At 70.1% G+C, this 40,854-nt stretch carries 30 protein-coding genes and 14 pseudogenes; 23 read left to right on the forward strand and 21 right to left on the reverse strand.

The window, feature by feature from the left end; all coding sequences use genetic code 11:
• Positions 1-165: 165 nt before the first annotated feature.
• Entirely contained in the window at positions 166-669 is a 504-nt protein-coding gene (locus tag AB0N63_RS34010) for a hypothetical protein (protein ID WP_365535434.1), read from the reverse strand.
• 60 nt (positions 670-729) lie between these two features.
• On the opposite strand from AB0N63_RS34010, the pseudogene AB0N63_RS34015 reads away from it, so the two are divergent.
• Positions 730-864, forward strand: a pseudogene (locus AB0N63_RS34015) (hypothetical protein); the annotation flags it as partial.
• 206 nt (positions 865-1,070) lie between these two features.
• On the opposite strand, the gene AB0N63_RS34020 reads toward AB0N63_RS34015, so the two are convergent.
• Positions 1,071-1,652, reverse strand: coding sequence for a TetR family transcriptional regulator (locus AB0N63_RS34020; RefSeq protein WP_365535436.1), 582 nt, complete (start codon positions 1,650-1,652; stop codon positions 1,071-1,073).
• A gap of 129 nt (positions 1,653-1,781) precedes the next feature.
• Here AB0N63_RS34020 and AB0N63_RS34025 point away from each other — a divergent pair, with 129 nt between their 5' ends.
• Together AB0N63_RS34025 and AB0N63_RS34030 are read left to right on the forward strand one after the other, a co-directional pair.
• Positions 1,782-2,132 (forward strand): antibiotic biosynthesis monooxygenase family protein, encoded by a 351-nt coding sequence (locus tag AB0N63_RS34025; protein WP_365535438.1) that lies wholly within the window; start codon positions 1,782-1,784, stop codon positions 2,130-2,132.
• A gap of 110 nt (positions 2,133-2,242) precedes the next feature.
• Positions 2,243-2,671 carry a DUF4267 domain-containing protein gene (locus AB0N63_RS34030; RefSeq protein WP_365535440.1) on the forward strand — a complete coding sequence of 143 codons (429 nt, stop codon included), beginning with the start codon at positions 2,243-2,245 and terminating at the stop codon, positions 2,669-2,671.
• A 34-nt stretch (positions 2,672-2,705) separates the two neighbouring features.
• Here AB0N63_RS34030 and AB0N63_RS34035 read toward each other — a convergent pair.
• Positions 2,706-2,994 (reverse strand): annotated as a pseudogene (locus AB0N63_RS34035) (IMP dehydrogenase); the annotation flags it as partial.
• A gap of 132 nt (positions 2,995-3,126) precedes the next feature.
• Between AB0N63_RS34035 and AB0N63_RS34040 the strand changes: the two are divergent.
• Positions 3,127-3,339, forward strand: a pseudogene (locus tag AB0N63_RS34040) (helix-turn-helix domain-containing protein); the annotation flags it as partial.
• Positions 3,340-3,706: 367 nt separating this feature from the next.
• On the opposite strand, the gene AB0N63_RS34045 reads toward AB0N63_RS34040, so the two are convergent.
• The 3 genes and pseudogenes from AB0N63_RS34045 to AB0N63_RS34055 all read right to left on the reverse strand — a co-directional run bounded on the left by AB0N63_RS34045 (position 3,707) and on the right by AB0N63_RS34055 (position 5,594).
• Positions 3,707-5,221, reverse strand: coding sequence for a hypothetical protein (locus AB0N63_RS34045; protein WP_365535443.1), 1,515 nt, complete (start codon positions 5,219-5,221; stop codon positions 3,707-3,709).
• 92 nt (positions 5,222-5,313) lie between these two features.
• A pseudogene (locus tag AB0N63_RS34050) lies at positions 5,314-5,418 on the reverse strand (transcriptional regulator); the annotation flags it as partial.
• Between the two features lie 47 nt (positions 5,419-5,465).
• The gene (locus AB0N63_RS34055) at positions 5,466-5,594 is read right to left on the reverse strand and encodes a hypothetical protein (RefSeq protein ID WP_365535445.1); all 129 of its coding nucleotides are present in this window, start codon (positions 5,592-5,594) and stop codon (positions 5,466-5,468) included.
• Between the two features lie 522 nt (positions 5,595-6,116).
• Here AB0N63_RS34055 and AB0N63_RS34060 point away from each other — a divergent pair.
• The 5 genes and pseudogenes from AB0N63_RS34060 to AB0N63_RS34080 form a co-directional block, all read left to right on the forward strand.
• Entirely contained in the window at positions 6,117-6,869 is a 753-nt protein-coding gene (locus AB0N63_RS34060) for a phosphatidylinositol-specific phospholipase C domain-containing protein (RefSeq protein WP_365535447.1), read from the forward strand.
• A 159-nt stretch (positions 6,870-7,028) separates the two neighbouring features.
• A complete protein-coding gene (locus AB0N63_RS34065; RefSeq protein ID WP_365535449.1) occupies positions 7,029-7,871 on the forward strand; it encodes a CPBP family intramembrane glutamic endopeptidase in 843 nt (280 codons plus the stop codon).
• On the forward strand, positions 7,868-9,193 hold the full coding sequence (locus AB0N63_RS34070) for a histidine kinase (RefSeq protein WP_365535452.1): 1,326 nt from the start codon (positions 7,868-7,870) through the stop codon (positions 9,191-9,193). Before AB0N63_RS34065 ends, AB0N63_RS34070 begins: the two co-directional genes overlap by 4 nt.
• A complete protein-coding gene (locus AB0N63_RS34075) occupies positions 9,190-9,870 on the forward strand; it encodes a response regulator transcription factor (RefSeq protein ID WP_365535454.1) in 681 nt (226 codons plus the stop codon). Before AB0N63_RS34070 ends, AB0N63_RS34075 begins: the two co-directional genes overlap by 4 nt.
• Positions 9,871-10,323: 453 nt before the next feature.
• A pseudogene (locus tag AB0N63_RS34080) lies at positions 10,324-10,533 on the forward strand (IS3 family transposase); the annotation flags it as partial.
• Positions 10,534-10,604: 71 nt separating this feature from the next.
• On the opposite strand, the pseudogene AB0N63_RS34085 reads toward AB0N63_RS34080, so the two are convergent.
• The 3 genes and pseudogenes from AB0N63_RS34085 to AB0N63_RS34095 form a co-directional block, all read right to left on the reverse strand.
• Positions 10,605-10,742, reverse strand: a pseudogene (locus tag AB0N63_RS34085) (transposase); the annotation flags it as partial.
• 18 nt (positions 10,743-10,760) lie between these two features.
• Complete coding sequence (locus AB0N63_RS34090; protein WP_365535456.1) at positions 10,761-12,047, reverse strand: phytase; 1,287 nt, start codon at positions 12,045-12,047, stop codon at positions 10,761-10,763.
• 222 nt (positions 12,048-12,269) lie between these two features.
• Positions 12,270-14,420 (reverse strand): M4 family metallopeptidase, encoded by a 2,151-nt coding sequence (locus AB0N63_RS34095; protein WP_365535459.1) that lies wholly within the window; start codon positions 14,418-14,420, stop codon positions 12,270-12,272.
• A gap of 201 nt (positions 14,421-14,621) precedes the next feature.
• On the opposite strand from AB0N63_RS34095, the pseudogene AB0N63_RS34100 reads away from it, so the two are divergent.
• Positions 14,622-15,008, forward strand: a pseudogene (locus AB0N63_RS34100) (AAA family ATPase); the annotation flags it as partial.
• A 549-nt stretch (positions 15,009-15,557) separates the two neighbouring features.
• Here AB0N63_RS34100 and AB0N63_RS34105 read toward each other — a convergent pair.
• The gene (locus AB0N63_RS34105) at positions 15,558-15,878 is read right to left on the reverse strand and encodes a hypothetical protein (protein ID WP_365535461.1); all 321 of its coding nucleotides are present in this window, start codon (positions 15,876-15,878) and stop codon (positions 15,558-15,560) included.
• Positions 15,879-16,128: 250 nt separating this feature from the next.
• Between AB0N63_RS34105 and AB0N63_RS34110 the strand changes: the two genes are divergently transcribed.
• Positions 16,129-17,319: a LuxR C-terminal-related transcriptional regulator gene (locus tag AB0N63_RS34110; protein WP_365535463.1), complete on the forward strand. Its 1,191-nt coding sequence runs from the start codon at positions 16,129-16,131 to the stop codon at positions 17,317-17,319.
• Positions 17,320-17,560: 241 nt separating this feature from the next.
• On the opposite strand, the gene AB0N63_RS34115 is transcribed toward AB0N63_RS34110, so the two are convergent.
• Both AB0N63_RS34115 and AB0N63_RS34120 read right to left on the reverse strand, forming a co-directional pair.
• Positions 17,561-18,007: an Lrp/AsnC family transcriptional regulator gene (locus AB0N63_RS34115; protein ID WP_365535465.1), complete on the reverse strand. Its 447-nt coding sequence runs from the start codon at positions 18,005-18,007 to the stop codon at positions 17,561-17,563.
• 778 nt (positions 18,008-18,785) lie between these two features.
• Positions 18,786-18,923, reverse strand: a pseudogene (locus AB0N63_RS34120) (IS5/IS1182 family transposase); the annotation flags it as partial.
• 282 nt (positions 18,924-19,205) lie between these two features.
• On the opposite strand from AB0N63_RS34120, the gene AB0N63_RS34125 reads away from it, so the two are divergent.
• The gene (locus AB0N63_RS34125) at positions 19,206-20,057 is read left to right on the forward strand and encodes a MarR family transcriptional regulator (RefSeq protein ID WP_365535468.1); all 852 of its coding nucleotides are present in this window, start codon (positions 19,206-19,208) and stop codon (positions 20,055-20,057) included.
• An 804-nt stretch (positions 20,058-20,861) separates the two neighbouring features.
• Here the strand turns inward: AB0N63_RS34125 and AB0N63_RS34130 are convergent.
• Positions 20,862-21,074 (reverse strand): annotated as a pseudogene (locus tag AB0N63_RS34130) (Tn3 family transposase); the annotation flags it as partial.
• Here AB0N63_RS34130 and AB0N63_RS34135 point away from each other — a divergent pair.
• Positions 21,075-21,200 carry a hypothetical protein gene (locus AB0N63_RS34135; RefSeq protein ID WP_365535471.1) on the forward strand — a complete coding sequence of 42 codons (126 nt, stop codon included), beginning with the start codon at positions 21,075-21,077 and terminating at the stop codon, positions 21,198-21,200.
• Between the two features lie 136 nt (positions 21,201-21,336).
• Positions 21,337-21,873: a hypothetical protein gene (locus AB0N63_RS34140; RefSeq protein ID WP_365535474.1), complete on the forward strand. Its 537-nt coding sequence runs from the start codon at positions 21,337-21,339 to the stop codon at positions 21,871-21,873.
• 33 nt (positions 21,874-21,906) lie between these two features.
• On the opposite strand, the pseudogene AB0N63_RS34145 reads toward AB0N63_RS34140, so the two are convergent.
• A pseudogene (locus tag AB0N63_RS34145) lies at positions 21,907-22,051 on the reverse strand (sterol-binding protein); the annotation flags it as partial.
• 54 nt (positions 22,052-22,105) lie between these two features.
• On the opposite strand from AB0N63_RS34145, the pseudogene AB0N63_RS34150 reads away from it, so the two are divergent.
• Positions 22,106-23,104, forward strand: a pseudogene (locus tag AB0N63_RS34150) (virulence factor); the annotation flags it as partial.
• A 214-nt stretch (positions 23,105-23,318) separates the two neighbouring features.
• Here AB0N63_RS34150 and AB0N63_RS34155 read toward each other — a convergent pair.
• On the reverse strand, positions 23,319-23,828 hold the full coding sequence (locus AB0N63_RS34155) for a hypothetical protein (protein WP_365535476.1): 510 nt from the start codon (positions 23,826-23,828) through the stop codon (positions 23,319-23,321).
• Positions 23,829-23,850: 22 nt separating this feature from the next.
• Positions 23,851-24,921 carry a MerR family transcriptional regulator gene (locus AB0N63_RS34160; protein ID WP_365535478.1) on the reverse strand — a complete coding sequence of 357 codons (1,071 nt, stop codon included), beginning with the start codon at positions 24,919-24,921 and terminating at the stop codon, positions 23,851-23,853.
• A gap of 546 nt (positions 24,922-25,467) precedes the next feature.
• On the opposite strand from AB0N63_RS34160, the gene AB0N63_RS34165 reads away from it, so the two are divergent.
• The gene (locus AB0N63_RS34165) at positions 25,468-27,819 is read left to right on the forward strand and encodes an arylsulfatase (RefSeq protein WP_365535481.1); all 2,352 of its coding nucleotides are present in this window, start codon (positions 25,468-25,470) and stop codon (positions 27,817-27,819) included.
• Between the two features lie 679 nt (positions 27,820-28,498).
• On the opposite strand, the gene AB0N63_RS34170 is transcribed toward AB0N63_RS34165, so the two are convergent.
• Positions 28,499-29,275 carry an alpha/beta hydrolase gene (locus AB0N63_RS34170; protein WP_365535483.1) on the reverse strand — a complete coding sequence of 259 codons (777 nt, stop codon included), beginning with the start codon at positions 29,273-29,275 and terminating at the stop codon, positions 28,499-28,501.
• Between the two features lie 111 nt (positions 29,276-29,386).
• Between AB0N63_RS34170 and AB0N63_RS34175 the strand changes: the two are divergent.
• Positions 29,387-29,952, forward strand: a pseudogene (locus tag AB0N63_RS34175) (AraC family transcriptional regulator); the annotation flags it as partial.
• Positions 29,953-30,159: 207 nt separating this feature from the next.
• Here AB0N63_RS34175 and AB0N63_RS34180 read toward each other — a convergent pair.
• Positions 30,160-31,452, reverse strand: coding sequence for a serine hydrolase domain-containing protein (locus AB0N63_RS34180; RefSeq protein WP_365535485.1), 1,293 nt, complete (start codon positions 31,450-31,452; stop codon positions 30,160-30,162).
• A gap of 564 nt (positions 31,453-32,016) precedes the next feature.
• Here AB0N63_RS34180 and AB0N63_RS34185 point away from each other — a divergent pair.
• Positions 32,017-32,335: pseudogene (locus tag AB0N63_RS34185) on the forward strand (transposase); the annotation flags it as partial.
• 218 nt (positions 32,336-32,553) lie between these two features.
• On the opposite strand, the gene AB0N63_RS34190 reads toward AB0N63_RS34185, so the two are convergent.
• Positions 32,554-34,680 (reverse strand): MMPL family transporter, encoded by a 2,127-nt coding sequence (locus AB0N63_RS34190; protein WP_365535488.1) that lies wholly within the window; start codon positions 34,678-34,680, stop codon positions 32,554-32,556.
• An 80-nt stretch (positions 34,681-34,760) separates the two neighbouring features.
• Between AB0N63_RS34190 and AB0N63_RS34195 the strand changes: the two genes are divergently transcribed.
• The gene (locus tag AB0N63_RS34195; protein ID WP_365535490.1) at positions 34,761-35,249 is read left to right on the forward strand and encodes a MarR family winged helix-turn-helix transcriptional regulator; all 489 of its coding nucleotides are present in this window, start codon (positions 34,761-34,763) and stop codon (positions 35,247-35,249) included.
• Between the two features lie 150 nt (positions 35,250-35,399).
• On the opposite strand, the pseudogene AB0N63_RS34200 reads toward AB0N63_RS34195, so the two are convergent.
• Positions 35,400-35,804 (reverse strand): annotated as a pseudogene (locus tag AB0N63_RS34200) (AzlC family ABC transporter permease); the annotation flags it as partial.
• A 432-nt stretch (positions 35,805-36,236) separates the two neighbouring features.
• Between AB0N63_RS34200 and AB0N63_RS34205 the strand changes: the two are divergent.
• The 4 genes from AB0N63_RS34205 (at position 36,237) to AB0N63_RS34220 (ending at position 39,200) form a co-directional block, all read left to right on the forward strand.
• Positions 36,237-36,779: a site-specific integrase gene (locus AB0N63_RS34205; RefSeq protein ID WP_365535493.1), complete on the forward strand. Its 543-nt coding sequence runs from the start codon at positions 36,237-36,239 to the stop codon at positions 36,777-36,779.
• Positions 36,746-37,267 (forward strand): tyrosine-type recombinase/integrase, encoded by a 522-nt coding sequence (locus AB0N63_RS34210; RefSeq protein ID WP_365535495.1) that lies wholly within the window; start codon positions 36,746-36,748, stop codon positions 37,265-37,267. Before AB0N63_RS34205 ends, AB0N63_RS34210 begins: the two co-directional genes overlap by 34 nt.
• Before the next feature lie 15 nt (positions 37,268-37,282).
• A complete protein-coding gene (locus AB0N63_RS34215; RefSeq protein WP_365535497.1) occupies positions 37,283-37,654 on the forward strand; it encodes a helix-turn-helix transcriptional regulator in 372 nt (123 codons plus the stop codon).
• Between the two features lie 601 nt (positions 37,655-38,255).
• Positions 38,256-39,200: a hypothetical protein gene (locus AB0N63_RS34220; protein WP_365535500.1), complete on the forward strand. Its 945-nt coding sequence runs from the start codon at positions 38,256-38,258 to the stop codon at positions 39,198-39,200.
• A 37-nt stretch (positions 39,201-39,237) separates the two neighbouring features.
• Here the strand turns inward: AB0N63_RS34220 and AB0N63_RS34225 are convergent.
• A partial coding sequence (locus AB0N63_RS34225) for a Helicase associated domain protein (protein ID WP_365535503.1) occupies positions 39,238-40,854 on the reverse strand: 1,617 nt, incomplete at its 5' end.

Consider the following 40,854-nt stretch of genomic DNA (forward strand, 5'->3'; position numbering starts at 1 on the left):
CCAATCCCTCGCAGGCCTCGCGGGGGCCCTCAGGGGGGGGTGGGTGCGGCCCCCCCCCCCCCCAGCGGCCCGGGTACGGGCGCCGGAGCCGGGCGCGCCGGCCGGCGCCCACGGCTGACGGAGACGGGGCGCGACTGCCCTCATCGTGGATAGGCGGAGGGCACCTCAGTTCTTCCCGAGCGCATTGGCGGCAGCCTGTCTGATCTTCTTCGTTCGGCCTTTACGGGAGACAACACGCAGAACGTCCTGGTCGGCGGTCGCATCGACGGCCCTGTGTTGAAGCCAGTCGGACCAGCTGGCCATGAGCTCGTCTACGGCTTCGGCTGACACGGTGCCCTGTGCGAGTGATTCCAGGACTCCGAGATCATGCGCCCGGCGCTCCGAGAAGGCACGCACAGCCGGCGCGAGAAGATGTATCCATCGCTGGCGTTCGTCCCTCGGGACGCGTTCCAGTACGTCGCCGACGACACCGGACGCCAGAGGACCGTCCGGCTCCAGTGACACCGCCTGAAACAGCAACGGCAATGCCGCGGGCGTGTCCGTCGCCGCGCGGTAGAGAGACCAGCGCTCGTGATCGTCAGCGTACGAGGCTCCATCCTCGTGCCGGCCGACAGCCTGCTCGAGCTTCGTCAGCACCTCAGGCAGAGCCGGGGAGGGATCAGCAACCACGCGCCTCGAACCTTTCCATGGCGACTCGGACATCTCTCCGGGCGTGCGGATGTTCTCGCAGTGGCAGGGCGTCCGACCCTGCGCGCTCAAGTCCACTTGTGTGGAAGCGCCCGCACCCCGGAGAACACCCTGGAACAGTTGTACTCGATCAGCGGGGTCGCCCGCGCCTTCGGTATCTCGTTACCGACCCTGCGTTACTACGAGGAACGCGGACTGATCCTGACACCGCGATGCACGGTCGGGAGCGCCCGTACGACCGTGCCGCCATGGAACAGCTCGCCTACGCCCAGCTGTGGCACCCCGACGGACTGATGCCCCTCGCCGACACCGCCGGCCCGTGTGGGGGTAGGGAGGCGTGAGCCTGCGGGGGGTGAACTGGCCGCTGCACGCGGCTTCGAGGGTCACGGTGTGGGTGCGGTGAGATAGCGCTGGATGGTGGGGCCGAGCCAGTCCACGATCTCCTCGCGGCTGAGGGCCGCACTCGCCGGGAACCGCAGCACGTAGCGCGTCAGCGCGAGCCCCAGCACGGTCGCGGCACATAGGGCCGCCCGCGTCTGCGCCTGCTCCGGCTCGGGGCACACCAAGCGGGCCAGCGGGATCAACTGCTCGCGCAGCACGTGCTGCATGCGTTCCGCTGCGGCCTCGTCGGTCGCGCCGACCCGCATCAGTGCGGTCAGCCCCTCGTTCTCCTCCCACAGGGCGAGGAAGTGACTCACCAGCGTGCGGCCGATCTGCTCACGGGGTTCGAGGGGCACGGCGGGCAGTCCGGGGTCGACCGCGACGGCGGCGGCGAACAGGCCGGCCTTGCTGTCGTAGTAGCGCATGACCATCGACGGGTCGATCTGCGCATCGCGCGCTATGGCCCGGATCGTCGCCTTCTCGTACCCGTCCGCCGCGAACCGTTCGCGGGCTGCGGCGAGGATCGCGGCGCGGGTCGCGTCGGAACGCCGGACGGCCTGCTGATTCTTCGTGGTGCCGGTCATGCCCACGAATGTAGGCCAACGACTGTTGACAGTCCAGGGCGGCCCCTCTAAATTCGCCAACATGCGTTGCCAACGTGTGTTGACTTCGCTCATCCGAACGGACAGCCCACAGCGAGAGGACACACCGAGATGGCCACCGTCCAGAGCCTCGACCCGCACACGCCCTGGCCCGCGCAATTACGGGAGAGCACCGGCCCCATCGTCCTGGCGAACACCTTCGTCGTGCCGGGGGAGAGGGCCGGGACGTTCTCGGACCTCTTCCTCAGGCAGGCCGAATTCATGAAGGCGCAGCCGGGTTTCGTCTCCATGCAGATGCACAGGGGGACAGCGGGCAGTCAGCTCCTGATGAACGTCGCGGTCTGGGAGTCGACCGGCGCCCTGGCCGCAGCGCTCAGCAGCCCGGAATTCCAGCGCATGGCGGCCGAGTTCCCCGACGACATCGTGTTGTACCCGCACGTCTTCGAGCAGGCCGACGTGTGACACCGACGGCCAGGCCCGTGCGTCACGGGCGATCTCCTCCGAGGCGCACGAGCTTGGCCGCCCCACCCGCACAGCTCGCCGACCCTTCCGAATGTCGAAGGAGAACCACCATGTCACTGAAGAACGTCAACACCGCCCTGGTCACCGTCTGCGCCGTCTTCGTGCTCTACCTCGGGCTGTCCTTCGTCCTGGCCCCGGAGGCGTCCACCCACGGCGTCGGCCTGCCGGACTGGACCGCCGGCAACGGTGACGGCTTCCTCATCATGAAGGGCACCCGCGAGGTGGCGATGGGCCTGGTGCTCGGCGTCCTGCTGACCACGGGCCACCGCCGCGCCCTGGGCTGGGCCCTGCTCATGGAGGCCGTCGCCCCGCTCGGCGACATGCTCAACGTCCTGGCCCATCACGGTCCCTACGCCGCCGCGTTCGGCATCCACGGCCTGACGGCGGCCCTGATAGCGACCACCGGCCTCCTCGTCCTCCGCGAGACCGGCAAGCCTCACCGGGCCCCCGCCCCTGCGCCCACCGGGCACTCCGTCTGACAACCGCACCCTGCCGACCCCGATGAAGGGGACGTCAAGGATGCAGATGCGTTTTGATCGCGCGGCACTCGTCCATCGCCCGGTGACCCTCGGCGGCCTGGTCCAGCTGAAGATGGGATCGAACACCGCGCCCGGTTCGATCCGCCCCGACATGACGCGCCACACGAGGTCGGGCAGAAAGGCGCGCATTGGAGCGAACCGCCACGAAGACCGACAGGGGCGTAGTAGAGGGTCTCGGCGCCGACCGTGACGTCGTGCGGGACGCCGACGAATCCCACGTTTCCGCTGGGGCGCGGCGAAAGGAGGGCCTGCCGGATGGACTGCGGCATCAACTCGAAGACCGGCAGGCGATGGCGTAACAGCCGCAGTGCTGACGCCGTCAAAAGGCGGCACTACCTGTCACCGGGGTGGTGCCGCCTCACCTTGTTCCCATGGCTGAGGAGCCGGCCGGCTCCTCGCGCTGCCTGCGTGAGGCCGACCGCATCCACATAGCCGACCGGTTGCGGGAGAAGGCTGCCGTCCGGACGACCGCAGCCGAGCTTGGCCGCAGCCCGTCAACCATCAGCCGGGAGATCCGACGACACCGGACCGTCCTCCCCGACGGCCGTTGGTACTACCGGCCGCACGCTGCCCAGCGCCGGGCGGACAAACGCCGTCCAAGGCCCAAGCTCGCCAAGACCGGGCGATTATGTCGTAATGACCGCCGAACGTGACGCTCGGCCTCAGCCGGAACGGCCTGCCTGCCAGCGCCTGCCGAGCGCATCCGGATCGGCCTGGAGTCAGCCCCCCGGCGCTGGCACGTCCCTGTCGCCCGTCGCCCGCCGTGCGGCGTTCCGGACGGTCCTGCGGGCCGCCGCGCGCTGGTTCTTCGCCCACACACCGATGGGGTAGCCGGCCCACACCGCAGAGACCGGCGGGAGGAACATCCCGTCGTGCGCGGCCGCGTCGGCGCGCGCCACAGCGAGCCCTTCGGCCCACGGATCTGCGGGGAGGGGCGGCCGAGCCTCCGCGGCCGGGCCGCCCCTCCCCGTCCGCTCACGGGAGGTACTGCACCGTCACGGGGGCGGTGTTGTTGCGCTGGTCCGGGTCGGCGGACGGGTCAGAGCGCACCGAGACGCTGCCGCGGGCCCCGTCGACGCGCCGGTCCAGGCGTACCCGCAGGACGGTGCCCGCCGCGGCGGGGCCGGGGCAGGCCACGGGGCCGTCCGGGCGCGGGCCCCGGTGGCAGTAGGGAACGTCGCTGTCGTGGTCCTGCGGCGGTACCTCGATCAGGCTGACGCCCGCCGGGAGGGTCACCCACACCGTGCCCCGCCCGAAGGAGTCGGTCCAGCCGTCGCCTCTCGGATACGGCACGGTCGCCTCGACCACCTGGCCCACCCGGCCCTTGACGACGAAGCCGACGGCCTCCACGTCGTCCTTCCCCGTGGTCTCGAAGGACAGCCCTCCCCCGACGGCCCGCTCGCCGGTTTCGGCGCCGGCGTCGGGGAACGCGCTGCCGTCGACGGGCCGCAGCCGTAGCGGCGCCCCGCTGCCGTGCGGGGCCGACGCGGGCAGCACGGCGAGGTAGCCGACGTCGGCCGTGCGCCACACGGTGTAGGTCACCGTGCCGGTCTTCGCGCTGCGGCCGGCGACGGCGGTGAGCGCGCCGTCGGTCTCGTACGCCGCCCCCGCGGGCAGCGCTCCGGGGAAGTCGCACTGCGCCCTCGTGGCCCCGCTCGCCTTGTCGTAGCGGCAGTTGGCGTACCGGGGCAGCAGGCCGGCCCCGAGGGCCGACACCACGACGCTGATGCCGCCCTCGACGGCGATGTCCCCCTTGTTGCCGAAGGCCGGCGTGAGCCGCATCCGGCCCCCGGGTGGGACCTCGGCGAGCCTGTCGAGGTCCGGGCGGGCCGTCAGGCGCGGGGAACCGGAGATCACGCGGGTGGTGTGCCGGACGGTGGGCGCGTCGGCGCTGCGCACGGTCATCCTGATCGTCCCCGCCGGGCCGGCGGCGGTCCCGGGCTTCGGACGGACGGAGAACGGGGTGAAGTCGGCTCCCTCGCCGAACTTCAGGGAGCCCAGCGCGCAGTGCACCCGGTAGCCGGAGCGGGCGCAGCCGTATCCCTTGTGCACGGAGGTGATCTCCGCCCTGCCCTGGAAGGCGGTCAGGTCGAAGTCCGCCTCGACCCCGCCGACGGCCCCCTTGCTCGTGGCCGCCAGCTCGCCGCTCCCGCCGGACGGGGCCGCCGACGCCGCCAGGACGACGTGGAACTCGGGAGCCGAGGGCGCCTGCTGGAAGGCGCTGTACCGGGGCAGGTAGTAGACGTTCGGCGCGGAGCGGAGCCGTAGCAGGCCCTGCCCGGAGGAGGTGTCGCCGCCGTGAGGGTCGGGCGTCCAGACGGTTCCGCCGCGCCCGGCGGTCCGGTGCCCGCCCCGGTCCGCTCCCGTCCTACCGCCCGCACGGTCCGTGCCGTCCCCCGCCGACGCCACCACCACGGCGGCCACCAGCACCGAGGCGCACGCCACCAGCGTGCACCACCGCTTCCCGCCCGTCCTCGCAGCACCACCCATGTGACCTCAGACCCTCCGCGGCCCCGCCTGGTTGCCCCGGCACGGCGAGCGGACCGGCTCCCGCACCGGTTCGGGCGGCCCCTCACCGGTTCTCACGGGCTCGCCCAGGCCGCCAGGTCAGCCGCCAGGCCGCGGACGGCTTCGGGCAGTTCGCCGACGGCGATGTCGGCCGGCGTGACGCCCTCCAGGATCCTGCGGGCACCACCCGGCCTATGACACCGGCCGCCGTTACTGCGCCACCCACTCACCGAAGAACCGGCCCGACGGCGAGAGCGAGGAAGCGGTGAGCGTTCTCGTCCGGTGCCTGCCCGCTCTCGCCGACGACGTGCTGGTTGCCGACCTGGCGGCAGATGTCTCCTGGCCGAGCAGGCATACCGCCGACGGGGTCGGCCGCGCTCCGCGGAATCACCGCACTCCGCCCGTGTCACGGCGGAAAGCGAGGCTAGCGCGACGGCAGCGGAGCGTTGGCAGGAGCCGCGAGCATGGATTCGCCGTGGCGGCACGGCCGTTGGGCTGTTCTTCGGGTGCGCGGACAAGACCTGACGGCGAGAGCCGGGCGATGAAGGGCAGAGCGGGAATTCCAGTGCCACGGCTGCCTTACGTGCGGGGATCCGAGCACGGTCCTCCGCAGCTTCTTCTCGACCCTGAATGGGAGTCCCATGCCTCGTTCCTCTCCGCCCGATGTCCGCGACACGTCGTTGCGGTGGCTTCGTCGGCTGGCACGCCGGATGACGACCGGTGTCGCGGCGGGCGCGATCGTGCTCGGTGTCGCAGGGAGTACGACTCTCCTGGCACCTGCGCCCGCCCAGGCCCACGGCACGGACTGGGGTGACGCGTTCTCCAACCTCGGGCCGGCGACGCAGGCGGACTGGATGAAGAACCTCGCCGGCGGAACATGGCTCGCTGCGCTGTCCTTGCCCGGCACCCACGACAGCCTCTCCATCAAGAACCTGCCGATATCGCAGACGCAGGAAGACGTCGGCGGGAGCGGCAACACCCTGACGGCGCAGTTGGAGCGGGAGTCCGCGCCATCGGCATCCGGGTCCGTGTCACCGGGAACGGGTACTTCACGGTGCATCACGGAAAGGTGTACCAGAACGCGAATTTCGACGACGTGCTGGCCAAGGCGCAGGACTTCCTCGGCAAGCACAGGACCGGGACGGTCGTCATGCGTCTGAGGGCCGAGTGCTCCCGCGGGACCGAGTCCGTCGGCGCCGGGGACTGCGGGAACGATCCGAAGACCGTCGACAGCGCGAAGATCGAGTCGATCTTCGCGAGTTATGTGTCCCGCTACCCCAACCTGTTCTACGCCCCCGTCGGTCTCCCAGGGAAAACCGGCCGGCGTGCCCCGGCTCTCGGATGTGCGGGGCAAGATCGTGCTGGCAGTTTCGACCACGTCGACCACCAGTACGGGATCAGGTCCTTCAAAGACCATCAGGAGGACGACTACGGGCCCAACGGCGTCCCGGAGAAGTGGAACTTCGTCAAGGCGAACATCGACCAGGCCGTACGCGACGGCAGTGGTGAGATGTTCGTGACGTACACGTCCGCCTCCGACTACAACGGGGACCTCACGTCTGGCACATCCGGCACGGCGTCGATACCGAGCAGGCGATCAGAGCGGCCGGTTGGGGCCTCTTCAGGGTGACGTCCCGCCCTTTGTCCCCCGTGTGAGCTACAAGCGAGTGTCCACTGCACGGTGACGATTTCCTCCACACCGAATCCGTAGTGTTCGAATCACCGCGGAACGTCGGGCCGCGGACCGGAGAGGGAACCGGAGTCGGAACCGGCAAAAGGAGTTCACGTCATGAAAGCCTGGAAGGTAGTCCTGCAGGTAGTCGTCGTCTTCGCGGTCTACGCGGTGTGCGGCGGTCTCACCAACGGGGCGAAGGACAACCCCTGGCTCTCGCTCCTGGTGGGCGCCCTCACCGTGGCTGTGATGACCTTCGTCTACCGGTGGGCCGTGCGGCGCACCGAGAACCGCGAGGTGACCGAACTGCGGGGGATGGAAGCGATAAGCGCGACCTTCTGGGGCCTGGTCCTGGGCACGCTGATGTTCCTCTGCGTCATCGGCAACATCTACTTCCTCGGTGACTACAAGGTCCACGGCATCGACTCGGTGAGCGGGGCCATCGGACTGATCGGCTTCATGGCGGCCGCCGCCTCGACGGAGGAGATCATCTTCCGCGGGCTGCTGTTCCGGCTGCTGGAACGCGGCACGGGCACGTATACCGCCCTGGTACTGTCCGGCCTCGTGTTCGGCGCCATGCACCTCCTCAACGACGACGCCACCGTCGCCGGCGCCCTGGCCATCGCCATCGAGGCCGGCGCCATGCTCGCCGCCGGTTACGCCGCCACCCGCAACCTGTGGCTGCCGATGGGCGTGCACTTCGCCTGGAACTTCATGGAGTCCGGCGTCTTCAGCACCCAGGTCTCGGGCAACGGCGACACCCACGGTTTGCTGGACGCCACCCTGTCGGGCAACCATCTGATCACGGGCGGCGAGTTCGGTCCCGAGGCGAGCATCTACTCGGTGGCTTTCGGCACGCTGCTGACGATCTGCTTCCTGGTCGTGGCCCACCGCCGCGGCAACATCGTCCCCCGGCGCCGTGCCGGGCGCGTCGACACCCTCGCGGCGCTCGCCCGATGACGGAACAGCGATCCGCCGGTCCGCCGGAGCACTGGACGGACGGAGCCGGGCACCGCGAGAGCGGTGCCGGGCACCGGCCGACCGGGCTCCGGCTCCGGCCGTTGGTGAACCGGGCCCGCCTGGACGGCATCCGACACCGTCTGGACAGCACCCGGGAGCGGCTCGGTGGAGTCTGGTACCGGCTGGACGTCGTCGTCCGGGACCTTCCCTTCGGGCTCCTCCTTCTGGTCGGTTCCTTCCTCCCGGCGCTCCGCAGCAACGGAACGGTCATCGGGGGTGTCCCCGACCGCCCGCACGACGCGGTGGCCGTCGTGGTGATCCTCCTCGAAACCCTGCCCCTGGCGGTGCGCCGGCGGTGGCCGACCCTCTCCCTGGTCCTGGTGTCCGGCGGGTTCGCCGTCGACCAGCTCCTCGGCTACCACACCTTCGCGGCCACCGCGATGGGCGTCGTGCTGGTGAGCACCGGCTCGCACCTGGAACGGCACCGCCGGAGCTTCGTGGCCGGCCTCACCGTGGCGTACGTGGCGCTGTCGGTGGGCCTCTCCCACCTCGGCACGGGCGAGACCGCCACGGAGTTCACGACCTTCTACATGGCGCTGGGCCTGGCCTGGGGCGCCGGAAGCTGGCTGCGCACCACCCGGCAGGCGGAGGCCGAACGTCGCAAGCGGGTCGCGGTGGAGACACGAGACGCCGAACGCACCCGGATTGCGAGGGAGTTGCACGACGTCGTGACCCACCACGTGACGGCGATGGTGGTGCAGGCGGAGGCTGCCCGCTATCTGACCGCCGCGCCCGAGCGGCTGGAGCAGTCCCTGAGCGCCGTCGCCGACACCGGGCGGCGGGCGATCACCGATCTGCGGCACCTGCTGGACCTGCTCAACCCCGATCACGGCACCGGGAACGGCGGCGAGGTTGCGGCCGAGCCGAGGACACCGGCCGTCGGCCGCGTCCTGACCCTCGTGGAGCAGATCCGCCAGGCGGGCCAGCCGGTGGATTTCACCGAGGAGGGCGCCCCGCCGGAGTCCACCGGCAGTTCCGACCTCGTGGCCTACCGGGTGGTGCAGGAAGCACTGACCAACGCACTCAAGTACGCTCACGGCAGCCGCACTTCGGTCACCGTGCGGCACGGCGAGAGGGAGATCACCGTGGAGGTCAGCACGGACGGCACCGGCTCACGGGCCGCCGCTGTCGGTGGCAGTGGACGGGGGCTGGCGGGTCTGCGCGAGCGGGTCGACGTGCTCGGCGGGGACTTCAGCGCCGGCGCCGTCGCGGGCGGCGGCTTCGTCGTCCGGGCGCGGATACCGGCCGGGGGCCGCTCGTGAACACACCTCCGCCGTCCGGGTCCGCGCCGACCCGGGTGCTCGTCTGCGACGACCAGGCGCTGATCCGCATGGGCCTGGTCACCATCGTCGACGCCCAGCCGGACATGGAGGTGGTGGGCGAGTGCGGTGACGGCCAAAAAGGAGTCGACCTCGCCCGCGAGCTCGACCCGGACGTCGTGGTCATGGACATCCGCATGCCGGTCCTCGACGGCCTCGAAGCCACCCGCCTGCTGGCGGGGGCCGGGGTCGCCCACCCCGTCAAGGTCCTCGTGGTCACCACGTTCAACCTCGACGAGTACGTCTACGAGGCGCTGCGCGCCGGAGCGAGCGGCTTCCTCCTCAAGGACGCCCCGCCCGACCACCTGCTGCACGGCATCCGCACGGTCGCCATGGGCGCGGCGCTGCTCGACCCCGAGGTCACCCGCCAGCTCGTCGGCCGGTACGCGACCCGCATCCGCCCCACCGACAGCGCCCCCGAGGACCTTCCGCTCACCCCGCGTGAGCTGGAGGTGCTGCGGTTGATCGCGGACGGCCTGTCCAACAGCGAGATCGCCGCCGCCCTCGTCATCAGCCAGGAGACGGTGAAGACGTTCGTCTCCCGCATACTCACCAAGCTGAACCTGCGCGACCGCGTCCAGGCGGTCGTCTACGCGTTCCGTCACGGCCTGGCGAGCTGAGCCCCCACGGGCCTGGACGGCTGGGGGCCAGGGTCTTTCGTCCGGATCAGGCCGGATCAGGGAACGGAGTCCGGTGCCGTGCATCGCAGGCGGAGGAGGGCGGCAGGGCGGAGCCCTGACAACCGACGACAACGTGGCGAGGCGCGGTGCCAGATCCCGCGAGCCCGGCATGATCGGTCGAACTCCGGCAGCATCGCGTCGCTGCGCAGCACCCGCTTCACCTCACGGCGGCGCTTGCTCGGGGGCGGCATCACCTGCTCCAGGCCCCGGGCAGCCGGTGGGGGCGGTGCGGGTAGCGGGGGCCGGACGCTGCGGGCGGGGCCGGCCGATCCGGTGGCGTGTGCGGGGATGAGTACGAGTGATCTCCTCCAGTCGTCGGGTGACAGCGCTGCGCCCCGCTGATTGAAGCGCTCCGGGTCTGATGGAGGCTTGATTCCCTGAGAGGATCGAGTCATGGCCCGTCCGTCCCCATGCCCTGCCGGGCTTCGTGAGCGTGCGGTGCGCATGGTCACGGGGGTTCGCTCCAACTACCCAGCTGAGTGGGCCGCGATGAAGGCGGTCGCCGTGAAGCCGGGCATCGGTTCTCCCCAGACGGTTCGGACGTGGGTCCGCAAGGCCGAGGTCGACGCCGGCCGGCGTCCCGGGGTGACGTCGCAGGAGGCAGGCTGTTTTGAGGGGAGATGCGGCTGCTCCGGTACTGGTGCCGGTCTCGAGTACGCCAGATCTGTCCCAGATCATGGGCGCAGCCAGAGTCGAATCGAGGCGATGATGATGGTGCCGTGGAAGATGTAGGCACGCTTGTCGTACCTCGTGGCCACGGCCCTGCAGGTCTTGAGCACATTGATCATTCGCTCGACTTCGTTCCTCCTTTTGCGGATCGTCTTCACTTGTCAGTCGATGATGTCGACGACCTCGCCGAGGTCGACGAACTTGAAGCCGGTCGCCTCGCGGTCGCCGTCGCCGGGAGTCTCCTCGCCGTCCTGGACGACGAGCAGGCCGTTGGGGTAGCGCCTGCCGAGGGGGGCGTCGAGGGCGGCGGCACCGTCGCAGACCTCGGAGCCGTCAAGGGTGGTGGAGGCCGCGACGATGCGGAAGGCGTTCTCGTACTCGTTGTCCTCGTCGCGCTCGCGGTCGTAGGCGACGAAGGTGTTGTCGCCCTGGCTGGAGGCGAGCAGGTAGCCGTCGCCGTCCGGCTCGTCGACCAGGGTCAGGCCCTCGACGTCGGCCGTCAGGTGCGTGCCGCCGAAGCCGGGGTCGATGCCGGGCGTGCACTGCTCGGTCTGCTCGTCGTACGTGCCCGGCACGCCGTACTCGCGGACCTTGTCGATCAGGGTCGGGGTGCCGGTCAGGCCCGCGTCGATGCGCCAGATGCCGACGTCCTCCTGACCGGCGTACAGGGTGCCGTCCGCGGGGTCGACGACCATGCCCTCGACCTGCGGCAGTTCACCCGGCTCGGCGCACGGCGTCCAGGGGGTCCCGTCGGGCAGGCGGAAGGAGGCGGGCAGGTCCAGGGTGCGGACCTGGCGGTAGCCGACGGTGCCGGTCGCGGTGGGGACCAGCTCCAGCAGCGCGATCCGGGTGCGGTTGCGCTGGCTGACCAGTGCGTAGGAACGGCCGGTGGCGCGGTCGGTCCAGGTGGCCAGGCCGTATGCGGTCTTCTGCTTGTTGATCTCGGCCTGGTCGGCGGAGAACACGGGGCGCGCTCCCGGGTCGGTGACGTCGGTGAGCGGGCCGCCGGGCTTGTCCCGGTCGATGCGGTAGATCCGCAGCCGGTCGTTGCCGCGGTCGCTGACTACCGCGACGTCCGCGCGTACGCCACCCAGCCGCAGGTTGTGTACCAGGTCGACGTTGTTGAAGCGACCGGGCTTGTCGTCGGCGCTCGGGCCGGCCGGGGCGGGGATCGACTGCACCTGGTGCGCGTCGAGGTCGTAGACCCGCAGACCACCCTGCTTGGCGGTGGCGATCACCAGGCTGCGGCCCGGGTCGGCGGCGTTGCGCCAGATCGCGGGGTCGTCCGCGTTGGCGTTACCGCCGGCCTCGTCGTCGAACACAGGCGCGGTCTCGGCCTTCGGCCGGACGTTGCCGATCCCGGAGGCCTGCGCCGGGAGGGCGAAGGAGGTCGCCAGTGTGGTGCAGAGAGCCAGCGCGGAGGCGTGAGACGCCAGACGTGTCGTCATGATCCTTCCTTGTATGAGGGGTTTTGCCCTGATAGGGAAGATGTTCACGTCCCTGGCTGTCATGTACACGACTGGGGCGTGGACGGTGGTTGAACACATCGCGAAACCCGCGGAGTGAGGGCTGGGCCGCTTCGACCGACCCCGCACGCGCGCGGCGGCTCCTGCGGCCGGAGCACCCAGCAGGGGACCGGCCGCAGGAGCATCGGTGGTGAGCGGGACCGGTCAGCCGATGGCGATGCCGTCGACCAGGAAGACGGTCGACAGGTAGGCGTCTTCGGCGCCGGCGAACTCCAGTTTCACCGTCCTGCCCTTGTAGGCGGACAGGTCGACGGTCTTCTGGACGTATCCCGCGCTCGCGTTGGCGTTGGAGTAGGTGGCCAGTGTGGTGCCGTTGACGTTGACCTTGAGGGTGTCGTAGGCCGCGGAGCCGGACTCCTGGGTGCTGACCTCCAGCCAGAAGGTGAGCTTCGGGGCGCCGGTGGAGGGCACCGCGATGTTCGACTGGGACAGGGACTCGACGGCGTTGGTGCCGTAGCCCATCATCCAGGCGTACCAGGACCCGTCACGTGCGGCCTGCAGGGACGAGTTGGTGATGATGTCGTCGCTCTGGGTCCAGCCGCTGGCGCCCTGCTCGAAGCCGCCGTTGGCCAGTGCGTTCCCGCTGGGGGGATCGGTCGGATCGGGGGTGGGGGTGCCGGTGCCGGGGTCGGGCAGGGCGGTGCCGACGCTGACGGCTGCCCAGGCCTTGGAGACGAGGTACCGCTCCTGGGAGTTGGTGCCGTACAGGTCCGCGGCGGCCTGCAGGGTAGCGGTGCGGGCGCCCGCATAGTTGGTGGTGGAGGTCATGTAGGCGGACAGCGCCCGGTACCAGACCGCTGCGGCCTTGTCCTTGCCGATGCCCGCGAAGGTGTCGTTGTTGCAGGTGGTCCCGTTGTGCGAGCGTCCGCCGATGGTCTTCGCCCCGGTGCCCTCGGCCGCCAGGTAGAAGAAGTGGTTGCCGATGCCGGAGGAGAGGTGCACGTCCACCGAGCCGGCGTTCGAGTTCCAGCAGGACAGCGACCTGCCGTCGGCGGCGGGGTTGTCCATCCGGCGCAAGTAACCGCCCGGAACGTTGAGCTGCTCGCCGATGTAGTAGTCGCCTGGGTCGCTGCTGTTGTTGGCGTAGAACTCGACCATGGTGCCGAAGATGTCGCTGGTGGCCTCGTTGAGGCCGCCGGACTCGCCGGAGTAGTCGAGGTTGGCGGTGGCGGCGGTGACGCCGTGGCTCATCTCGTGGCCGGCCACGTCCAGCGCGGTGACCGGGGTGTTGCCGTTCTGCGAGGAGCCGTCGCCGAACAACATGCAGAAGCAGTTGTCGTCGTAGAAGGCGTTCAGCACGTTGTTGTCCACGTGCACGTACGCCGGGGCGCCGCGGCCGTCGTTGCGGATGCCGGAGCGGTCGAAGGTGTTCTTGTAGTAGTCCCAGGTCTTCGCCAGGCCGTAGGAGGCGTCCACGGCGGCGCTCTCGCGGCTGGAGTTGGTGCCGTTGCCCCAGGAGTTGGTGGTCTTGGAGAAGGTCCGGGCGTTCTGCTTCGGGCTCGACTGCGGGCTGTTGTACGAGTCGTAGACGATCGTGCCACCGTGCGCGGCGTCGGTGAGGGTGTAGCCGCTGCCGGTCTGGGTGGTCTCGATGGAGACCTGGCCGACGGTGACGCCGTTGCCGGTTCCCGTGATGCTCTGGTGCAGCTCGTACTGGTCCAACGGGGCGCCGCTGGATGCGTCGACGATCACCGCCTGCCGTGAGGCCGGGCCGGTCTCGCCCGCGCCCGTGACGGTCGAACGGTAGGCGAGGACGGGCACCTTGCCGACGGCGTACACCACCAGGGTGCTGTCCTTGCTTCCGGCCTTGGCGTGCCTTACGTGCTTGGCGTGCCTCACGGCCGCAGCCGAGGCGTCGGCCGCCGTAAGCTTCGGAGTGGTGCCGGCGATCCGGATCGCGCCCTGGTGCGCCAGGTCCGAGCCGGTGATCGTGCCGTTCTTGGCGAGGTGCACCACCAGGTCGCCGCCGATCACCGGCAGGCCTCTGTAGGTGCGGTCGTAGCGCACGTGCCGGGCGCCGTCGGCGTCGATCAGCACGTCCTTGGCCACCAGACGCTCGTCCGGGCCCAGGCCGAGCGCGCGGGCGGTCGCGGCCGCGTTCCGGCCGGCCGTGCGTATCGCCTCGCCGCGCGCGCCGACCGTCATCGCCTGGAACCCTGCGCCAGGTCGGGCCGCGGAGGTGTCGGCGGCCGCGGTGGGCCGGGGGGCCGCGGTGGACTGGGTGGCCACCGCGGTCATGGAGCCCAGTGCGAGGGCTGCCGCGACACCGGCCGCCAGAGCGTTCTTGCGGTTCATCGCAATCCTTCCGCCGGGCCTTGTCGGGGAGTTGGCCGCAAAACGTCATCTGAGGTGCGGAGGGCGTTCAACAGCGATTGGCTCGGCTGTGGCCAAGAGGCTAGGGACGCGGGGTCCGGCCGACATCAGGGCAACCCCTTGACCTGGACCGGGGAGGACCTGCGGGCGCACCATGGCCCGATGCCAGACCCTGCGATGTGGATGAACGCGTCCCACGAGGCCGGCCCCGTGCTGCCGGTGGTACCGGAAGACGTGCACGACACCCGCCGACTGGTCCTCTTCGGGCCGCCCGGAAGCGGCAAGACCACCGCGGCCGGGGCCCTGGGGCGACGACTGGGCCTGCCCGTCGTGCGGCTGGCCCCGCGGCCGCAGGACGCCCAGGTTCCCTGCGCAGGGCTCCTCGAACTCGCGCTGGCCCTGACGGCATTGCCCGCCGGGCGGGAGCTGACGGCGGCACTCGACGAGGCCGCCGGTCGGCCGGGTCTTCCGGACGATGCCGGTCGGGCCCTGCGGCTGCGCCGGCAGACCGCCGCTGTGCTGCGGGAGGCACCACCCATGACGCTGATGGTGGACAACGCCCAGTGGCTGGACCCGGCCAGCGCGGCCGTCCTGGGCTGGGCACTGCGCCTGACCCCGGACCTTCCCGTCATCGCGGCCGAGCGCAGCCGGCCCCCCGGGTCCGCAGGCCTTTGGTACGGGGAGGACACGCGCGCGGTGCGCGTCCCGCCCCTGACGGCCCCTCAGGTCGCGACGCTGCTGTCCCCGTACCGGCTCACCCCCCGCGAGGTCACCCGCATCCACGCACACAGCGGAGGAAACCCCGCACTGGCCCTGGCGCTGGCCGACGCCGCACGCCCGCGCCCAGACCGGGATGATGAAAGCGAGTCGGCCCTGCCGCCGACGGTCCGCCGACTGGTGGGCGAGTGGCTGGACGAGGTACCGGCCCAGGTACAGGAACTGCTGACGTTCGCCGCACTGGACGACCGGCCCGACCTCGAACTGCTCGGCCGCCTCGCCGGCCCGACAGCCGAGGCCCTCCTCACCCAGGCCGAAGCAGCGGGGCTGCTCGACATCGAACGGGCGGACAGGAGCGTACGGTTCACCGCCTCCGCGATCGGCACCGAACTCGTCGCCCGGCTACCGGGTCACGCGCGCAGGCTCCTGCACGCTCGCCTGGCCGAGGCCAGCCGTGACAGTGTCCGTCGCGACCGGCACACCGCGCTGGCGGCCGATGGGGCCGACCCGCAGACGGCCCGCCGCGCCGCCCGCGCCGCCGTCCGGGCCCGGCAGCGCGGCGACCACGCACTCGCGGCAGAGCTCTCCCTCCTCGCCGCCCAGCGCACCCCGCACGACGACGACGAACTGCTCACCGAACGGGCCCTGACCGCCGTACGCGACGCCGCCCACTACGGCGACCTCACCCGCGGCCGCCGCCCGCCTCGTCCTGGGCCACGACACCACCCCCTCCCAACGTGTCGACGCCCTCGTCGCCCTGATCGACGCGAGCGGCCAACACCTGCACAGCGCGGACGAACTGTTCGCCGCCGCACTCCACGCGGCGGCCGGACGACCCGACCTCACCGCGCGGATTCTCATCCGCCAATCCATCTGGGCCAACGTCAACGAGGGCGACCCCCACCGCGCGTGCGCCCTGGCCGGCCGGGCCACCACCCTCGCCGAAGCCGCCGGCGACACCACCACCACCGTCATGGCCCTCACGATGCAGGCCCGCCTCCAACGCGTCCTCGGTCGCCCCGGCGCCGAGACCACACTCGAGCGCGCACTGTCCCTGCCACGCACCGCCCCCCTTCCGGTCAACGCCACCCCCCAGCACCTCGCCGCCCGGCACGCCCTCTTCGACGACCACCCGGACGAGGCACGCACGGCGCTGCTACCCCTGCTCGTCGAAGCCGAGCGGACCGGAGACGCCGAGGCGACCGTGGACATCCTGCGCAGCCTCGCCGAAACCGAACTCCGCGCCGGACGGTGCGCCAGAGCCCTCCACCACGCCCACCGCGCCCAGGCACTGACCGACAGAACCGCTCTGTCACCCGCACCGGCGTGCTACACCTCCGCCCTCGTCGAGGGCACCGCCCGGCGTACCGACCTCGCCCTCGTCCACGCACGCCGCGGAGTCGACACCGCCCGGCAGGAAGACAACAAGATCTTCCTCTCCCGCAACCTCTTCGCCCTCGGCCACCTCCTCCTGGCGACCGGCCGCCCCAAGAAAGCCCTGGAGGCCCTGGAGGAGGTCCGCGCACTGGAGGAGGTCCAGCAGGTCCACGACCCCTCCATCCTGCGCTGGCATCCCGAACTCGCCGAGACCCTCGCCGCCCTCGGCCACCTCGACCAGGCACAGGGCCTCCTGGACGACACCCGCCGTACAGCCACCGACCTCGGCAGGCACACGGTCCTTCCTCCGCTCGAACGCGCCCAGGCGCTTCTGGATGCCGCCCGTGGCGACTACGACACCGCGGCCCGGCGCCTCACCGAAGCGGCCGACCACCTTCGCCACCTCCCCCTCGAACACGGCAGGACCCTGCTGGCGCTCAGTCACACCGAACGACGCGGACGCCGCCGCGCCAGCGCCCGCACCGCCGCGCAGAGCGCCGCCGACCTCTTCACCGCCCACCAGGCACAGCCCTGGGCCGAAACCGCCGCGCACACGCTCAGTCGGCTGGAAGCCGCCTCCACGGACAACAGCGCCCACCCCCGCCTCACCTCCGCCGAGCAACGCTGCGCGGAACTCGCCGCCGCCGGAGCGAGTAACCGCGACATCGCCACCACCCTCACCGTCAGCGTCAAAACGGTCGAAGCGACCCTCACCCGCGTCTACCGGAAACTCGGCCTGCACTCACGCTTCCAACTCGCGCACGCCGTCACACCAGCACGTGAGTGACCCGCCCGTACAACTCCAGGAGCCGCCGGGTTCAGTCGTGCACCGGGCGACGACGTCTGGCCTGCACCACGGATCGTCAGATTTCTCGCCCGCCACTCCATGACTGCACCTGTCGGGGGCTCGGAAGTGGTAAGCCCGCAGCGACAGTTCCGAGCGGGGCGACGGAACCCTGTTCGACTGAACAAGCCTGCCACCGGCGGGCGGATGGCCCCCGAGCCTCGGGCGTGACGCCGTTTCGCGGTTACGGGGTACCGGCCTGCTCGGTCGCGCGGGTCCAGGTGTTGATGATGATGAAGGTCTTGGTGCCCTCCACCTTGCCGCTCCGGCGTACGGCATTGATCACCTGCTGGAGATGGTTCACGTCCCGGACCCGGAGCTTGAGCAGGGCGTCGGAGGTGCCGGCGATGCTGTGGCTCTCCTCGATCTCCGGGATGCTCTGGGAGATGTCCTGGATCTCGTCGCTGTCGGTCGCGCCGAGCAGGCGGATCTCGATGAACGCCTGAAGCATGCCTGCCCGGCTGTCCTCGATGACCGCGGTGTAGCCGCGGATCACACCCGCCCTCTCCATGCGCTCTATGCGGCGGGCGCACGGAGCCGCTGAGAGTCCCACAGCACGTGCGATCTCCGACACGGGCGCTCGCCCGTCCTTGCGGAGAATGTTCAGTATGTGACGGTCGATCGTGTCCACGGCCAACTCCCCGAATCATGCGCGCCACGCACAAGTCGCGCGCTGAAAGCCCCGTTGCTCCTTACAGATCGAGTGAACCACGCTCAACGTGTGCCTGATGACGCCCGACCTGTCGCCTGGGGACCGCCGTCCTGTCATCGTCATGGTGTTCGGGTGATCCCCGGCTGGAGGACCGCACCGCCCAACCTCTACGGCGCGGACTCCGACCAGGTGACAGGTGCGCGGGTATCCCCGGCACCCCGCGGCCGGCCCCACATCCTGGGGCCGGCCAGGTACCGAATCAGGTCCACCAGCAGCGATCATCGCGCAGGCCACACAAGAGCTGACTTCGACGACATGATCACGAAGCTGTGCTGTTGAACCCGATTCGTGGCCCCGCCAGGACGCATGGCGAGCACCGGAGCGGGGCGTCATCGATGTCGACTGCGCTCTTCGGGCCTCGTGGCCACTGGGGTGGCCGGAGGGTGTGGCGCGGCGGACATGGCCGAGGTGGTGCTTCGGCTGCCAGTCGTTTGCATCCGCCTTTTCGGTGCAGCGGCGGTGCGTCAGCCAGGTTCCCCGAAGCAGCAGCCCACCGCACCGCCGTGATCCGCCTGGTCGGCATGGGCATCAGGCTCGTGCACGACGTACCCGACTGCATCCCCGCCGGCTGACCGTGCGCGCAGGTCCAGACTCTGCTGACCCACCAGGTGCGCATCGGGAGTGCGGCGGGCCGACCACCTCAAGGTGGCCCCCGGGCAGGCACAGGGCATTGCCGACCGTTGCCACGGCCGCACCAAACGTACACCAGTGCCACCATCGCGCGTCGAGACGGGTGGACCTTGCAGCGCCGGTCGCCCTCACGGGTGACAATCAGCATGGTGACCCACTCGACGAGCGCATGCGGCAGGTCGATCACGGCAGGACAGATGACCAACGAGGCCCCCGAGCAACGTGATGGGGACGTGGACGTCAGACCTCTCGATCAACGGACCGGGGGTCTCGCTCGCTGCGGCTCGCAGACTGTCACCCGATCGGTGGCCACCTCGAAGAAGCTCACTCATTCAGCAGCCCTTCTGTCACCAGAATGGACCTGAACCCGCTCTCGCATGTACAGCCATGCAGACGCCAACCCATCTGCACTGCTTCCCTTCGGTCACCGATGAGTTTCGGTGTGCCGGACGGTCCAAGTCGGCACACCCAACGCAGGGAGAATCTGATGGGCAAGACGCGCTTGCGTCCGATGGCTCACATCGCCCGCCGCATGTTCGAGCTTTTGGAGCCGATCTGCCTGGTCACGTTCCTCGCCGACGAGTGCAACGAGGAACTCTCCGCACTCGGCCACCGCACTTACTGGGACGGCTACTTCGCCAGCCGCGCCGCACCCCTGGGACGGGTGCCGGCCCACGTCGTGCACGCGGCCTTCTACAACTTCGCCGCTGGGGAAGCCGCACGGCACATCCCCAGCGCCTGGGAGACGATCTCGCCCGAGGCCTCCGTCGCCGCGCGGGAACGGGGCAGCGCCGCCTCCTTGCGGCGCATCCTCGGCGACGAGCTGGCCGAGTCCCCGGGCCTGGTGCGGGCCGCGGACCTGACCACCAAGGCCGCGACGAGCGCCCCTACCGAAGGCCGGGTGATGTACGCCGGCATGCGCACCCTTGAGGTACCCAGCGACCCCGTCGCCCGGCTCTGGCATTCCGCGACCATGCTGCGCGAGCACCGCGGCGACGGGCACATCGCCGCTCTCGTCGGCGCGCGCATCGGCGGCACGCAGGCCCACGTGCTGTCCGCCCTGGAACTGGGCATCCACCCCCCGGAGTCGTTCGGACGCATCCAACACCTGCCGGCAGAGCGCCTGGCCGCGGTCATGGACGATATGCGCGAACGCGGACTCATCGACATCGACGGCCACTTCACCGACGTCGGCCGAGCGACCAAACAACGCATCGAAACCCTCACCGACGAACTCGCCACCCCGCCCTACGACGCCCTGTCTCCCGCCGAACTCGACGAACTGGTCACCAGCCTCGAACCCATCACTGCGGCCCTGGTGGCCACAGGCTCAAGGTGACACGCAGAAATTGCTGCAGAACCGCCCTGGCGGGCACAAGGGCCCGCCAGGGGCGTTTCAGTCACAGCCTGTGCCCGACGGCGAGTCTCATAGGTGACAAGAAGCCTGCCTATGTGACAACTGTCTTGCTTTGGCTCAGCTGGCCGCGAGCGCGGCGGCCGCGGTGACCACGACGCCCGTCACGACCACCGCATCCCGATGGCAGACAGCTGCTCCACTCGTTCCGGGGGCAGCGTCGCGGCCCGGCCGCGCTGGTTGCCCATCCAGCCACCAAGCCGCAGCTCACGAACCTCCTGGCCCTCGCTGCTGCCGCTTTCGGGCAAGCGCAGCACCGGGTCTTCGCGGCTGTCAGGCCACGGCCGACCAGGCCCGGGCCCTGTCACCGGACGCTCGGTGACCATGGAGGACACGGGGCCCGCACCCCTCCTGCAGCGCCCTATCGGCATGGCCGGGCGACCGGAGCCCCGCGACCGGTGGTTGCGACCCGTCCCAGGGCGCGCTGAGGCAGCGGGGTCAGTGGTCGAGGGCGTCGGGGAGGATGGGGTGGCCGTCGTCGACTTCGTCGACGCCGACGTTCGGCCATGCCCTCGAGGACCTTGTCGGTGACGGATGGAGTTGGTCTGCCGGGAGACCTCGGCACCGTATGCCTCCGCCGGGCCAGCCTGGAGCTCGTCGGTGGACAAGCCCTCGGCGGCAAGCGAGATCACTACATCGTCGGCCCTGGTCAGGCCGCCGCGTCGACATGCCGTTCACATCGAGCGCGGCGTGCAGAGCGACAGCAGCGCGCCTGTGCACCGGGCCACGCAGTGGGCGCAAGGCGCCAGCGGCCGGGACACTGGCGGTGAAGCTGTAGCGGCCGAGCAGGTTCGGGTAGCGGTGCTTGAGTGGGGGGAGCCGGGCGATGTCCTCGTCTCGTATCTCGTGGCCTTCGACGCGAAGCTGGGCGACGGCGGCGTCGATGTAGAGGGTGGCCCAGAGAACGATGGCGTTGAGAACCAGGCCGAGCCCGCCGAGCTGGTGGACTGGCACGCGAACCTGGACCTGGCCGCCGTAGGCACCATGGCTGTCGGGACCCAGACCAAGAGCGTCGCCACCGGGCGCTGCCTCGGCTCCCACTACTCCGGGGGTGATCCCCGGCTGTGACGCAGCTCCTGTCGCCCCCGGGGGAGGCCGCCGTACCGTTGTCCGCACCTCCCCGCCCGGGCACGCAGTGCCCGCGACCGGATCACCCACACCGGAACACCCAGGACAGGCGGGCATACGCACAGGACGGTCCACCATGCCCACCGCGCTCTCGCCCGTCATCGCCGCCTCCGCACGCTGGCTGCTGGCGGCCTTCCCCCCGGCCACCGGCCCGCTGGACCAGGCCCTGGCCGAAGCCCAGGCAGGCCATGCGGCCACCATCGCCGCCGCCCTGCGCTACCCCACCGCGCTGGACGCCGAACTGCTGGACCTGCTCGGCCCCGGCGGCTCCGGCCGGCTGGACTTCGTCACCGGCGCCGACGCACCCCCGCTGGCGGACGCGACCCACGCCTGGCGCACCCAGGTCGACGAGACCGTCGTCAGCTGGGCGGCCTGCCTGCTGGCCGACGCCGACCTCGCCGCCCTGGCCGCCGCCTGCCTGGCCGCCACCCACCACGGCCCCGACAGCGTGGGCGACGCGCGCCGGCTGACCATCCCCAGCCCGCGCGACTACCGCGCGGCCCCCCTGCTGCGCCACCCGGACTTCCTCGGCCCGATCGCGGACCTCCACCGCGAGACCCTCCTCGGCCTCCTCGGCGCCGCCCCGGCCGTCACCGCCCCCGAACCCGGGTGACCAACCGTCGGGCCGCCGCGGCCCGCCGCACTCAGGCGCCTTGAACAGAGCCGGGAAACGCGGAGCGAGCCAGGGCTTGCGCCCCCCCGACCAGGGTGCGGCCCTGAGCGAGGGGACCCCACTGGCCCCGGCGCCCGAGCGCCATCAGGAGAAACGTGACCGGCTCGATGAGGATGGTGCTGCCTCTGGAGCGCGGCATACGCCTGTGGCGGGGACTGTAAATCGTTCGGCGGCGGAGGCCGCGACCCGTGCCTCGGCCGGTGACAGCGCGACCGTCGCGCAGCGGGCGCTGGCGCAGGCGGCGCAGTCGAAGGCGGAGTTCCGCAAGAAGGCCGCCGAGGCGGCCGAGTCGCAGGCCAAGGCGGCCGCCGACGCAGCGAAGATCCACCGGGACAACGCGAAGAAGGACAAGGAGACCGCCGAGGCCGAGCTCGCCGTGGCGGTGCAGGCGGAGGCGGACGCGAAGGCGGCCGCCGCCGACGCGCACGCCAAGCGGCTCGCCGCGGAGGCCGAGGAGAAGAGGGCCAAGGCGGAGAAGGAGACCGCCGCCGCCAAGCAGGCGGAGGCGCAGCAGCACAAGAACAACGCCGAGACGCAGGCCGCCGCCAAGGATGCCGAGGACAAGGCCGAGGCCGCGGAGAAGACCGCCGAGAGCAAGCGCGACGCGGCGACCTAGGCCGGCGACGACGCCAAGGCCAAGCGGGACGACGCGTGGGACGCCGAGCAGAAGGCCAACGCGTCGCGTGCCAAGGCGGACGCGAAGGCCGCCTACGCCGGCTCGCTGGAGGCCGGTGACGCGGCGGACGCCGCACGCGCCGCGGCGAACGACGCCGACCAGCACGCGAACGACGCCGAGGCCGCCGCGGTCAAGGCCCGCTCGGAAGCGGACGCGGCGACCCGGGCGGCGGCGGACGCGGACGCGGCGGCCACCCGCGCCGAAGCCGCGGCCAAGCGCTCCCGCTCCGGCGCGGACGCGGCGCAGGCCGCGAAGCTGAAGGCGGACGCCGCGGTGAAGACGGCGACCAGCGCCGCCGCCAACGCCCTCAAGGCGTCACAGGACGCCGCCGCCGAGGCCAGGACGGCCGTCGAGCTGGCCGGCAAGGCCGAAGCGCGCGCCAGGGACTCCAAGTCCCAGGCGGACCAGGCGCGCAAGGAGGCCGACACGGCGCGGGCGGCTGCGGCGAAAGCGGCCGGCTTCGCCCACGTGACGGCCCAGGCCGCCGTCGACAGCGCTGGCCTAAGTGTCCTCTTCCTCCACGCAGAGCGCCTGGAACTCATCGCCAACCCACTCCGGGCCCCGGTCCTGACCATCTCCGGCCTGGCCGGCCTCACCACAGCCGACAGTCCGTGAGCATCTCGGCTGCGACGTGGGCGACGGGCCTCGTACGGCATCGCTCGACGAGGTGACGCCCGTCCCTCCACAGTGAGGGGTGCATTCTTGTGCGTCACGCAGCGGAACCAGGCGCAGAGGCTCGCCGTGACTGATCCCGCCGGGCGATGGCCTCGGCGACTTCTTGAATGGCGCCGCGGAGAAGGTCACCGTAGGGATCCTGGGGGAGGCTGGGGGCGTGCGTCTTGGCTGCGTTGATGTGTTCGGTGGCGGCTTCGAAGGAGCCGAGTCGGCGGTAGTTGTCGGCGAGGTTGAGGTGCAGGGAGGGGTAGAAGCCGGCGATGTGGAGACCGGCGTGGTGCTCCTGGACACGCTGCTCGGTCACGGCGTCGGCAGCGTCCAGGGCCCGGATGTCCCAGGCGAGGGCCTGGGCGGGATCTTGGTAGAGATCTGCCAGGTAGTGAGCGAGGGAGCAGCGGTGCAGCGGGTCGCCGGTGACACCGATCGCGGACCACAGGCCCAGCAGTTTCCGGCGGGCGGAGGTGCTGTCACCGGCTCGGCCCTCGGCGACGGCGTGGCCGATGGCTTCCATGGTCAGGTCGGGGTTGGCGGGTGTGGTGGTCATGGACTGTTCCTCGTCGTCCTTCTCAGGCGGAGTGGTCGGGCTTGACGGGCATGGCCAGGGTGGTGAGATCGCCGCGGCCGGCGGAGCGGATCGTGACCGGCTGGTCGTGTCCCCGCAGGTCGAGCATTACGTCGGGGCCGATCGCGGTGCTCACTGCGGGATAGAGCGTGGTCAGCTCGAACCAGATCTGGAGGGCCTGGCCCGTCGCAGTGGCCGAGAGTGGGATGTTGGGGTGTTCGTCGTCCGCGGACACGACGTTCACTCCGTGGTCGGCAATGTGCAGCGCGATGCGCTCGCCGGGGTGTTCTTCCAGGGCTCGCAGAAGCAGATCCTTCGAGCCCGTCGCGCGGGTGGTGACCTCGCCCAGTGACGCGAGCATCAGCCGATAGTCGGGGAACTCCTCGGGCAGCAAGCGGCAGTGCCGGTCCTCCCGGTCGGCCACGCGGAACCAGATCCCGTGCGAGACCGCTTCCAGTCGCACCAGGGAACTGCGGCGGATCTTGGCGACCGCAGCCCGCAGCTCGTCGCCGTTGACCGTGCCGGCCCATGTCTGCCTCGGTGGTTCAGTTGGCACCAGGGTTCGAGTGGAGAGCCGGTATCGGTCCGTTGCGGTCAGGGTGACCGCGTCATGACGTGCCTCGATGCGTAGGCCGGCGAGTGCTGACATCCCGGGCTCATGCGCGGTCGCGGTCAGGACCTGCTCGACCGCATCCGCCAGCACGGGGCCCTTCACCACCCCAATGGGGAGACCTGGCACGTTGCCGAGCGCAGACTTGATGACAGCAGCCTTCTGCTGCACGACTGCCGCATTCCCAACGACCTTTGCGACATGCTCGTCGAGTAGCCGGGCTGCCTCGTCGGCCTCGGAACCAAGTACAGCCTCGACAGCAGCCAGGGGCATGGCGAGCTCGCGGAGCTGGCGCAGCGCGGTCGCCCGCGCCACCTGGTCGGCGCTGTAGTAGCGGTAGCCCGAGAGCGGGTCGACTTCGGCAGGGGACAGCAGCCCGGAGTCGGCATAGAACCGCAACGCGCTGGAGGTCAGACCACTGCGTTGGGCGAAGGCCCCGATCGGCATCAGCTCATCATTCGGCACCGCGCCATCATCGAGCTTCGACCAACTCGAAGGTCAACACCGACAAGCAGCGACACCGACCTCATGGCCGGCAACCTCCAGGCGTCGAAGGCTACGGGTCGCCGCCGAGGACACCTCCCCCCTACTCGCCTGTCCCGGCTGCGATCCACTGGCGCGTCCTCGCGTCGGGACAGGTGGCGAGAGATCCTGCAGGGCAGGTGGCGGCGACCTGCGCGACACACGTGTGGTCTTCCGGTGGCCGGTGCATCGCTCGATGGCTAGCATGAGGAACCAGTGGTAGGGCACCAGCCAAGGCCAACGGGCTCCGTCCTCGGATGGCGTGGTGCACGTTCGCCTGGCCGCGAACGCATCATTGGATCTCACAGCAGCCTTTATCGCGCTGCCGTTTTCCATGCGCCGTGGGGGTGGTCGCCGAAACTCCGACTCCGGTCGCCATGGCATGTGTGCCGCGGTGGTTCTCTCGGGGTCTTCGCGCTGTCCAGAGATACGAGCGTGCCGAACGCCGGCACCATGTCGCCGGACCGGCATGGACGAAGGATCAGGCAGATGACGGCGAAAGAGTACAAGCCAGGAACCGTGTTCCCCGGGGTGATCGGCCGTACGGCAGACGAGTCGACGCCCGCATGGCCTCAGCCGACCCGGGCCGTTCCGGGATCGCCGAACGTTCTGTTCATCACGCTCGACGACACGGGGTTCGGTCAACTCGGCTGTTACGGCGGCAGCATGTCGACACCGAACATCGACTCGCTCGCCGCGAACGGACTGCTGTACAACAACATGCACACGACCGCTCTGTGCTCTCCGTCGCGTTCCTGCATCATCACCGGGCGTAACCACCACGCGAACGCCATGGCTCTGGTAACAGAGTTCTCCACCGGATATCCGGGGTACAACGGCCGTATCCCGTTCGAGAACGGGTTCATCTCCGAGATGCTCGTGGAGCAGGGATTCAACACCTACGCGATCGGCAAGTGGCACCTGGTGCCCTCGGAGTACGAATCCGCCGCCGGCCCGTACGACCGCTGGCCGCTGGGCCGGGGCTTCGACCGCTTCTACGGCTTCCTCGGCGGTGACACCAGCCAGTGGCACCCGGACCTGGTCTACGACAACCACCAGGTCGACCCTCCCGCCTCACCGGAGGCGGGCTATCACCTGACCCCGGACCTGGTGGACAAGGCCATCTCGTTCATCGCCGACGCCAAACAGGTCGCCCCGGACAAGCCGTTCTTCCTGTACTTCTGCCCCGGAGCCACGCACGCCCCGCACCACGTGCCCAAGGAATGGGCCGACCGCTACCGGGGCCGGTTCGACGACGGCTGGGACGCCTACCGTGAAGAAGCCTTCGCCCGGCAGAAGCAGCTCGGGGTCGCGCCGCCCGACGCCCGGCTCTCCCGGCACGACCCGGACGTACCGGAGTGGGGCTCCCTGTCCCCTGACGCCCGTCGTCTCGCCACGCGGATGATGGAGGTGTACGCCGGATTCCTGAGCCACACCGACCACCACATCGGGCGTCTGCTGGACTTCCTGAAGGAGACCGGCGAGTTCGACAACACGCTGATCATGCTGGTCTCCGACAACGGCGCCAGCGCCGAGGGCGGGGTCACCGGGACGACCAATGAGGCGCAGTTCTTCAACAACGCCCCCGAACCGCTCGAGGACAGTCTCAGGGCCATCGACGAGATCGGCGGACCCAACACGTTCAACCACTACCCCTGGGGCTGGACCTGGGCCGGCAACACCCCCTTCCGACGGTGGAAGCGCGAAACCTACCGGGGCGGCGCCAGCGACCCCTTCCTCGTCCACTGGCCTCAGGGCATCAAGGCCCGCGGCGAGGTGCGCACCCAGTACGCCCATATCATCGACATGGTCCCCACCGTGCTGGACGTGCTCGGCATCGAACCCCCCGCGACGATCAAGGGCGTACCGCAGTCACCCATCCACGGTGTCAGCTTCGCCCACACCTTCGACGACCCCTCCGCACCAACGGCCCACCACACGCAGTACTTCGAGATGATGGGCCACCGCGCCATCGACCACGACGGCTGGCGAGCGGTCTGCCCCTGGCCCGGACCTTCCTTCAAGGAGGCGGGCAAGCCCTTCGGCACCCCCATCACCCCGCAGACGCTGGGCAAGCTGGACGCCGAGGGCTGGGAGCTCTACCACATCGACGAGGACTTCGCGGAAACCAGTGACCTGGTGGCCGAGAATCGCGCCAAGCTGGTCGAAATGGTCTCCCTGTGGTATGTGGAAGCCGGAAAGTACGGCGTCCTGCCCATCGACGGCAGCGGCGTGCAGCGCCTGATGCAGGAGCGGCCGCAGATCTTCACGGAACGCACCAGCTGTACGTTCCGGCCCGGCACCCAGACCCTGCCGGCCGCGGTCGCGCCGCGCGTCCTCAACCGGCCCTTCGCCATCACCGCGGACGCCGAGATCCCCGCAGGCGGCGCGGAAGGCGTATTCCTGTGCCAGGGCGCCAACGTCGGCGGCTTCACCTTCTACATGAAGGACGGCAGGCTGCACTACGTCCACAACTACCTGCGGCGCGCCCTGTACGGCGTCTCCTCCTCCGCGGAGGTACCGGAGGGCCGCCACGAACTGCGCGTCGAATTCGAGCCGACCGGAAAGCCCGATGTCCCGAACGGCAAGGGCGTCCCGGGCCGTGCACAGCTGTACATCGACCGCCGCCCGGTCGGTGAGGCCGACATCCCGGTCACCGCAGCGATCATGTTCAATCCCGGCGGCATGACCTGCGGCGCGAATCCGGGCTCCGCGGTCACCCCGGACTACAAGCCGCCCTTCCGGTTCACCGGCGTGCTGCACACCGTGACCGTCGACCTTTCTGGCGACCTGATCATCGACGCCGACAGCGAACTGCGCATGCACCTGTCCCGCCAGTAGCGATTCCGTCGAGGAGGGCCCAGCGGCTCATGCGCCTCATGAGCCTTCCGGGCCCCGGTACAGGTGGATCCCCAGCCACTGACTCTCCCGCTGCCACGTGTCCAGCGCGGACACAAGGCGCCGGCTCAGCCCGGCCACGGTCGGCGCCCTCCACTGGCAGCCGGCCAGGAAGCGGGTCAGCACCGCGATCCGCTCATCCTGACGGGCAACCCGTTCCGTCCCGTCTATGCAGTGAGGGTCGACCGCGGTCAGGGCTCGGCGCCTGCTGTCCGTTCGCCGACGGCCGGCGCCGGGGGTTGAAGCGGGCGGTTCAGCGGAACACCGCCAAGCGGCAGGCATGGGCCCCGTCGAAGCGGCGGGCGCCACGGAGCGTCGCGCGTTTGAGGGCCGTGTTGAACGACTCGGCGAGTGCGTTGTCCTGCGCTCGTGCCGACCGCGCCCATGGACTGCCGCACCCCCAACTCAGCGCCGACGTCGACGAATTCGCGGCTGGTGTATTGGACGGATCCAATCGGTCGTTGCGACGCTGGTCGGTGGGAGCGATCGTAGCTGCTGGGTGAACACTTCAGCCGGGGCTCGCCACCCGAGGGTTTTCCGGGCCGGGTGGTGAAGACCGATGCGGCGGCCTGGAGCTCTTCGCCGTTCCCCACAGTCGCGGTCTTCTTGGTGGTGGGGACGGTCAGGCTGCGGACGTGAATGCGGTGATGGCGTCGACGAGGTCGGCCGGGGCTTCCAGCGGGATCAGGTGACCGGCGTGGGGGATGACCACGAAGTCGGGGTGGGGGAGGTAGGGCACCAGGTTGTCGCGGAGCACCCCGACGGGCTCCACCTGGTCGTGTTCTCCGGCGACGACGAGAACGGGCACGCTGACCATGCGCGTGTGTTCGGTGATGTCCTGCGCGATGCCGTGCAGCGGCCACTCGGTGCGGGCGGCGTCGGCGACGGTCAGCGAGTCGGTCACGATCTGCGCCTTGACCGAGGCGGACAGCTCGGTCGCGGTGAGGACGTGATCCCGTGCCCCGGCCACGGACTCGGCGGAGTCGTAGGCGTGCGACAGGGCCTTCTGGTACTCGGGAGTGACCTGGGGAGCAGGCTTCGCCGGACCGGAGCCGACGAGGACCATGCCGCGTAGGCCGGTGGGCCGGGTGGCCGCGACCAGCTGTGCGACCTTGCCGCCCATCGAATGCCCCACCAGGACGTAGTCGGTGACTCCCGCGTCCGCGAGCACGGCGAGCGTGTCGTCGGCGAGCCGGCCGAGCGTGTAGGGGCCGGGCAGAGTGCTCGACCGGCTCCAGCCGCGGAAGTCGACCGTGAGCACGTCACGGCCCGGCAGGCGGTCGACGACGAGGTCCCAGGTGTGGGCGGAACCGCCCCAGTAATGCAGGAACACCAGAGTGGGTCCGGTCCCCGGGCGGTGGTCGTAAGTGGGCAGTAGCGTCTGCTGCGTCGTGTCCATGGTGGCTCTTCCGGTCGATGCTGTGGGCGATTGCCCCGTGCATTCATTGAAGCTTCTGTACCCAGACGGGTCATTGGAGTGATTGGTCGCCCGATGGTGAGAACTGGACACGTGAGCATGATCCGGCACATGACCTACCAGCTCGCGGGGCGCCGCGCCGTCTCGGCCGGGACGATGACGTTCGGCCGCCTCCGCGAGCTGAACGACGGCGGCACGCAGCGCGCCGACTTCCACGTCCTTGCCGTCATCGACGCCGGACCCGGCTCCGTCACCGGCGGCTTCCGCCGCCACCCGCTCCAAGACCGGTCCGCGGTGCGGATTCCACCCGGCGCGGTGCACTTGGTGTCATCGCCGAGGTGGCAGGGCACCTCGTGCTGGTCGTGCCGACCGCACCGGTCACCCACGCCACCGAGAACCGGCCGCCTCCCCTGACCCGGCCGCGCACTGGAGCATCCCCGACGCCGACTGGCCCTTCGTCGGCATGGCGCGCGGCCATCTCCTCCTCGAAGCATCCGCTCCGCCCAGTGACTCCCGGACAGAGCTGCCCGGCATCCTGCTCTCCGCGCTGATCACCCGGCTGCACCCACCGCACGCCGGAGCACACCTCCCCCCTGCGGTGTTCCGGTTGTTCCGCTCCGGCGTCGAAGCGCACTTCCGGCAGGGACCACGACGCCGGGTCCTTGGCGGCTTCTTCCACCCTGGTTCGCTCGATGGGAACGAACCCGCTGTTCCGCCAGTGCCGGTCTTTGTGCCGATGCCTCAGGAGGCGGCGCGGCATGCGGGTCGTCCGGCCTCTCGTGCAGAAGGCGCGTGAGGGAAGCCTTCATGCACAGGTCGGCAGCGGGGCGGTCGGCGAAGGCGTAGGCGGCTGGTGTCCGCGGTCGTCAACCGGTCGGGCTGTCCGAGGGCTGGGGCTTGCCGAGCATCTGGCAGGTCGCGGCGTCGACGAGGGCCTTGTTCGTGGTGGCGGCCTTCTTCTCCTTGATGCCGAAGTTCGTGATGGTGAAGACCGCGACGCTGCGGGTGCCGGTGGCGTCGGTGTAGATCTCGCTGGAGTAGCCGGGCAGGCCGCCGGTGTGCCCCCAGACGGTGCCGCAGGGCGTGTCCACCTTCATCAGGCCCAGACCGTAGGCTCCGCCTTCCTCGGGGGCGTCCACGGTGGTGCGCATCTGCTTCATCTGTGCCTCGGGCAGCAACCGGCCGGACACGAGCGCGGTGAGGAAGCGCTGCCAGTCCTGCGCGGTGGAGACCATGCCGCCCGCCGCCCACGACCAGCTCGGGTCGATGGCGGTGGTGTCGACGTTGTCCCCGGGGCGTTCGGGCCCGGCGAACCCGACGCCTTCGGGCAGGTCCACGGCCCCGGAAAGCAGGGCCCTCAGGCGCTCGGCGTTCGGTTCGTAGCCGGTCGCGTGGCCTTTCCCGGCGGGCCAGGCGGCGTCCGTGGCCAGGAACGAGTGCTTCATGCCGAGCGGCTTGGTGATCTTCTGCTCGATCAGCTTCGCCAGGCTGCTCCCGGTGGCCTTCTCCAGGATCAGCCCGAGGGCCTCGTAGTTGGCGTTGCTGTAGGAGTACTTTTCGCCGGGCTCGGTCGGCGGGTCCTGCTCGGGAGTGATGGCGAGCAGTTCCTGCGGCGTCCAGGTGCGCTTCTCCTGGCCGGTGAGCGAGGGCAGGAACTCGGGCGTCAGCAGGAAGTCCCCCAGGCCGCTGGTGTGGTTGAGCAGCATCCGTACGGTGATGTGCTCACCGCCCTTGACCAGTCCGGGCAGCCACTTCTCGACCGTGTCGTCGAGGCTGATCTTCTGCTGGGCGACCTGCTGCAGGACGAGGGTCGCGGTGAGCGTCTTGGTGTTGGACCCGACCCGGAACCGGTCGCCGGCGGCGAGGCGGTGGTCGTCCTTCGTCCAGGCGGCCTGGCGGGCGATCTCGACAGGCTTCCCGGCGCCGGAGTCGACCCGGACGATGACGCCCAGGGAGCCGGTGTCGGCCGCCTGCTGCGCGAGGCGGGCCAGCCGCGCGTCGGCCCCCGGACTCCCCGCGCTCTGCCCGGCCGCCAGTTCGGCCCCGTCCTGCCCGTCGTCCGAGCAGCTGACGAGCACCGTGCTCAGGCAGGTGGCCAGCGCCACGGTCAGAGCCCCTCGAAGAACCCGGTGACGGCGGGACAGTGTGGATGCGGACATGGCAGTTCCCTTCGGCGCGTGGCAGAGACTACGTGCGTGGAGGGATCCGGCGTTCACCCCGTTGAGGGCGTGTGAAGTGCTCCGCGCACAACGACCATTCAGCCAGCGGCGCGACCCTGGAACATCGCTCGATGGAGGGCTTCCCGCCGGCGTGGGGTCACTCCAAGGAATGACCCCGCGGTGAACGGCGCGCCCCGCCGGCCCGCCCTCCGACCTTCTCTTCCGTAGGCCGCCGCGATGGCTGAAGGCCGTGGGGACATCGGCCACCCGAACACAAGGGTGCGGGTGCTGCAAGAACACGCCGTGGGTGTGGACGGCGCGCGGGATGGGGGGATGAGGACCGAGCGGTCGTCGCCGGGGCAGAGGTGCAGGTTGCGCCGGCCATGGATGCGTGCGACGTATGCGGCGGCGGCCTCAATGATGTCGGCCCACCGCTGGTGCCCGAGGACGACGAAGCCGACCAGGTAGAGGTGGTCGTCGGTGGGGCGTCGATCCCGGTGACGTGCAGGCCGCGTAGACGAGGAGGCCGTTCTCCACCGCGTCCTCTCCGAGAAGCGGGCCGGCAGGTATGCGGCCGTGCTCAAGCCGTGGTCCGACGCCTGGGCCGGGATGGTGCCCTTCCTCTCCTGCGACGTCGAGATCCGCAAGGTCATCTGCAGCACGAACGCTGTCGAGAGCGTGAACGCCCGCATCCGCAAGGCGGTCCGGGCCCGCGGGCACGTCCCGAACGGGGCCGCCGCGTTGAAGTGCGCCTACATGGCGCTGACGAGCCTGAACCCGACAGGCAAGGGGTCGGCGCCGCCGGACCATGCGTTGGAAGGCACCACTGAACGCCTTCCAGATCGCCTTCGAAGGACGCCTCACCCCCACCACCAGCCACTGACCCTCACCAACCAAGATCAGCCGCTGACTGGACACACCCCCGGGAGTACCTATTTCTGGTCCGGCCGTGACATGAGGTGCGGTGGGTGTTGAAGGTCAATTCAGGGCAGCCGGCGTTGACGCCGTTGAGGACGACTGCGGTGTTCGTGCGGGGACGAGGATGAGGCCGACGTCGTGGCGGCGGTTTCCGCCGCCACGACGTCCTACCCGCTGTGGGGGTCAGTTGCCCGTCGGGCTGATCTTCTTGGGGTGGGTCGTCGGATTCGCATGGACAGTCTCCGACTCCCTGCTCAGTCGGCTGGGCCACCAGACCGCCGGGCCCATGTCCCTGACGAGAGCGGGCACCAGGAGCGAGCGCACGACGATGGTGTCGAGGAGGACGCCGAAAGCGACGATGAAGGCGATCTGGGCCAGGAAGGCCAGCGGAATGACGATGAGCGCCGCGAACGTGGCAGCGAGCACCACGCCTGCTGACGTGATCACGCCGCCGGTGGCGATGAGTCCCCGGAGCATGCCTTGCCTGGTGCCCAGGTTCACCGTCTCCTCACGCACGCGGGACATCAGGAAGATGTTGTAGTCGACTCCCAGGGCGACGAGGAAGACGAATCCGTAGAGGGGGACGGAGGCGTCCGTGCCCGAGAAGCCGAACCCGTGCTCGAAGACCAGTCCGGCGATGCCGAGGGTCGCCAGGTAGTTCAGGCCGACGGTCGCGACCAGCAGGACCGGCAGCAGCAGTGAGCGGAGCAGAACGATCAGGATGACGAGGATGATGGCGAGAACGACGGGGATGATGAGGTTCTTGTCATGCTCGGCGGTTCGTTGCGTGTCGTACTGCTGAGCGGTGTATCCGCCCACGAATGTGCTGGCGTCCACGGCGTGGACCTGGTCGCGGAGGTTCTGGACGGTTTCTTTGGCGGCGTCGCTGTCAGGTGCGTCGGAGAGGGTCGCGTCGATGCGGACCAGGCCGTCGACGACCAGAGGCTTTCCGCCAGGAGTCTTGGTGACCACGCGAGCGTCGGCCACCCCCGGCGTGCGAGTTGCCGCACTCTGGACCGCGGCCTGGTTGTCGGCGTCGGCGATGATGACCGCCGGCTGGCCGGAGCCGCCGGGGAAGTGCTTGCCCAGGGTCTGCTGCGCAGCGACGGACGGAGCGTCGTTGACGAACAGCTCGTCGAGGGGGACGCCCTTCGACTGCAGAGCGGGGAAGAAGGCCGCGCCGACCAGCAGAAGGCCGGTGGTGACGACCCACAGCCGGCGGGGACCGGTGTCCACCCGATGGGCCACGCGGCGCCAGATTCCGTGGCCTCCGGTTTCGGCGTCGACCCGTTTCGGCTTGGCGGGCCAGAAGGCGGTCTTGCCCGTCAGGGCCAGGACTGCCGGGAGGAAGCTCAGGGTGGTGAGGACGGCGCACACCACGCCGATGGCACCGACCGGCCCGAGCGCCCTGTTGTTGGTCAGGTCGCTGAGCAGCAGGGCGAGCAGTCCGAGCGCGACCGTGGCCGCGCTGGCGGTGATCGCTCCGAAGGAACCTCGCGTGGCGGCCCAGGCGGCTGCGGCGCGGTCGCTGGTGGTGGCCAGTTCCTCACGGAAGCGGGCCGTGAGGAGCAGCGCGTAGTCGGTGGCCGCACCGATCACCAGGATGGACAGGATGCCCTGGACCTGACCGTCGACGCGGACGATGTCGTTGTCGGCGAGGACGTAGATGATTGCGCTGGCGACTCCGAGGGCGAAGACGGAGCTGATGATGATCAGGAACGGGAGAATGACGCTGCGGTAGACGAGGAGCAGGATGAGCAGCACGGCGGCGAGTGCCACGCCGAGCAGGATCCCGTCGATTCCGGCGAACGCCTCTCCCAGGTCTCCCTGAGTGGGCGCGGGACCGGCGAGTTGCGCTTGTGCATCCGGCACCGTATCGGCTGCGGCCTGAATCTTGTCGAGAACACCGCCGAGTTCTTCCCCGAGATCCGGGGACAGGGGCACGACGCCCTGGAGGGCCTTGCCGTCCTGTGACGGGAAGGCCGGGGAGGGGGCTCCCTCGACGCCCCTCACAGCGTTCAGCGACTGCAGTGCGGCGGTTGCTGCCTTCTGCTGGGCCTGCGAGATGTCGCCGCCCTCGGAAGCCGTCCAGACGACGATCGTCGGCAGTGTCTCCTGCTGGTTGAAGGCCTTCTGCTTCTCGATCACCTTCGTGGATTCGGCGTTCTGCGGCAGGAAGGCGGCCTGGTCATTGGTGGAGACGTCGCCGAGCTTGCCTGCGTAGGAGCCGAAGGCTCCTCCGAGGCCGAGCCAGACCAGGACGAGGACGAGGGGGACCAGCCAGCGGACTGGTCGACGCGCGCTGTTCATCGACTCCCCATCGGGACGAGCGAGTGCAGTTAACTCAAAGACAAACTATCTCAATCTTTGAGAGATACTAGGATGGGTGCATGCAGTCACGTTCACCGGACGCCTCGGAGCAGGGCAGTGACCTGTTCGCCTACGCCGTCCTGCTCCGTGCGTTGAACCGGGAGCTGAACAGGGTCACCCTGGACTTCGCTCACAAGCAGGGACTGCACACCACGGACGTCCATGCACTTGCCGTGATCATGGATCCATCGGCATCAGCCGACGCTCCCGTGACTCCCACGTACCTGAGGGAAGAACTCGGTCTCACCTCCGGAGCGATCACCGCCTGCCTCGACCGTCTCGAGCGCTCAGGACACGTCAGTCGCGTCCGGGACACCGCGGACCGCAGAGTGGTACACCTCGTCTACAACCCTGAAGCCCGAGCATTGGCACGCGAGTACTTCAGCCCTCTCGCGCGGGCCACCGAGACGGCGCGCAGCCAGTTCACTCCAGAACAGCTGTCGACGATCGCGGACTTCCTCCGGGCGCTCAACGCCGAGCTGGGCGCAGCCCACGAAACGCGGACGTGAGGTAGAGCAGGATCGGGCGAAGCACGATGCGCCGCTACGGCGGTGCGAAGTGCACCCCGTAGACATCGCCGCCCTCGCGGAGCTGGGCATGGACTGGGCGAAACCGGCGGCGATCCCCGCCGCTCCGAACGGCCTCTGACCACCCTCGGGCTACCTCTTGCTCGCGGCGCGGTACCGGATCAGCAGTGTGGCGGTGAACAGGGTGAACGCGGCCAGCAGCAGCTGGCCGGTCAGGAACAGGCGCGCGACCAGAGCGCTGAGCAGCGCGAGGACCGGGGCGGGCAGATCACCGTGCCGCTCCCGCACGGCCTCCAGGGCGAGTACGGCGAACAGGGCGGTCATCGCGAAGTCCAGACCGGTGACGCTGTCGGGTACGACCGAGCCGAGCAGGGCGCCGGCGGTGGCGCCGCCGACCCAGTACAGCTGCATGAACAACTGCAGCCACAGGATGCGGGCGCCGGACCAGGACCGGGCCCGGTCACCGGTGGTCAGGGCGTAGGCCTCGTCGGTCAGGGCGAAGGTGCCGTAGGCCTTGCCGAGACGTCCCCGTACGCGGAAGAAGATCAAGACCGATGAGTGACTGCTATCGGTCTGTGAGCCGCACCGGAGAGGTATCGGCGGGGAGAGTGACGGCCTTCGCCCTGCCCACCGTAAATGCCTCTGCGTTCAAGCCTGCCCAGGTGGCGATGCCGTACGCGGTCACGTGCCCGGCCGCAACGGCTTCTTGCAGGTCGGCGAAGGACGTCGAGGATCGCGCGGTGCAGGGCGGGGGCGGTCGCCGGGGTGGGCGCGCTCGGGGTTGTGGAGCAGGACCAGGTCCAGCCGGTCACGTGTGGGGTGCGGGGTTGTTCGTGAGGCGGGAGTTGCCTTTCTCCAGTTGTCTCGTTGATGACTTCGGTGGCGCGCGCAGGATTCAGGTGCTGCCTTATCCGGGGGGCGTCGACGTGATGGTGGTGAAGTGTGGGGTAGAGGCCTTTTCTCCGGCTGGTGGAGGGCGGGCTCGCTGACTGGGACCCCGATGCCGGACGGGCACGGGACGTGTGGGTGTTCCAGGCCGGCTGTATCCGGGCGTTCGCCGCGACGTGGGTGGTGCGGGGGTTCGCTCCGACGACGATCAGCGCCTACACCTCCCTGCTGCCACGGGTGCTGGCCCACTTCGACCGCCCCGTCTGGCAGATCGAGCCCGCCCACGTGGACGCGATGCTCCACACCCTGCTGCGCGCGGGCCGGAGCGCGGGAACCAGACGCCGCTACCTGGACATGCTCCGCGCCTTTCACACGTTCGTACGCCTGCGCTACGCGAGTGAGATCCGCGCCCTGTACGGCACCGCCGTGGGTGATCCGCTGGACCGCTTCAACCGGCTGCGCCATGTCCGGGACGAGCCCGCGCACCGGCTGCCGCCCACCGCGGAACGCCTCACGGCCTTCCTCGCTCATGCCCGCGCCCGCCTGGCCACCGTGTCCGACTACCCGGCCGCGGCCCGGGACTACGCGTTGTGGCGCACCTGTACCACTGCGCGCCGCGGCTGAGTGAAGCCCTCCGCCTGGAACTGTGCGACGTCCACCCCGAACTCGGGCCGTCCGGCAAGCTCCACGTGCGGTTCGGTAAGGCGGCCAACGCCTCGGGGCCACGCCCGAGATGGGCTCCGATGCTGGACGGCCTGGACCGGATCCTTGCCTGGTACCAGAGCGACATCCGCCCCCTGTTTCCCGATACCGCCGCGCTGTTCTGCGACGCCCACGGCGAGGCGCTGAAGCCGGAGACGGTACGCGACCGCCTCTCCCGCCTCCTGGACACCGAAGGCAGGTCCAACGACGACCGGTTCACCCCGCACGACCTGCGCCGCGCCTGCGCCATCCATCACTACGAACAGGGCATGGACCTGATCACCGTCCAGCAACTGCTCGGCCACGAGCACATCGCCTCCACCATGGCCTACGTGAGGCCCTGCCTCACCTTCGTCGAGGACGCCTGGCGCCGCGCCACGTCCCGAGCCCTGACCGGCCTGGCCGGATGACCCCCGGGACTCCCCGTGACAACACCTCCTCTGCGTGCCGTGGAGACCCCCGCCCCGCCACCGGTGGTGGAGTGGAAACTGCGCATGACCGCGGCACAGCGCGACATCTGGACCGGCACCGAACTGCGCCGTCTCCTGGCCGAGCGCGCCGGTCTCGAACTGTCCGCGGCATCGGTGTCCGCCCTTTTCACCAAACAGCCGTCCCAGGTGAAGCTGTCCACCCTGGCCGCACTGTGCGCCGCCCTCGACTGCACCCCCGGCGACCTGCTGACCCTGCCCGGATCCACCGCACCCTCAGTGCCTCCGCCGCGCCCCGATCCGGTCCCCGACCGGCAGCCTCCGCAGCAGCAGCCCGCGTCCCGCTACCGGTCACTGCCACCGCTGTGACCGCACCCGAGCCCGCCGCGAGCCCACCCGCGCCTTGTGCCGCTGCCGTACCCCGGACGGCCAGGGACACCTGCCCGGCCTGCCACCGCCTGCGCCGGCTGCGCCCCGACACCGGCCGCTGCGCCTGGTGCTCACGGACCTGCGCCCTGTGCGGCGCTCCACGGCGATCCGCCCAGGACCTGTGCGCGGCCTGCCGGCACCGCTCGGAGGGCCGACGGGCACGAGGCCCGTGCCGGCACTGCGGGCGCCGGCGCACCCTCGACGCGGCGACCCGGCGCTGCCGGGCCTGCACCGATCCGGCCACCGCACCGCCCCCGGCATCCTGTGAACGCTGTGGCACCAGCGGCCAGTGGGCCAAGGGCCTGTGTAAATGCTGCTACGAGCATTCACCGCACACCGTCAGCACCCGTGCGGTCGGCTGGGCCGAGCGCATGCCTGCCGTACCACCCTGGTGGAGCGACTTCGCCGCACACCTTGCAGATCACCGCCACCCCATCTACGCGGCCGCCGCCTCGCCGCCACCGCACGTCTGATCACAGCGGTCGCGACCAGCGACCCCGCAGAGCTGCTTGCGCACGCCCGCAACAGTGCACCCGAACTCGTGGGAGCGCTCACCGATTTCTTCCGCACCCACGGCCGCCTCGCCCCGCCACCGGACCTCGCCGACCAGCGCGCAGCAGCTCGCCGCACCCGCCGCATCGGGGCCGTCCCCGGCCCACTGCGCCCCCAGGCCGCCGCCTTCGCAGATTTCCTGCTGCTCCAGCGCGAGCGAGCCCAGCAGCTCGGGCTGCGCCCGAACCGGCTGGAGACCATCGAGATCCGTCTGGATACCATCCGCGACCTGGCCCTCCACCTTGAGGGATCAAGGACCTGGGCGAGCGTCACCACCGCAGACCTGGAGTCCTTCCTTGCCCTGGCCCCGGCCCGCCGCGCCGCCCACCTCGCGGGCATGCGTCAGTTCTTCGCTCACGCCCACCACTCCAGGGCCATCCTCCACAACCCCACGGACCCGATCACCGCCGTCCAGCAGAGGGGATTTCACGGATCCACCCTCACCCCGGCCAGGCAGCGCACCCTGTACGAACGGTGGGCCACCAACCACGACATCCACCCGCACGATGCCTTCATCGGCCTCGCCGCTCTCCTCCACGCAGCAACCATCACCGAGCTGCGCCGGTTCACCGACGCCGACATCGACCCCGACCGCCACAGCGTCCGCTTTCCCGGCAGATCAGTGCATCTCCCACTGGACAGCGCAACGTGGAAGGCGCTGCAGCGCTGCCAGGAGCACCGGCGCCGACTCGGTACGGGCAATCGCCACCTGCTCGTCACCAGGCTCACCCGAACACACCACGAACCTGCCGGCGCCGCCCATATCCGCGACAGCCTCGCACCCGCCGGCCTGCTGCCCCGAGTCCTGCGCTCCACAGGCCTACTTGCTCTCGCCGACGAACTCGACGCCAAGATCCTCACTGTCTCCCTGGGGATGTCCTACGCGGGAGTCGCTCACTACCGGCCCTACTCAAAGCTCACCAGACCCGTGTGACGGGCCAGACTCAATTCCGCTGCGCCCGGACTGTTCGTCATGCCCAGTTGATGCCCAGTTCCCGGAGCGAGGACAGCTGCTCCGCGCTGAGCTTGTCCCGCCGGCTCTTGGTGTTGGAGATCCACACGCCCAGCTTGACGACCACGGGCTCCGCCTCGCCATCGACCTTGATCTCCACAACCGCCCCGCGTGGAACGGGCCGCCGCCCTTCCTGCTCGACCCACTGCGCGAGGGCGGCCAGGCCTCGCTGGAACGCCGCCTGCGCCTTGCTGGGACCCTTAGCCCCGCGCGCAGTTGCCGGGGCAGGAGACGGGGCCGCAGCGGGCTGCACGCCCAGCCGGGTCAGCCGTTCCTGCTGCTCGTTCGACAGCAGTTTCCAGCCCCGGCGTTGCCGTTGGAGCCACCGTCCCAGATTGTCCCCGTCGTGGAGGATGCCGGGTTGGATGTCGGGGAGCCGGCCGCCTGGTTCGTCGGCGGCGAGGTCGGCGAGGACCCGGTAGTGCCGCTGCCAGTTCAGCGGCCAGGGGCAGTTCCAGTCCGGGTCGATCGCGGTCAGCTGCTGCGCGCGCTCCGCCGCCCGCTCGGGGTCCTTTCCGAGGCCGCCCTTGCGGCGGAGGTTGGCCATGTGCTGCCCAACGGGTACCAGCCCCCCGGCCTCGCTCTCGCCCCACACCTGGTCCTGGCGGGGTGCGAGGTGGCCTGTGGCCTGCCGGTAGGAGCGGAGTGCGGCGAGTTTGTTCTCCCAGGCTTCCTCGCCGGGCTCCCAGACCATCCCGGCCTCCGGCGCGTCCAGCAGTGTCTTGCGCCGCTCCTCCAGCTCCCCGGCCCGCAGCGCCTTTCGTTGCTGGTGGACCCATCGGCCAAGCGGAAAGGATTTCGTCGCCCCGACTTCGACCTCGGTGTCGTAGGGCACGGTGTGCAGGCCGGTGATCTGGTTCTCTTTCCGCCACCGGATGAGGGCCTGGTAGCCCTCGAGCCACACCAGGGACTCGGGCCGGTAGACCCGGGTGCGGAGGAAAGCGGCGATGGTCGCGGCGTCGCGCGGGCTGGAGAAGTGGAGGAGGGCGGCTTCGGCGGCGGCCTGCGTGTCGTCCTCCTGGTCCTGGCCGTCGCCCTCGCCGCCGGCCCTGACGATCTGCCCCTCTTCGTCACGCCGGAGGTGGACCTTGCGTTTGCCGCTGGTGAGGGCGCGGGAGGCGAGCCGTTCGACCAGACGTTCGTCATGCGAGCGCAGGCCTTGGAGGACCGCTACAAGGGGGCGGAACGAGGCGCTGGCGACCATGTCCTGCGGGTCTTCGCCAGGTTCCAGGAACACAGGCACGATGATCCGCGCGACCTTCGTCGTGCCGTCGCGGTTGAGGCGGAGGGCGCGGCCGATGTTCTGGACGATCTCGACTTGGGAGCCACGGGTGTCGGCGAAGCAGACTGCCTCGACTCCCCGTTCGCCGGTGATGTCGACGCCTTCCCCGAGGACGCGGCAGCTGGCGAGGAACGCCCGATGCACCCTGCGCCCGGCCGTGTCGATGCCGTTGGCGAACTGGCGAAGGGCTTCGCGCCGCTCGGTGACGAGGTGGTCGCCGCACAGCCACGCCGACCACACCCGCTCCGGCGGTACGTGCCGGCCGGCCTCGAGTTCGTAGAAGGCCGCGTCGAT

The organism is Streptomyces sp. NPDC093260 (genome assembly GCF_040683715.1).
GTDB classification, from domain to species: domain Bacteria; phylum Actinomycetota; class Actinomycetes; order Streptomycetales; family Streptomycetaceae; genus Streptomyces; species Streptomyces sennicomposti.

What these genes read in the sequence shown, in the direction of transcription:
- AB0N63_RS34065 (WP_365535449.1), top strand. Translation starts at nt 7,029, where the DNA reads ATGAAAGCCTGGAAGGTAGTCCTGCAGGTAGTCGTCGTCTTCGCGGTC.
- AB0N63_RS34170 (WP_365535483.1), bottom strand. Translation starts at nt 29,275, where the DNA reads ATGGACACGACGCAGCAGACGCTACTGCCCACTTACGACCACCGCCCG.
- AB0N63_RS34045 (WP_365535443.1), bottom strand. Translation starts at nt 5,221, where the DNA reads ATGGGTGGTGCTGCGAGGACGGGCGGGAAGCGGTGGTGCACGCTGGTG.
- AB0N63_RS34025 (WP_365535438.1), top strand. Translation starts at nt 1,782, where the DNA reads ATGGCCACCGTCCAGAGCCTCGACCCGCACACGCCCTGGCCCGCGCAA.
- AB0N63_RS34020 (WP_365535436.1), bottom strand. Translation starts at nt 1,652, where the DNA reads ATGACCGGCACCACGAAGAATCAGCAGGCCGTCCGGCGTTCCGACGCG.
- AB0N63_RS34195 (WP_365535490.1), top strand. Translation starts at nt 34,761, where the DNA reads ATGCAGTCACGTTCACCGGACGCCTCGGAGCAGGGCAGTGACCTGTTC.
- AB0N63_RS34060 (WP_365535447.1), top strand. Translation starts at nt 6,117, where the DNA reads ATGGCTCGCTGCGCTGTCCTTGCCCGGCACCCACGACAGCCTCTCCAT.
- AB0N63_RS34090 (WP_365535456.1), bottom strand. Translation starts at nt 12,047, where the DNA reads ATGACGACACGTCTGGCGTCTCACGCCTCCGCGCTGGCTCTCTGCACC.
- AB0N63_RS34095 (WP_365535459.1), bottom strand. Translation starts at nt 14,420, where the DNA reads ATGAACCGCAAGAACGCTCTGGCGGCCGGTGTCGCGGCAGCCCTCGCA.
- AB0N63_RS34110 (WP_365535463.1), top strand. Translation starts at nt 16,129, where the DNA reads ATGGCCCTCACGATGCAGGCCCGCCTCCAACGCGTCCTCGGTCGCCCC.
- AB0N63_RS34190 (WP_365535488.1), bottom strand. Translation starts at nt 34,680, where the DNA reads ATGAACAGCGCGCGTCGACCAGTCCGCTGGCTGGTCCCCCTCGTCCTC.
- AB0N63_RS34125 (WP_365535468.1), top strand. Translation starts at nt 19,206, where the DNA reads ATGGGCAAGACGCGCTTGCGTCCGATGGCTCACATCGCCCGCCGCATG.
- AB0N63_RS34155 (WP_365535476.1), bottom strand. Translation starts at nt 23,828, where the DNA reads ATGACCACCACACCCGCCAACCCCGACCTGACCATGGAAGCCATCGGC.
- AB0N63_RS34070 (WP_365535452.1), top strand. Translation starts at nt 7,868, where the DNA reads ATGACGGAACAGCGATCCGCCGGTCCGCCGGAGCACTGGACGGACGGA.
- AB0N63_RS34140 (WP_365535474.1), top strand. Translation starts at nt 21,337, where the DNA reads ATGCCCACCGCGCTCTCGCCCGTCATCGCCGCCTCCGCACGCTGGCTG.
- AB0N63_RS34055 (WP_365535445.1), bottom strand. Translation starts at nt 5,594, where the DNA reads ATGCCTGCTCGGCCAGGAGACATCTGCCGCCAGGTCGGCAACCAGCAC.
- AB0N63_RS34180 (WP_365535485.1), bottom strand. Translation starts at nt 31,452, where the DNA reads ATGTCCGCATCCACACTGTCCCGCCGTCACCGGGTTCTTCGAGGGGCT.
- AB0N63_RS34165 (WP_365535481.1), top strand. Translation starts at nt 25,468, where the DNA reads ATGACGGCGAAAGAGTACAAGCCAGGAACCGTGTTCCCCGGGGTGATC.
- AB0N63_RS34030 (WP_365535440.1), top strand. Translation starts at nt 2,243, where the DNA reads ATGTCACTGAAGAACGTCAACACCGCCCTGGTCACCGTCTGCGCCGTC.